Annotated in this window: 50 protein-coding genes and 1 tRNA gene (1 of these 51 only partly in view); 27 read left to right on the forward strand and 24 right to left on the reverse strand. The window is 65.7% G+C overall.

Going from position 1 to position 56558, the window contains the following annotated elements; translation table 11 throughout:
* Positions 1 to 74 precede the first annotated feature (74 nt).
* Both M3I54_RS12755 and glpK read right to left on the reverse strand, forming a co-directional pair.
* Positions 75 to 761 carry an HAD family phosphatase gene (locus tag M3I54_RS12755; protein ID WP_254336327.1) on the reverse strand — a complete coding sequence of 229 codons (687 nt, stop codon included), beginning with the start codon at positions 759 to 761 and terminating at the stop codon, positions 75 to 77.
* Between the two features lie 136 nt (positions 762 to 897).
* Complete coding sequence (gene glpK / locus M3I54_RS12760; RefSeq protein WP_254336328.1) at positions 898 to 2433, reverse strand: glycerol kinase GlpK; 1536 nt, start codon at positions 2431 to 2433, stop codon at positions 898 to 900.
* Positions 2434 to 2641: 208 nt separating this feature from the next.
* Between glpK and M3I54_RS12765 the strand changes: the two genes are divergently transcribed.
* Positions 2642 to 3019 (forward strand): hypothetical protein, encoded by a 378-nt coding sequence (locus tag M3I54_RS12765; RefSeq protein WP_254336329.1) that lies wholly within the window; start codon positions 2642 to 2644, stop codon positions 3017 to 3019.
* A gap of 300 nt (positions 3020 to 3319) precedes the next feature.
* Here the strand turns inward: M3I54_RS12765 and M3I54_RS12770 are convergent, their stop codons facing one another.
* Positions 3320 to 3517 carry a hypothetical protein gene (locus M3I54_RS12770; protein ID WP_028205977.1) on the reverse strand — a complete coding sequence of 66 codons (198 nt, stop codon included), beginning with the start codon at positions 3515 to 3517 and terminating at the stop codon, positions 3320 to 3322.
* Positions 3518 to 4147: 630 nt separating this feature from the next.
* On the opposite strand from M3I54_RS12770, the gene M3I54_RS12775 reads away from it, so the two are divergent.
* Positions 4148 to 4981 carry a ferritin-like domain-containing protein gene (locus tag M3I54_RS12775; RefSeq protein WP_309249604.1) on the forward strand — a complete coding sequence of 278 codons (834 nt, stop codon included), beginning with the start codon at positions 4148 to 4150 and terminating at the stop codon, positions 4979 to 4981.
* 66 nt (positions 4982 to 5047) lie between these two features.
* Here M3I54_RS12775 and M3I54_RS12780 read toward each other — a convergent pair whose 3' ends face one another.
* The 4 genes from M3I54_RS12780 to M3I54_RS12795 form a co-directional block, all read right to left on the reverse strand.
* Positions 5048 to 6691 carry a DEAD/DEAH box helicase gene (locus tag M3I54_RS12780; protein ID WP_254336330.1) on the reverse strand — a complete coding sequence of 548 codons (1644 nt, stop codon included), beginning with the start codon at positions 6689 to 6691 and terminating at the stop codon, positions 5048 to 5050.
* 257 nt (positions 6692 to 6948) lie between these two features.
* A complete protein-coding gene (locus M3I54_RS12785) occupies positions 6949 to 7569 on the reverse strand; it encodes a hemolysin III family protein (protein WP_254336332.1) in 621 nt (206 codons plus the stop codon).
* Between the two features lie 215 nt (positions 7570 to 7784).
* Positions 7785 to 9080, reverse strand: coding sequence for a cytochrome c (locus tag M3I54_RS12790; RefSeq protein WP_254336334.1), 1296 nt, complete (start codon positions 9078 to 9080; stop codon positions 7785 to 7787).
* Positions 9081 to 9101: 21 nt separating this feature from the next.
* Entirely contained in the window at positions 9102 to 9869 is a 768-nt protein-coding gene (locus M3I54_RS12795; RefSeq protein WP_254336336.1) for a c-type cytochrome, read from the reverse strand.
* A 631-nt stretch (positions 9870 to 10500) separates the two neighbouring features.
* Here M3I54_RS12795 and M3I54_RS12800 point away from each other — a divergent pair.
* The gene (locus M3I54_RS12800) at positions 10501 to 11427 is read left to right on the forward strand and encodes a CopD family protein (RefSeq protein ID WP_254336339.1); all 927 of its coding nucleotides are present in this window, start codon (positions 10501 to 10503) and stop codon (positions 11425 to 11427) included.
* A 17-nt stretch (positions 11428 to 11444) separates the two neighbouring features.
* On the opposite strand, the gene M3I54_RS12805 is transcribed toward M3I54_RS12800, so the two are convergent.
* Positions 11445 to 11744, reverse strand: coding sequence for a hypothetical protein (locus M3I54_RS12805; RefSeq protein ID WP_254336341.1), 300 nt, complete (start codon positions 11742 to 11744; stop codon positions 11445 to 11447).
* A 284-nt stretch (positions 11745 to 12028) separates the two neighbouring features.
* The gene (gene dgoD, locus M3I54_RS12810) at positions 12029 to 13177 is read right to left on the reverse strand and encodes a galactonate dehydratase (RefSeq protein WP_254336343.1); all 1149 of its coding nucleotides are present in this window, start codon (positions 13175 to 13177) and stop codon (positions 12029 to 12031) included.
* Positions 13178 to 13249: 72 nt separating this feature from the next.
* On the opposite strand from dgoD, the gene M3I54_RS12815 reads away from it, so the two are divergent.
* Positions 13250 to 14005, forward strand: coding sequence for a FadR/GntR family transcriptional regulator (locus M3I54_RS12815; protein ID WP_375542134.1), 756 nt, complete (start codon positions 13250 to 13252; stop codon positions 14003 to 14005).
* A gap of 175 nt (positions 14006 to 14180) precedes the next feature.
* On the forward strand, positions 14181 to 15197 hold the full coding sequence (locus tag M3I54_RS12820; protein WP_254336346.1) for a sensor domain-containing diguanylate cyclase: 1017 nt from the start codon (positions 14181 to 14183) through the stop codon (positions 15195 to 15197).
* Positions 15198 to 15307: 110 nt separating this feature from the next.
* On the opposite strand, the gene M3I54_RS12825 is transcribed toward M3I54_RS12820, so the two are convergent.
* From M3I54_RS12825 to M3I54_RS12840, 4 genes are all read right to left on the reverse strand, one after another.
* Positions 15308 to 15384 (reverse strand) — tRNA-Met (locus M3I54_RS12825).
* Positions 15385 to 15495: 111 nt separating this feature from the next.
* Complete coding sequence (locus tag M3I54_RS12830; RefSeq protein WP_254336348.1) at positions 15496 to 17154, reverse strand: MFS transporter; 1659 nt, start codon at positions 17152 to 17154, stop codon at positions 15496 to 15498.
* 321 nt (positions 17155 to 17475) lie between these two features.
* Positions 17476 to 19116: a sensor histidine kinase gene (locus tag M3I54_RS12835; protein ID WP_254336350.1), complete on the reverse strand. Its 1641-nt coding sequence runs from the start codon at positions 19114 to 19116 to the stop codon at positions 17476 to 17478.
* 12 nt (positions 19117 to 19128) lie between these two features.
* On the reverse strand, positions 19129 to 19893 hold the full coding sequence (locus M3I54_RS12840) for a response regulator transcription factor (RefSeq protein WP_254336353.1): 765 nt from the start codon (positions 19891 to 19893) through the stop codon (positions 19129 to 19131).
* A 248-nt stretch (positions 19894 to 20141) separates the two neighbouring features.
* Here M3I54_RS12840 and recA point away from each other — a divergent pair, with 248 nt between their 5' ends.
* The 8 genes from recA (at position 20142) to M3I54_RS12880 (ending at position 28804) form a co-directional block, all read left to right on the forward strand.
* Positions 20142 to 21218 carry a recombinase RecA gene (gene recA / locus M3I54_RS12845; RefSeq protein WP_254336356.1) on the forward strand — a complete coding sequence of 359 codons (1077 nt, stop codon included), beginning with the start codon at positions 20142 to 20144 and terminating at the stop codon, positions 21216 to 21218.
* Positions 21219 to 21250: 32 nt separating this feature from the next.
* Positions 21251 to 22159, forward strand: coding sequence for a recombination regulator RecX (gene recX, locus M3I54_RS12850; protein WP_375542135.1), 909 nt, complete (start codon positions 21251 to 21253; stop codon positions 22157 to 22159).
* A gap of 119 nt (positions 22160 to 22278) precedes the next feature.
* The gene (locus M3I54_RS12855; RefSeq protein WP_254336360.1) at positions 22279 to 22974 is read left to right on the forward strand and encodes a DUF2889 domain-containing protein; all 696 of its coding nucleotides are present in this window, start codon (positions 22279 to 22281) and stop codon (positions 22972 to 22974) included.
* A gap of 50 nt (positions 22975 to 23024) precedes the next feature.
* Positions 23025 to 24191 carry an ADP-forming succinate--CoA ligase subunit beta gene (gene sucC, locus M3I54_RS12860; protein ID WP_254336362.1) on the forward strand — a complete coding sequence of 389 codons (1167 nt, stop codon included), beginning with the start codon at positions 23025 to 23027 and terminating at the stop codon, positions 24189 to 24191.
* A 98-nt stretch (positions 24192 to 24289) separates the two neighbouring features.
* Complete coding sequence (gene sucD / locus M3I54_RS12865) at positions 24290 to 25171, forward strand: succinate--CoA ligase subunit alpha (protein ID WP_254336364.1); 882 nt, start codon at positions 24290 to 24292, stop codon at positions 25169 to 25171.
* Positions 25172 to 25357: 186 nt separating this feature from the next.
* Positions 25358 to 26080, forward strand: coding sequence for a TerC family protein (locus M3I54_RS12870; RefSeq protein WP_254336366.1), 723 nt, complete (start codon positions 25358 to 25360; stop codon positions 26078 to 26080).
* Between the two features lie 126 nt (positions 26081 to 26206).
* Positions 26207 to 26818, forward strand: a complete 612-nt coding sequence (locus M3I54_RS12875; protein WP_302058941.1) for a pilin — start codon at positions 26207 to 26209, stop codon at positions 26816 to 26818.
* 144 nt (positions 26819 to 26962) lie between these two features.
* Positions 26963 to 28804: a Wzy polymerase domain-containing protein gene (locus M3I54_RS12880; RefSeq protein ID WP_254336368.1), complete on the forward strand. Its 1842-nt coding sequence runs from the start codon at positions 26963 to 26965 to the stop codon at positions 28802 to 28804.
* A gap of 70 nt (positions 28805 to 28874) precedes the next feature.
* On the opposite strand, the gene M3I54_RS12885 is transcribed toward M3I54_RS12880, so the two are convergent.
* Both M3I54_RS12885 and moaC read right to left on the reverse strand, forming a co-directional pair.
* Complete coding sequence (locus M3I54_RS12885; protein WP_254336370.1) at positions 28875 to 29225, reverse strand: nucleotide pyrophosphohydrolase; 351 nt, start codon at positions 29223 to 29225, stop codon at positions 28875 to 28877.
* A 4-nt stretch (positions 29226 to 29229) separates the two neighbouring features.
* Positions 29230 to 29709: a cyclic pyranopterin monophosphate synthase MoaC gene (gene moaC / locus M3I54_RS12890; protein WP_254336372.1), complete on the reverse strand. Its 480-nt coding sequence runs from the start codon at positions 29707 to 29709 to the stop codon at positions 29230 to 29232.
* 184 nt (positions 29710 to 29893) lie between these two features.
* Between moaC and M3I54_RS12895 the strand changes: the two genes are divergently transcribed.
* The gene (locus tag M3I54_RS12895; protein ID WP_254336374.1) at positions 29894 to 31726 is read left to right on the forward strand and encodes a M48 family metalloprotease; all 1833 of its coding nucleotides are present in this window, start codon (positions 29894 to 29896) and stop codon (positions 31724 to 31726) included.
* Between the two features lie 8 nt (positions 31727 to 31734).
* Here the strand turns inward: M3I54_RS12895 and M3I54_RS12900 are convergent, their stop codons facing one another.
* The 6 genes from M3I54_RS12900 to M3I54_RS12925 all read right to left on the reverse strand — a co-directional run bounded on the left by M3I54_RS12900 (position 31735) and on the right by M3I54_RS12925 (position 36654).
* Positions 31735 to 32373 (reverse strand): DUF2946 family protein, encoded by a 639-nt coding sequence (locus M3I54_RS12900; protein WP_254336376.1) that lies wholly within the window; start codon positions 32371 to 32373, stop codon positions 31735 to 31737.
* A complete protein-coding gene (locus M3I54_RS12905; RefSeq protein WP_254336378.1) occupies positions 32366 to 33445 on the reverse strand; it encodes a YheT family hydrolase in 1080 nt (359 codons plus the stop codon). The genes M3I54_RS12900 and M3I54_RS12905 overlap by 8 nt, the downstream gene beginning before the upstream one ends.
* 27 nt (positions 33446 to 33472) lie before the next feature.
* Entirely contained in the window at positions 33473 to 33919 is a 447-nt protein-coding gene (locus M3I54_RS12910) for a nuclear transport factor 2 family protein (RefSeq protein ID WP_254336380.1), read from the reverse strand.
* 322 nt (positions 33920 to 34241) lie between these two features.
* The gene (waaF, locus tag M3I54_RS12915; protein WP_254336382.1) at positions 34242 to 35267 is read right to left on the reverse strand and encodes a lipopolysaccharide heptosyltransferase II; all 1026 of its coding nucleotides are present in this window, start codon (positions 35265 to 35267) and stop codon (positions 34242 to 34244) included.
* A gap of 208 nt (positions 35268 to 35475) precedes the next feature.
* Positions 35476 to 35670, reverse strand: a complete 195-nt coding sequence (locus M3I54_RS12920) for a zinc-finger domain-containing protein (protein ID WP_028205950.1) — start codon at positions 35668 to 35670, stop codon at positions 35476 to 35478.
* A 60-nt stretch (positions 35671 to 35730) separates the two neighbouring features.
* Complete coding sequence (locus M3I54_RS12925) at positions 35731 to 36654, reverse strand: branched-chain amino acid transaminase (RefSeq protein WP_254336384.1); 924 nt, start codon at positions 36652 to 36654, stop codon at positions 35731 to 35733.
* A gap of 495 nt (positions 36655 to 37149) precedes the next feature.
* On the opposite strand from M3I54_RS12925, the gene M3I54_RS12930 reads away from it, so the two are divergent.
* The 7 genes from M3I54_RS12930 to M3I54_RS12960 all read left to right on the forward strand — a co-directional run bounded on the left by M3I54_RS12930 (position 37150) and on the right by M3I54_RS12960 (position 45665).
* Positions 37150 to 38349, forward strand: a complete 1200-nt coding sequence (locus tag M3I54_RS12930) for a phosphoglycerate kinase (RefSeq protein WP_254336385.1) — start codon at positions 37150 to 37152, stop codon at positions 38347 to 38349.
* Between the two features lie 444 nt (positions 38350 to 38793).
* Positions 38794 to 40230 (forward strand): pyruvate kinase, encoded by a 1437-nt coding sequence (pyk, locus tag M3I54_RS12935; protein ID WP_254336387.1) that lies wholly within the window; start codon positions 38794 to 38796, stop codon positions 40228 to 40230.
* A gap of 383 nt (positions 40231 to 40613) precedes the next feature.
* On the forward strand, positions 40614 to 41678 hold the full coding sequence (gene fba / locus M3I54_RS12940; protein ID WP_254336389.1) for a class II fructose-bisphosphate aldolase: 1065 nt from the start codon (positions 40614 to 40616) through the stop codon (positions 41676 to 41678).
* 208 nt (positions 41679 to 41886) lie between these two features.
* Complete coding sequence (locus M3I54_RS12945; protein ID WP_254336391.1) at positions 41887 to 42777, forward strand: phosphoribosylaminoimidazolesuccinocarboxamide synthase; 891 nt, start codon at positions 41887 to 41889, stop codon at positions 42775 to 42777.
* A 28-nt stretch (positions 42778 to 42805) separates the two neighbouring features.
* The gene (purE, locus tag M3I54_RS12950; protein ID WP_254336393.1) at positions 42806 to 43324 is read left to right on the forward strand and encodes a 5-(carboxyamino)imidazole ribonucleotide mutase; all 519 of its coding nucleotides are present in this window, start codon (positions 42806 to 42808) and stop codon (positions 43322 to 43324) included.
* A 56-nt stretch (positions 43325 to 43380) separates the two neighbouring features.
* Positions 43381 to 44598, forward strand: coding sequence for a 5-(carboxyamino)imidazole ribonucleotide synthase (locus M3I54_RS12955; RefSeq protein WP_254336396.1), 1218 nt, complete (start codon positions 43381 to 43383; stop codon positions 44596 to 44598).
* Positions 44599 to 44612: 14 nt separating this feature from the next.
* The gene (locus tag M3I54_RS12960) at positions 44613 to 45665 is read left to right on the forward strand and encodes an L-threonylcarbamoyladenylate synthase (RefSeq protein ID WP_254336398.1); all 1053 of its coding nucleotides are present in this window, start codon (positions 44613 to 44615) and stop codon (positions 45663 to 45665) included.
* Between the two features lie 106 nt (positions 45666 to 45771).
* Here M3I54_RS12960 and M3I54_RS12965 read toward each other — a convergent pair whose 3' ends face one another.
* The 3 genes from M3I54_RS12965 to dacB form a co-directional block, all read right to left on the reverse strand.
* A complete protein-coding gene (locus M3I54_RS12965) occupies positions 45772 to 47154 on the reverse strand; it encodes an SGNH/GDSL hydrolase family protein (RefSeq protein ID WP_254336400.1) in 1383 nt (460 codons plus the stop codon).
* 181 nt (positions 47155 to 47335) lie between these two features.
* Positions 47336 to 48310: a sterol desaturase family protein gene (locus M3I54_RS12970; protein ID WP_254336402.1), complete on the reverse strand. Its 975-nt coding sequence runs from the start codon at positions 48308 to 48310 to the stop codon at positions 47336 to 47338.
* Positions 48311 to 48650: 340 nt separating this feature from the next.
* On the reverse strand, positions 48651 to 50333 hold the full coding sequence (gene dacB, locus M3I54_RS12975; protein WP_375542136.1) for a D-alanyl-D-alanine carboxypeptidase/D-alanyl-D-alanine-endopeptidase: 1683 nt from the start codon (positions 50331 to 50333) through the stop codon (positions 48651 to 48653).
* Positions 50334 to 50753: 420 nt separating this feature from the next.
* Here dacB and M3I54_RS12980 point away from each other — a divergent pair, with 420 nt between their 5' ends.
* The 6 genes from M3I54_RS12980 to M3I54_RS13005 form a co-directional block, all read left to right on the forward strand.
* Entirely contained in the window at positions 50754 to 51416 is a 663-nt protein-coding gene (locus tag M3I54_RS12980) for a response regulator (RefSeq protein WP_028205939.1), read from the forward strand.
* 86 nt (positions 51417 to 51502) lie between these two features.
* Complete coding sequence (locus M3I54_RS12985) at positions 51503 to 52804, forward strand: ATP-binding protein (RefSeq protein ID WP_254336406.1); 1302 nt, start codon at positions 51503 to 51505, stop codon at positions 52802 to 52804.
* Between the two features lie 136 nt (positions 52805 to 52940).
* Positions 52941 to 54446, forward strand: coding sequence for a DegQ family serine endoprotease (locus M3I54_RS12990; protein WP_254336408.1), 1506 nt, complete (start codon positions 52941 to 52943; stop codon positions 54444 to 54446).
* A gap of 198 nt (positions 54447 to 54644) precedes the next feature.
* Positions 54645 to 55151, forward strand: a complete 507-nt coding sequence (locus M3I54_RS12995; protein WP_254336410.1) for a carboxypeptidase-like regulatory domain-containing protein — start codon at positions 54645 to 54647, stop codon at positions 55149 to 55151.
* Positions 55152 to 55472: 321 nt separating this feature from the next.
* Complete coding sequence (locus M3I54_RS13000; protein ID WP_254336412.1) at positions 55473 to 55838, forward strand: DUF427 domain-containing protein; 366 nt, start codon at positions 55473 to 55475, stop codon at positions 55836 to 55838.
* 32 nt (positions 55839 to 55870) lie between these two features.
* On the forward strand, positions 55871 to 56558 hold the 5' portion of the coding sequence (locus M3I54_RS13005) for a CoxG family protein (protein WP_254336415.1). The gene runs 62 nt beyond the window's last position; 688 of the gene's 750 nt are visible here — the first part of the coding sequence; it begins with the start codon at positions 55871 to 55873; its stop codon lies off the right edge, out of view.

The following is a 56558-nucleotide window of genomic DNA, read 5'->3' on the forward strand; positions in this document are numbered from 1 at the left end:
GATGGGCGCCACGTCTCGTTTTCATTGCGGCGTATGAGGCTTGTGCGGTCGGCGCGACTGTGGGGCGCGCAGCCTTACGACTGCACGTCGCCGAATTCGCCGCGCACACCGGCCTCGACGAGCGCCGGCAGTTCTTCCATGTGCGCCATGAGGCGCGTAATGCCCATCTCGCGCAGCACGTCGGCGTAGCCCGCAGGAATGTGGCTCGCGCCCACGAACGCAATCGTCTTCATGCCTGCCGCGCGCGCCGCGTTCAAACCCGAAATGCTGTCTTCGACGACGATGCAGCGCGTCGGCTCCACGCCGAGTTGCTTCGCAGCGTGCAGGTACACATCCGGATAAGGCTTGGGCCGCGCGACCTGCTCGGCGCTGAAGATGCGCTCGCCGAAGATCGTGTCGAGCCCGGCGCGCCGCACCGAAGCGTGCACGCGTGTGAGCCGGCTGTTCGAAACGACGGCGGCAGGAAGCGTCACCTGGTGCAAGGCGTCGCGCACGCCGTTGATCGGGCTCACCGACTCGGCAATGGCGGCTTCGCAACGATGTTCGATGGTCTCGAGAAAGTCCTCGGGCATCGTGAGGTTGAAGCGTTCGGCGACGTCGGCGAGAAAGCGCGAGGTCTGCTGGCCGAACGCCGCATTCACGGCGGCGTGAAAATCGATGCCGGGAAAGGTGCTGCTGAGCGTTTCGAACAGAACGCGGTCGGCGATGACTTCGCTGTCGACGAGCACGCCGTCACAGTCGCAGATGAGATGGTCGATCATGCGTGAAACGAGAGGCCGGGCGGCGCGCGGCAACGGGCCGCTGCGCGCGCCTGAGCCAGGCAGGCGGGAAGGTGGAAACCCCCCAATCATACGTGCTTTTGCTTTTTGCACGCAGCGCACTCGCGGCCTGCGAGGCTCAAGCGTCGTCCACGGCGTTTGCCTTGCCGGCGTCGGCCCACGCTTTTGCCGCGTCAATCGCGCGCTGCCAGCCGGCCACGCGCCGTGCCGCATCGTCGCGCGGCAACGAGGGCGTGAAGCGCCGCTCGAGGCTCCAATACTGCTGGAGTTCGTCGATATCGCGCCAGAACCCTACCGCGAGCCCAGCCAGATATCCCGCGCCCAGCGCGGTGCTTTCGCTCGAGCGCGGCCGCAATACATTCACGCCCAGCAGATCGGCCTGGAACTGCATGAGCAGATCGTTCGCGCTGGCGCCGCCATCCACGCGCAGTTCGTTCACACGCATACCGGAATCGGCCTCCATGGCGGCGAGCACGTCGAACGACTGATAGGCAATCGAGTCGAGCGCCGCGCGTGCGATATGCGCCGCGGTCGTGCCTCGCGTGAGCCCGAACAGCGTGCCGCGCGCGTGCGCGTTCCAGTGCGGCGCGCCGAGGCCGGCGAACGCGGGCACGAGGTACACGCCGTCGCTGTGCGGCACGCTGGCCGCGAGCGGTTCGATTTCCGCTGCGCTGCGAATGATGCCGAGCCCGTCGCGCAGCCATTGCACTACCGCGCCCGCGATAAAGATGCTGCCCTCCAGCGCGTATTGCGTTTGCCCGAGCGCTTGCCACGCGATGGTCGTGACGAGGTTGTGGCTCGACTCGACAGGCTGTGCGCCGGTGTTCATCACGAGAAAGCAGCCGGTGCCGTAGGTGTTCTTCACCATGCCGGGACGTATGCACATTTGTCCGAAGAGCGCCGCATGCTGGTCGCCGGCCACGCCGGCAAGCGGGATTTCGGCTGCGAAGAGCGACGCCGCCGTGCGCGCATAGACCTCCGACGACGAACGGACCTCCGGCAGCATGCTGCGCGGAATCTCGAAGAGCGCGAGCAGGTCGTCGTCCCAGCGCAGCGTGCGGATGTCGAAGAGCATTGTTCGCGCGGCATTGGTGACGTCGGTGGCGTGCAGCGCGCCGTGCGTTAAGTGCCACAGCAGCCAGGTGTCCACGGTGCCGAACGCGAGCCGACCCGCGCGCGCTTTTTCGCGCGCGCCCTCGACATGCTCGAGAATCCAGCGGATTTTCGTGGCCGAAAAGTAGGCGTCGATCGGCAGGCCGGTTTTCGCGCGCACCATCGGCTCGAGGCCGCGCGCTTTCAGTTCATCGCAATAGCCGGCCGTGCGGCGGTCCTGCCAGACGATGGCGTTATACACGGGCTGACCCGTTGCACGGTCCCACACGATGGTCGTTTCGCGCTGGTTCGTGATGCCGATGCCCGCAATCGCGGCGGCCCCGACGCCCGCGCGCGTGAGCGCCTCCGCCGCGACGCCTGCCTGGCTCGACCAGATGTCGCGAGGGTCGTGCTCGACCCAGCCGGGCCGCGGGTAGCGTTGCGCGAATTCCTTCTGCGCGAGCGCAACGATTGCGCCGCTGCGCTCGAGCAGCAGGGCGCGTGAGCTCGTCGTGCCCTGGTCCAGCGCGAGGATATACGACTCGGCGTGCGACGGAGGCATCGTGCTGTCTCCCTGGATGGTGCGCAGCGGTAGGCATTGCGGCGACCGGCGCGCAATGAGGCGCGTGGCGTCGAACCCAGCATAGCCGGAAAGCGATTTGCGCTCGACTTGGCCGAACCGCCACGGTGTCGCTCGCGCGGCGCGGTGCGACAATAACCAAGTCGGGATCCAGTCGTTCCAAACAGTCGAAAACGACAACGAGGCAATCATGCGTGGAATTGCAATGATCGGTGCGGCCGTGCTGCTCGCGGGGTGCGTGGGTGCGCCGCCGGGCCCGGAAGGCGGGGGGCGCGCACCGTCGCTCGCCGCTTTGCAGCAGATGTGCGGCGGCCAGGCGGTCGATTTCGGTGTGTATGCGCCGGGCGTCTACGCGGCCATTTTCGACGCATGGGTCGCCAATCGGCGCGGCAGGCTGCCCCAGGACCAGTTTTGCGGCTTTCAGGCCCAACTCGCGCAGCAATACACCGCGCTCGGCAAGAGCGGCAACGGGGAGGCGCGAGTTGAGTGGGTGAACTTCCTCAATACACAGCGCGCGCAGGCGCTGAGCTGGCGGGCGGCGGTCGACCCCACGCTGCGGGCCGGGTAGGCGAATAGTGCCGCGGCAGGGTGCGCGCGCCCGCGCGCAAGGAGGCACGAGTGCCCGGCATGCATGGCGCGAACGAACACGCGCCGCGCGCAAGGGCGAGCGCGCAAAAAAATGGTCACGCGGGCATGAAGCGCGCGGGTCCGCGTGACCATGCACTGCAGGCGCGTACGTCTACTGCCGTGCGCCTGCATCGGGGACGTGCCCGACAAGCCGGGCTGGCGGACGATCCATGCGTCCGCGCAAATCGATAAAGGGCAATGGAGCCTGTGGCCGCGCGGGTGCTCGGCCCGCGGGATCAGACTACGAACACCGTTTGATGGCGCGCAACGCAGAGTCGCCGATTTCGGTTAGTCGCCATTGCTGAAGGCCGGATGCGAGGCGCTCCAGTTGGACGAGCTGTCGTTCGAGCAAGGCGTCCAGTTCTTCTCGCTCCATGTCGAGCTGGTTGGGGGCGTCCTGTACTAGCAGCAGGGTGGCGAATTCATGCGGACTCAGCATCGTTCTCTCCGTGTTGCCGCATCAGAGGTCGCCGGTTGCGGCCCGCAGGGCGGCGCAGCGACAAGAATGCGGTGGTATGAGCGAAAGCCTGCGACGGTGCAGATCGACTGGCCGGAGGGACCGGCCGCCCGGACCGCCTGTGCGCGGCCAAAACGGCATCCAGCCCGGGATCTGCCTCGGGGAACTGGAGTGTAGTCAACGCCGCTGCGTTGTACAAACCACGCCCCGAAAATATTCCCTTTGACATTCGAGCACGCACGCAGCGGTGGTGCGAGCCGTCCAGATTCGCGAAATCACTTGAAGTTTGTACCGCACCGCGGCACGCAGCGTGCGACTCCGGTTCGATACGCTACGCATCGAGCGCGCGATAGTCACGCGGGTATTCCGTCTGCGTCTCGGCCTGCGAGCGTCACATGACGTAATGCGGAGAAGTCGTCTATTTCTGGAACTGTGGGACCCGGGCCCGGTCTGTGCTTTGTGACTGCAGCTACGCAAAAGTACAGCTAAGATGGAAATAGGGATGGCTGGAATCGTTCGCCGCGCGTGACTGGCGCAGTTCGCCGGGCCTCTGGCTTCCGGCCGAGCGCCGCGCGTCGTGAGCGTAAAACGCCGCTTCGGGAGTAGGACACAATGCGTAACGACAACGAGCCTCGCCATGTGATGCCCTGGCGCATCGAAGACATCGATCTCACACGTATCGACCGTCAACGTGCCGCCGCCAACGAAGACCTGATGCTGCTCCTCGCCGCCTCTTCGTTCATTGAAAGCGGTTCCGACCTCTACACCAGCAACCTGAACGTGTTTTTCAACGGCGACCCCGAGGTCTCCGAGTGGCTCAACCGCGAATGGGAGCCCGAGGAACTTCAGCATGGGCGCGCGCTGAAGACGTACATCCAGTACGTGTGGCCCGAGTTCGATTGGGACGCGGCGTTTCAGACTTTCATCGAAGAGTATTCGACGACCTGTTCGTTCGAGGAGTTCGAGAAAACGCGAGCGCTCGAAATGGTCGCGCGCTGCGTGGTCGAAACCGGCACCGCCACGCTTTACCGCGCGATCGGCGAGTGTTCGGATGAGCCCGTGCTCAAGGAAATCACCGCCAACATTCGCAGCGACGAAGTGCGCCACTACAAGCACTTTTTCCGCTATTTCAAGAAGTACAACCAGATAGAAGGGCACGGGCGTCTCGCCGTACTCGGTGCGCTCATGCGCCGCGTGATCGAGATCAGGAACGAGGATTCCGAGATCGCGCTGCGCCATGTGTATGCGGGCCGCTACCCCGACCGCGTGCGCGACGAGGCCTATAGCCGCGAACTCACCGCACGCGTGAACAAGCTGGTGCGCCACAATCTTTCCGCCGACATGTGCGTGAAGATGCTGCTCAAGCCGCTCAACTTGCCCGCGAAGATCCGGCCGGGCGTGCACTATCCGCTCGCAAAGATCACGCAACACGTCTTCTTCCGCTAAGACATCGGCGCGCGAAAACAAAAAGCCCGCTGCTAGAGCGGGCTTTTTCGTTTCTGGACGCGAAGATCAGCGATTGCGCTGGCCGTTGCCGTCGCGGCGCGAATTGCCGCCTGGGCGGCCGCCGAGCAGCGCGCCCGGGTTGCCTTGCGGCTTGCGTTGTTGCGGGCGGCCCAGTGTGCTCTCATGCGAAACGCCGCGCTGGCTTTCGCGACGCGTATGCTCGCCGCGCGCGCCTTGAGCGCCGTGATTCGCGCCTTGCTGTTTCACGGGCTTGGCGGTGCGCACGCCGCCGCCGTTCGAGGCCGCCTTGGCCGGGCGCTGGCCGCCGTTGCCGCCTCCGCTGGCTGCGTGCGCGCGGTTGCTTTCGCGGCCACCTTCACGGCCACCTTCACGGCCACCTTCACGATTACCGCCGCGCGATTCACGCGATTCGCGCGATTCACGCGCCTGCGCGGGCCGGCCGTTCGTGGCATTCACGCCATTCGACGCACCGCGGCCAGGGCCTTGTCCCTGGCGCGGAGAGCGGCCTTGCGGCTGGCTGCGGCGCTGGATCGGCTCAGGCTTCGCGTTCGGGTCCGGCTCGAAGCCCGGAATGATCTCCTGGGGCACCGCGCGCTTGATGAGCTTCTCGATGTCCTTGAGCAGTTGATGCTCGTCCACGCACACGAGCGACACGGCTTCGCCCGTCGCGCCCGCGCGGCCGGTGCGGCCGATGCGGTGCACGTAGTCCTCGGGCACGTTCGGCAGATCGTAGTTGACGACGTGCGGAAGCTGGTCGATATCGATCCCGCGTGCGGCGATGTCGGTGGCGACGAGAACCTGCAGCGTGGCGTCCTTGAACTCGCTCAAAGCGCGCGTGCGTGCCGACTGGCTCTTGTTGCCGTGAATTGCGAGCGCGCTGATGCCGTCCTTCGTGAGCTGCTCGGCGAGGCGGTTCGCGCCGTGCTTGGTGCGCGTGAACACGAGCACCTGAAACCAGTTGTGCTGGCGGATCAGGTGCGTGAGCAGGTCGCGCTTGCGGTCGCGATCGACGGGATAGATCTTCTGCGCCACGGTTTCGGCCGTGGTGTTGCGGCGCGCGACTTCGATGAGCGCCGGCGAGTCGAGCAGGTTGTCGGCGAGCGCCTTGATCTCGTCGGCGAAGGTGGCCGAGAAGAGCAGGTTCTGGCGCTTGGGCGGGAGCTTCGCGAGCACGCGCTTGATGTCGTGGATGAAGCCCATGTCGAGCATGCGGTCGGCTTCGTCGAGCACGAGAATCTCGAGCTGCGAAAGATCGATCGTCTTTTGCTGCATGTGATCGAGCAGGCGCCCCGGCGTCGCGACCACGATATCCACGCCGCGCCTGAGCGCGTCGATCTGCGGATTGATGCCCACGCCGCCGAACATCACCGTGGACTTGAGCTTCAGATACTTGCCGTAGGCGCGCACGCTCTCTTCGACCTGCGCGGCGAGCTCGCGCGTGGGCGTGAGGATCAGCGCGCGCACCACGCGCTTGCCACCTGCTGCCGGCGCCATGTCCGTGAGGCGTTGCAGGATCGGCAGCGTGAAGCCGGCGGTCTTGCCGGTGCCGGTTTGCGCGCCGGCAAGGAGGTCGCCGCCGCCGAGCACGGCCGGAATCGCTTGTGCCTGGATAGGCGTGGGCGTGCTGTACCCAAGTTCGTTGACTGCGCGGACCAGCGGTTCGGACAAGCCGAGAGAATCGAAAGACATAAACACCTGTTGTATTGCAGTAGCGCGGGCGGCGCTTCGCGGCCCGAAGGCGCGCTGCGCCGCCAAAGCGGTGTTGCCGGGTTCAAATGCGCCCGGTGAAGCCGCTTCTTCGCGTTGTTCGGAGGGCGCGCCAGTGCGCGCGCCGCGTTTTTTCTTCATGGAACGGACGGGTCTATCAAGACCCGTCGTCTGGCGTTAAGTTGCATCGTGCGGCCGCGGACACTGCGGCGGCCGTGCGATGTCTTCCCATTGACGCGTCACGCGACGTAGCGCGCGACGCTCACGAATTGACAGACGCTCCCGGCGAGCACGAACAGATGCCAGATTCCATGTCCGTGCCGGATGCGCTCGTCATTGACGAAAAAATAAATACCGACGCTGTAAATGACGCCGCCGGCCAGCAGCCACGCGGTGCCCGCGGCCGGCAAGGCTTCGATGAGCGGGCGAACCGCCACCACCGCGAGCCAGCCCATCACCACGTAGAGCACCATCGAAAGCATTCTCGTGCGCCGCCCGAGCGTGAGTTCCTGGACGATGCCAAGGGCCGCGAGGCCCCAGCTCACGCCGAAGAGCGACCAGCCCCAGGGCCCGCGCAGCGTCACGAGCGCGAACGGAGTATAGCTTCCCGCGATGAGCAGATAGATCGCGGCATGGTCGCACTTTTGCAGCACCGCCTTCAGGCGTATGCCGCGCACGCCGTGATACAGCGTCGAGATCGTGTACAGCGCGCACAACATCGCCCCGTATACCGCAAAGCTCACGACCTTATACGCGTCGTGATCCAGCGCCGCGAGCGTCACGAGCGAGACCAGCCCCGCTACCGACAACATCGCGCCCACGAGGTGAGTAATGCTGTTCAGACGCTCACCGGCGTGCATGACGACCACTCCTTGTTCTTCGTGAGCGCAGCGCGCGCCGGTGGAACATTGTTCCACCCCGTACGGCGCCGTGCTCGACCGCGGCGTTCAAAACCAGGCCTGACGGGCCACGGAACCGCCTTCACCGCACGGCCCGGCGCCAAATAGCGAAGGGCGCAGCCCGCGCTTTGCGGACTGCGCCCTTATCAGGCAACCGTCACTATAGCAAACAGCCGTCAGTCGAGCGGAGACGACCGCAGGTCCGCGACCTGCTGCGGGGACACCGGCGTGCCCTTGTTGCCCCAGGACATGCGGATGAACGTCACCACCGCCGCAACCTCCTGGTTCGAGAGCGCCTGCGCGAACGGCGGCATGCCGTACGGGCGCGGATTGCCTCCCGTGCTCGGCGGATAGCCGCCGTTGAGCACCATGCGGATCGGGTTCACGGCCGAATGCATCTGGATCGACTGGTTGTTCGCAAGCGGCGGGAAGTTCGGCGGCATGCCGAGACCGTTTTCCGCGTGGCACTTTGCACACTGGTCATGGTAGATCTTCTGACCTTGCTGCAAGAGTTCGCCACCGAACGCTTCCGAAGTCTCCATCTGCATCGTTTCGGGCGCTTCCTTCTTCTGCGGAATGGTCTTCAGGTACGAGGCCATCGCGTGGATGTCGTCGTCCGAGAGGTATTGCAGGCTGTTGTGGATCACGTCCGCCATCGGGCCAAACACGGCGCCGCGCTCGGAAACGCCGGTCTTCAAGAGGCTTGCGATGTCCTTGATGTCCCAGTCGCCGAGGCCGCCTTCGCTGCCCGTGAGCGACGGCGCGTACCAGTTTTGCAGCGGGATCAGGCCGCCCGCGAAGGCCGCCGAGTTGACCGGGCCGCCCACGGCGTTGATGGAGGTGTGGCACATGCCGCAGTGGCCGAGGCCTTCCACGAGATACGCGCCGCGGTTCCATTCGACCGACTTGGTCGGATCGGGCTTGTATTCGCCTTCGCGGAAGAACAGCGTGCGCCAGCCGATCAGCAGGTTGCGGTTGTTGAACGGGAACTTGAGCTCGTGCGGGCGACTAGGCACGTTGACCGGTGGGACCGAGCGCAAATAGGCGAAGATCGCGTCGGCGTCGGCGCGCGTGACCTTGGTGTAGCTCGCGAACGGGAACGCCGGATAGAGCAGGCTGCCGTCCTTCGAGCGGCCCGTGTGCATGGCGCGATAGAAGTCGTCGGCGCTCCACTTGCCGATGCCGTACTGGTCGTCCGGCGTGATGTTGGGGGTGTAGAGCGTGCCGAACGGCGTGGCCATCGGCAGGCCGCCCGCGAACATCTGGCCGCCGCGCACGGTGTGGCAGGCGATACAGTCGCCAGCGCGCGCGAGGTACTCGCCCTTCTTGATGAGATCGGCCTGGTCGACCGGTGTCGCGGCCTGCGCGGCGCCATTGTGCAGATAGTGAGTGCCCGACCAGAGCACCGGGACGAGAGCCGCGGCGGCGGCCACGACGACGGCGGAAAGTGCGAACAGGGACTTGCGGTTCATATTGGCTGTCTCCCCGGCGCCTTATTGCGGTTCGCTGCCGCAGGCAAGCGGCGTCTTGAGTGAGCCAGCCGGCGCCGGCACGGGGTTCTGCGGCGCGCTCTGCGTAGAGAGCCAGGCCGCGACCGCGTTCACGTCTTCGTCGGTGAGGCGCGTGGCGATCTCATGCATGCAGTCGGGCGCCTTCGCATGCCGCGAGCCCGAGCGCCAGGCGCCGATCTGCGCGCTGATGTAATCCATGTGCAGACCGACCAGACCCGGAATGGCCGGCTCCATGCCGGTGAGCTTTGCGCCGTGGCAGGCCGCGCAGGCGGGCACCTGTTTGGCCGGGTCGCCGTGCAGGACGATCTGCTGACCGCGCGCGAGCGTGTCGCTGCCGACCGAAGGTTTCGCGGGCGGCGGGTAGGGCGGCCGCTGCTGCGAGAAGAACGTCGCGATCTCGTGCAGGTAGTCGTCGGAGAGATAGGTGACCAGATAATTCATCGGAGGGTACTTGCGGCGCCCCTCGCGGAAGTTCATTAGCTGGTTGAACAGGTACTCGGCCGGTTTGCCGGCGAGACGCGGGAAGTAGTCGTTGTCGGTGCCCTGCCCGTGCGAGCCATGGCACGCGGTGCAGCCCTGCACGCGTGAGGCGATCGTGTCCGGGGCCTTGGGCTGCGGCGCGGAGGCCGCCGTCTGGGCATGCGCAGCGCTCAGAACGCCGGTCGTCCCGAGCAAAAGTGCTGCTGCCAGAGGCGCGACGAGCGGAATGAGCGGTCGGAAGATACGTCTTGGGGACACGCGTAACTCCATCTTTATCGTGGACCTGACCAGGCTTCGAACGGCCCGGCTTCTAGGCTGCGCGCGATGAAAGCAGAAGACCGTGCGCGCTGCGGCGACGCAGCAGATTCTAGCATCGGGAACGCATAGTGACCATTTGCCACATGCGCCACAAGCGCCACAAGCGCCCTCCGATGGCTTCGAGGCGCCACCGTGACGTACTTGCGGCTGATCGTCGCGGCAGTGCCGGTTATGATTCTGCACCTGTTCGCCAATCGGTGACACGGGGTTGTCCCGCACCCGAGCCTCACTCGGCGAGCCGCTCGATGCATGAGTTCATGCATGACCTCATGCCGGGCGCATGCCGCCGCCGCGTTCGGTCTCGTGCCCCGGCTCGGTGCTCGCGCATGGAACGCGCGTTGAACCTGCTTCGAATCTGCATTGAACCCGCATTGAACCGAATGGCGCGGCGGCTATCGAAGCAGGCCCGCTTGCGGGACGCGCGATGTGATGCGTCTGCGTGCTGCTGTTGCCGTTTTCATGTTGTTTCCTAGCCACTTGTCTCGATGACTCCAATTGCACTTTCCCTATCGTTGCATCAAGCCGACCGATCCACTTCGCGCGACGTCCGTGCGATCCGCAACACGCGGGAGGGCGAGGTCCGATGAAAGCTGACTGGCTCTGGATCGGGCAGGTCGCCATGGCGGCCATCGTCAACATTGCCTACGCATTCGCGCTCGGCTCGGCGTTCTATAGCGCATGGCTCGACAAGGACGGCCGCACGGCCGTCGCGCCCGCGCGCCTCGCATGGCTGCGTGCGCAACGCTCACTGCGTGCCGCGGCGTTCGTGCTCGTGGCGGCGCTCATCATGTGGATGCTTTACGAGAGCGCGTCGGTCAGCGGCGAACCGTTGCCCAGCGCGTTCGGCGTGGTCGGCACGGTGCTCTCGCAAACGCACGTTGGCCACGCGTGGACCGTCGCGTTCGCCGGCGCGCTCGTGTTGCTCGGCTGCGCGTTCGCGGCTTCGAGTGTGGCGCGCGACGGCGTGCTGTGGCTCGCGCTCGTCGCCATCGCCGCGGGGCGCGCGGGGCTCGGCCATGCCGCCGATGCGGGCTTCGCCTCAGCCGCGCTCGGGCTGCATACCCTCCATTTGCTTAGTGCGAGCGCGTGGAGCGGCATCGTCATGGCGGGGGGACTTGCCGTGCTGCCGGCGCTCGGCGCATCGACGGCGCGTGGCGTGCTGATCCGCACGGCGGGGCAGATTTCGAACGTAGCGTTCTTCGCGGTCGGCTTCGTGATCGCGACGGGCGTGTTCGACGCGCTGCGCGGCAGCGGCGGCTCGATCGACGCCATCGTCGGCAGCACCTGGGGCCGCGTGCTGATGCTCAAGGCTGTGCTCGTCCTGCTCGCGCTCGCAATGGGCGGCTTCAACCGGCTCGTGGCGATGCCCGAGTTGCGGCGCGCGGCGTCGACAGCGGCGGCGCGCCGTTTCGTCAACGTGATCCATCTCGAAGCGATCGTGATGACTGGCGTGCTGGTGGCGGCGGCCGCGCTCGCGCGCAGCGTGCCGGGCTACGTGTTGCAGGGCTGAAACGTCGTCGGTGGAACTTATTCGTAGCCGAGTCGGTGACTCAGGATCGGTGCGAAGAAGAGGGCGATGGCGCAGCCCGTGGCGCTGCCTTCGAGTTCCGCGAGAGCGGCCACCGACGAAGAATTGGCGATCAGCGCGATGAGTTGCGGCGCGCACCAGAGCGCCGCGGCGCCGATCATGGGGTACTCGACCCAGCCAATGCGCCAGCCGCGCGCGAAAGCGACTGCGCCGGCAAGCACGCGCAGGAAGCCGAAGGCAACGAGTGCGCCGACGGCGGCTTGTTCGCGGATCAGATAGTCGGGAATCGACGCGTCCATGGAATCCTTTGCAACACCGGGGTTGGGTTGCAAAGGAATCAGCAAGGAGCAGGCCAGTGGATGGCGTTCGCGGGCGGCACGTGGGTTCGATGATGGCCGCGCGTTGCGCGGCGCGGCTTTCCATGAACTGGCTGTGTGCGCAAACGACATAAGCCGTTCGCGCGGTTCGCGAGCGCGCGCGCATCAGCGCGCAAAGCCACGCGAAATGTTACGTCGCCGAAACGCGCGGCGCCCGGCGTGTCACGTTACGTTGCACGCCGCGCGTTTCGGCGTTCATTTGCGCATCACCATTCGGCGACGCTGCCATCTTCATGACGCCACACCGGATTGCGCCAGCGGTGACCGGTCTTCGCCATCTCGCGCACCTTCTCCTCGTTCACGTCGATGCCGAGACCCGGGCCCTGCGGAATCGAGACGAAGCCGTCTTCATACTTGAATACTTCGGGATTCCTGATGTAGTCGAGCAAATCGTTGCCCTTGTTGTAGTGAATGCCGAGGCTCTGCTCCTGGATGAACGCGTTGTAGCTCACCGCGTCGATCTGCAGGCAGGTGGCGAGCGCGATCGGCCCGAGCGGGCAATGCAGCGCGAGCGCGACGTCATAGGCTTCGGCCATCGCGGCGATCTTGCGGCACTCGGTGATGCCGCCCGCGTGCGAGGCGTCGGGCTGAATGATGTCGACGTAGCCGCCCGCGAGAATGTGCTTGAAATCCCAGCGCGAATACAGACGCTCGCCCAGCGCGATCGGCGTGCTCGTCTGGTTGACGATGTCGCGCAGCGCTTCGACGTTCTCCGAAAGGACCGGCTCTTCGATGAACATGAGCTTGAACGGATCGAGTTCCTTCGCGAGCACCTTGGCCATGGGCTTGTGCACGCGGCCATGGAAGTCCACGCCAATGCCGACGTTCGGGCCCACGGCCTCGCGCACGGCCGCGACGTTGTTGATGACGCCCTGGACCTTGTCGAAGGTGTCGATGATCTGCAGTTCTTCCGAGCCGTTCATCTTCACGGCCTTGAAGCCGCGTTCGACCACGGCGCGCGCGTTGTTCGCGACGTCGCTCGGACGGTCGCCGCCAATCCACGAATACACCTTGATCTTGTCGCGCACCTGGCCGCCGAGCAGCGCGTGAACGGGCACGCCATGATGCTTGCCCTTGATGTCCCAGAGCGCCTGATCGACGCCGGCAATGGCGCTCATCGAGATCGGGCCGCCGCGGTAGAAGCCCGCGCGATACATCACCTGCCAGTGGTCTTCGATGAGGAGCGGATCCCGGCCGATCAGGTAGTCAGCGAGTTCATCGACGGCGGCGGCCACCGTATGCGCGCGGCCTTCGACGATCGGCTCGCCCCAGCCGACGATCCCCTCGTCCGTTTCGATCTTCAGAAAGAGCCAGCGCGGCGGGACGACGAAGGTTTCGAGCTTGGTGATTTTCATGCGGTGTCTCCATGACCTGAGCGGTAGGGCGGCGCTCGCACCACACGCGAGCGGCAACGTCTTCAAGCGCACATGCTACTGCAATATTCGCCTTTAAGTGCTATTAATAGTATTATTTGGCAGCGCTTCCCAATATCCAGGAGAACGACGATTCAACGCGATCTGCACGGTACCGTGGCCTACGAACTCGGCAGCGCGATCCTGCGCGGCGACTACCCTCCCGCGACGGTCCTGCCGCGCGAGGCCGAACTCATGGCAACGTTCGACGTGAGCCGCACGGTGCTGCGCGAGGCGCTGCGCACGCTCACCTCGAAAGGGCTCGTGGAGTCGCGCCCGCGCGTGGGCACGCGGGTGCGGGCGCGCGAAGCGTGGAACCTGCTCGATGCCGACGTGCTCGACTGGTACGCGCGCGTGGCGCCGCCGCTCGCTTTCGCGCTCAAGCTCCAGGAAATGCGCGAGATGATCGAGCCGTTTGCGGCAGGACTGGCCGCGAACGCGCACGACGCCGATGCGCTTGCCTCGATCGCCGCCGCGCACGCGGCCATGGCCGGGGCGCGCAATGTGGACGAGTGGGTGCGCGCGGACCTGCGTTTCCATCTCGCGGTGCTGGGCGCCTGCCGCAACGAATTGCTGGTGCCGCTCGGCACGCTGATCGAGCGCACGCTCGAAGGCCAGTTGCGCGTGAATGCGAAGCGCGCCGACGTGTTCAACGCCGCGCTGCCCGACCACACCCTTGTGTACGATGCGATCGCGCAACGCGACGCCCATGCGGCGAGCCGCGCGATGGCAGCGCTGTTGCGTGTGACGCGCGAGCGCATCGAGCGCTGAACGCGTATGCCAAATGGGTGTACACGCAACGAATCGCAAAAAGCGCAGCGAATTGCAGGTGTAAAACGTTTGCTCTGGCGCAATCAACAACGTTTGCTATGCTTTAGCCCGATCGAACGGCGCTTTGGCTTTCAGTGCCGTCAGCAAGTCTAAAGGCAAGGCTATCGGGTAAGCGATGAAGAAAAACGAAGCGCAAGACACGCAACTGGACAACGCAACCCTGCTGGAAATCATCAAGGCGCAGTCGGACATCGCGAAGCTCGGGCTCGATCTCGGCGGCGTGATGGCCTACGTGGCCGAGCGCACCGAGCAACTCACGCGAGCGCAAGGCGCGGTCGTTGAGCTCGCCGAAGGTGAGGACATGGTGTACCGCGCGGCCTCGGGCAACGTCGCGGACCTGCTTGGATTGCGCCTGGCGCGCGAAACGAGCCTTTCGGGCCTGTGCGTGCGTGAGGGCGAGATCCTGCGCTGCGACGACTCCGAAACCGACCCGCGCGTGGACCGCGAGGCCTGCAGACGCGCCGGCCTGCGCTCGATGATCGTCACGCCGCTCAAGCATCTCGAGACGACCGTCGGCGTTCTGAAAGTCACGAATTCGGAAGTCGACGCCTTCAAGGACGAGGACATTCGCACACTCTCGCTGATGTCCGAACTCATCGCCGCGGCGATGTTCCATGCCGCGCGGCACGAGACGAGCGAGCTCTATCTGCGCGCGACGCATGACGCGCTCACGGGCTTGCCTAATCGCGCGCTCTTTTACGATCGCCTGCGCCAGTCGGTGGATCTCGCGGTGCGCTCGTCGGGCGGACTCGGTGTGCTCAATCTCGACATGGATGGCCTCAAGCCTATCAACGACCACTACGGCCATCGCGCCGGCGACGCGGCGATCCGGGAGACCGCGACGCGCATCGCTCGTCACAGCCGCCGCGTGGATACGGCCGCGCGCGTGGGCGGCGACGAGTTCGCAGTGATCTTGCCGGGCATCGCGGGGCGTGGGGACGCCGAGGCATACAGCCGCCGGCTCGTGGACAGCGTGGGCGAGCCGTTCGAGTTCGAAGGACGCCGCATCGATCTTGGCGTGAGCGTGGGCGTTGCCATCCTGCCCGAAGACGGCACCGAGATGACGGCGCTGATCGAATTCGCGGATCGTTCGATGTACGAAACGAAGCGGGAGCGCAAGCAGATCAGGTGAATGGTGTCGCTGTCTGGCGGACTTTGGTTATCGGTTTGCCAGGCACGAACACGGAACCCGGAAATGAAAAAAGCCGCTGTCCTTGTGGGACAGCGGCTTTCTTTTGCAACTGGTGGCGAATCAGGGATTCGAACCCCGGACCTGCGGATTATGATTCCGTCGCTCTAACCGGCTGAGCTAATTCGCCGAAGAAAAGAATTATCGCGGCGCAGCCGGAGGTTGTCAACCCCCTTCGTCATCTTTTCTGCAGGGAAGGCAGTCGCCGGGCGAGAAGCCCCGCCCGGCGACGCTCACAGCCTCAATCCTGCGCGTAAATATCCGAGTCCTTGGTTTCCTTCACGAACAGCATGCCGATCACGAAGGTGCCCAGCGCGATGATGATCGGATACCAGAGGCCAGAGTAGATATCGCCTCGCGCCGCCACGATCGCGAAGGCTGTTGCCGGCAGGAAGCCGCCGAACCAGCCGTTGCCGATGTGATAGGGCAGCGACATCGAGGTGTAGCGAATGCGTGTGGGGAACATCTCCACCAGCATCGCCGCGATCGGCCCGTACACCATGGTCACGAAGATCACGAGGATCGTCAGCATCACCACCGTCATCGGCCAGTTGAGCTGCGCGGGGTCGGCCTTCAGCGGATAGCCCGCCGCTTTCAGCGTGCCCGCGAGCGTCTTCTCGAACAGCGCGCCGGCTTCCTTGGCTCCAGGCGCCCGGCCGTCAAACGTGTCGATGGTCGCGTCGCCCACCTTGATCTGCGCGAGCGTGCCTGCCGGGGCCGCTACGTTCTCGTAGTTCAGGCCTGCCTTCGAAAGCGCGCTCTTGGCGATGTCGCACGAGCTCGTGAACTTCGAGGTGCCAACCGGGTTGAACTGGAACGAGCATTCGTCCGGATTCGCGATCACGACGATCGGCGCACGCTGCGTCGCGGCTTCGAGCGCCGGGTTCGCGTAGTGCGTGATCGCCTTGAAGATCGGGAAGTAGGTGAGCGCCGCGATCAGGCAGCCAGCCATGATGATGGGCTTGCGGCCGATCTTGTCCGAAAGCGCGCCGAAGAACAGGAAGAACGGCGTGCCGATCAACAGCGCCAGCGCGATCAGGATGTTGGCGCTCGAGCCGTCCACCTTGAGCGTCTGCGTGAGGAAGAAGAGCGCATAGAACTGGCCCGTATACCAGACCACGGCCTGGCCGGCCGTGAGGCCGAAGAGGGCGAGCAGCACGACCTTGAGGTTCTTCCACTGCCCGAACGCTTCCTTGAGCGGCGCCTTCGAGATCTTGCCTTCCGCCTTGATGCGCTTGAACGCCGGCGATTCGTCGAGTTGCAGACGGATCCACACCGAAACGGCGAGCAGCAGGATCGAGGCGATGAACGGAATGCGCCAGGCCCATGCGGCGAACTGTTCTTCGCCAACAAACGTGCGCACGCCGAGGATCACGAGCAGCGAGAGGAACAGGCCGAGCGTGGCGGTCGTCTGGATCCACGAGGTGTAGAAGCCACGGCGTCCGGGCGGAGCGTGTTCCGCGACGTAGGTCGCAGCGCCGCCGTACTCGCCGCCGAGCGCGAGACCCTGCAGCAGACGCATGCCGATGAAGATCACCGGCGACGCAATGCCGATCGACGCGTAGCCGGGCAGAAAACCGACCACGAAGGTCGAGATACCCATGATCACGATCGTGACGAGGAACGTGTGCTTGCGGCCCACGAGGTCGCCGAGGCGCCCGAACACGATCGCGCCGAACGGACGCACGGCAAAGCCGGCGGCGAAGCCGAGCAGCGTAAAGATGAAGCCGGCCGTGGGATTGACGCCGGAAAAGAAGCTCTTGCTGATGAAGGCCGCAAGCGATCCGGCCAGGTAGAAGTCGTACCACTCGAACACAGTGCCGAGCGACGACGCGAAGATCACGCGTTTTTCGTCGCTGGTCATCGGCGCGTGCGAGACTTGTCCGCCAACGGTTGCCATATATGTCTCCAGTATTGATATGCGTGTGGTCCGTCGGGCAGGCGACTCGTAGACCCGCGGTCCTGCGAAGCATTATTGGAATGGAAACTTACGGGCTTCTGACGCGCGCGTGGGTTTCCGAGTGAAGTGTCGGAGTGGGGTCTAATCGCTTATGTTCGCTTAATGCGCGAGAAAAATATCGCATTGCGATCCAAACATCTTCTAACGTGCGAATTTTGACTCGCGCGCCGCGTATCGGATAAGGGTAAGTCCCATCCCGGTTTTCTGACGCGATCAGTCAGTTTCGCGGTGGTTCTGCCGCCAAAGCGCCGGCGATGCCGCTCAAGTTTGCGCGCGCAGCCGCAGCGTCACGCGCACGAGCGTCCCGGCGAGGCGCGGTGTGTCCTGATAGACGTGATCGTCGATGGTGAGTGTGCCGCCGTGCATCGTGGCGATCTCGCGCACGATCGCAAGCCCGAGCCCGCTGCCTTCGCCGTCGCGCCCGAGAATGCGGTAGAAGCGCTCGAGTACGCGCTCGCGCTCGGCGGGCGGAATGCCCATGCCCGTGTCTTCCACCTCGAGATGGACCACGCCCGCCGCGGGTTCGGGCCGCACGCGCACGGTGATGCGCCCGCTCGCGGGCGTATAGCGGATCGCGTTGTCGATAAGGTTCGAGAGCATCTCGCGCAGCATCACCGGGTTGCCGTCCACTTCGACGCGCGCCGCCGCTCCGCCATCGTCATCCCCGCTGCCGTAGGCCGTTTCGGGGCCTTCGTAGCCCAGGTCCATCTGTTTGGCGAGCGCCGGCTGCACCCAGTCGCGCACGGCGTGGCGCGCCACATCCGCCACGTCCACGGGCGTGAAGACCTGCCCGGACATACGGTTTTCCGCGCGCGCGAGCGCGAGCAACTGCGTGACGAGCCGCGCGGCGTGCTCGGAACTCGTTGCGATCTGCTCGAGCGAGCGGTGCACTTCGGCGGGTGCGTTCTGGCGCAGCGCGAGTTCGGCCTGAGTGCGCAGGCCCGCTAGCGGCGTTTTCATCTGATGCGCGGCGTCGGCGATGAAGCGCTTTTGCAGCTCCATGTTCTGTTCGAGGCGCGTGAGCAGGTCGTTGAACGAGGTAACGAGCGGCTCGATTTCGGGCGGCGCGCGGCGCGCTTCGAGCGGCGAAAGATCGTCGGGGCGACGCATGCGGATGTTCGACTGCAGCGCGTGCAGGGGAGCCAGGCCCCGCGAGAGGCCGAACCACACGAGCAGGATCGCGAGCGGCAAGATCACGAACTGCGGCAGGATCACGCCCTTGATGATGTCGTTGGCGAGCTGGCGGCGCTTGTCGAGCGTTTCCGCGACCTGCACGAGCACGGGTTGACCTTGTCGATCGCTGGCGCCGAGATGCGTCGGTTCCACTGTTGTATAGGCGACGCGGATGTCGATGCCATGCAGCGTGTCGTCGCGGAATTCGACGAGGCCCGGCGGCGGGCGGTCGTCGCCGTTCGGCAGCGGCATGTCGCGATCGCCGCCGATTAGCTCGCCGCGGCTGCCGAGCACCTGATAGAACACGCTGTCGACGTTATCGGCGCGCAGGAAGTCGCGCGTGGAGGCGGGCAGTGTCAGCTCGGCCACGCCGTTCACGGGCTGGATCTGGCGCGCGAGCACGTAGGCGTCGGTTTCGAGCGCGCGGTCGAAGGGGCCGTTGGCGATCGACTTCGCCACGAGATACGTGACCGCGATGCTCATCGGCCAGAGCAGCAGCAAGGGCGCGAGCATCCAGTCGAGAATCTCGCCGAAGAGCGAGCGCGGGCGCGCCTCCCCGGCGGCTTCGGCTTCGTCGGGCGGGGCGAACGGATTGGCGTAGCGTGCGTCGCGCGCGTCGTCGTCGAGGGCGTCGGCCGCGAATGCGGACGCGCCCGAGGCAGTTTCGCCGGCCACGCTCGCGGCGCCCTTGGGCGGCACGGCGCGCGCGATGGAAGGACGCCCGGCCATCGTCGACTCCGCCTACTTGAAGTAGTGGCTGGCGGGCATCGCCGGCGTGGCGTCGGGCGCGCTGGCCTCGGCCCGGGCGGGCGTCTGGCTGGCACCCGCCTGCGCTTCCTTCGCCTCCTTTTCGAGGCTGTAGCCGAGCCCGCGCACGGTCACGATGCGTACGCCGCCCGCTTCGAGTTTCTTGCGCAGCCGGTGCACGTAGACTTCGATGGCGTTGTTGCTGACTTCCTCGCCCCATTCGCACAGGTGGTCGACGAGCTGCTCCTTCGAGACGAGCCGCCCGAGCCGCTGCAGCAGCACTTCGAGCACGCCGAGTTCGCGCGCGGAAAGATCGAGCACCTGGTCGTTGACGCGCGCAATGCGCCCCACCTGGTCGAACGCAAGCGCGCCATGCCGCACGACGGTCGGGCCGCCGCCCGCGCCGCGCCGCGTGAGCGCACGCACGCGCGCTTCGAGTTCGTTCAGCGCGAAGGGCTTGGCCATGTAGTCGTCGGCGCCGAGGTCGAGGCCTTTTACGCGCTCGTCCACGCTGTCGGCGGCGGTGAGGATCAGCACGGGCAGGTTGGAATTGCGCGCGCGCAAACGGCGCAGCACTTCGAGGCCCGGCATTTTCGGCAGGCCCAGATCGAGAATCAAGAGGTCGAACGACTGCATCGACAAGGCGGTATCGGCGTCCACGCCGCTACGCACGTGATCAACGGCATAGCCCGATTGGCGGAGTGATCTCACGAGCCCGTCCGCGAGTATGCTGTCATCTTCGGCAATGAGGATTCGCATGTTGCGCCAGCGTCGCCTTCGAGGCTTTTTGACCTCGTAGTTAGGCTCGTAACACCCGCGCCGCGCCGCGTCCTTGAAGGCGCGGCCAGGCGACGCGCGGCGGTCTCCCGAAATTCGCGGTTCTGGATAGCCAGAAAGGCTTGCCAAAACCACTGTTTTTTTATACAGTGTCAGCGTTCGTGTGCATTAGCCCGAATGAGGCGTGCGCATGGTCACGAGACGCCGTTCATCATAGCAAAGGACGATTCATGGAAGATAGCAAGAAAGGCTCGGCTGGGCTGACTGCTGAAAAGAGCAAGGCGCTGGCCGCCGCGCTCGCGCAGATCGAAAAGCAGTTCGGCAAGGGGTCGATCATGCGACTCGGCGACGGCGACGTGGTCGAGGACATCCAGGTAGTCTCTACCGGTTCGCTCGGCCTCGACATCGCACTCGGCGTGGGCGGTTTGCCGCGCGGCCGGGTGGTCGAGATCTACGGTCCGGAATCGTCGGGCAAGACCACGCTCACGCTGCAGGTGATCGCCGAAATGCAAAAGCTCGGCGGTACGGCGGCGTTCATCGACGCGGAACACGCGCTCGACGTGCAATACGCCTCCAAGCTTGGCGTGAACGTGCCCGAACTGCTCATCTCGCAGCCGGACACGGGCGAGCAGGCGCTCGAAATCACCGACGCGCTGGTGCGCTCGGGCTCGATCGACATGATCGTGATCGACTCGGTTGCGGCGCTCGTGCCGAAGGCCGAAATCGAAGGCGAAATGGGCGACTCGCTGCCGGGTCTGCAGGCGCGTCTGATGTCGCAGGCGCTGCGCAAGCTCACCGGCACGATCAAGAAGACGAATTGCATGGTGATCTTCATCAACCAGATCCGCATGAAGATCGGCGTGATGTTCGGCAACCCGGAAACCACCACGGGCGGCAACGCGCTCAAGTTCTACTCGTCGGTGCGTCTGGACATTCGCCGCATCGGTTCGATCAAGAAGAACGACGAAGTGATCGGCAGCGAAACGCGTGTGAAGGTCGTGAAGAACAAGGTCTCGCCGCCGTTCCGCGAAGCCGTGTTCGACATTCTGTACGGCGAAGGCATCTCGCGTCAGGGCGAAATCGTCGACCTTGGCGTGCAGGCCAAGATCGTCGACAAGGCGGGTGCGTGGTACAGCTATAACGGCGAGCGCATTGGCCAGGGCAAGGACAACGCACGCGAATTCCTGCGCGAGAATGCGGACATTGCTCGTGAGATCGAAAACCGCATCCGCGAATCGCTTGGCGTGAGCACGATGCCGGACGGTGTCAACGATTCCGGCGAAGTCGAAGTCGCTGGCGAAGAGTAAGTCCTCCAGGCTCTCGTAGATAAGGCAAGCTGATGCGCAAGGGCGGGTCACATACGTCCTCGCCTTCCGGCGAGCAGGCTAACTCGCGTGCGGGTTCGCCTGCGGACAGGGGCGCCGAGCGGCGCTCCGCCGTGAAGCCTGCCGACTCGCGCACGAGCCGCTCAAGCCATTCAAGCCGCGACGCCCAGGCGGGCGATCGCGGCTTTGCGCATTCTGGCGCGGCGTATTCCTCGCCTGCCGATCTCAGCGACGATGGCGGCGCGGTCTTCGAAGTACCGTTCGAGGCTTTCTTCAGCGGGGCTGATGAGGCGGCGGCAAACGTGCTGCCAGAGCCGCTGTCCGAAACATCATTCAAGCGGTCGCGTCGCGCGCCTGTTGAAACCGCGCGCGAATCCGGCGCACCACAAGCCGATCACTATGAGCGTAGCTCGGCCAGCCGCGCCGCACGCGCCAGCGAGCGCGAAAAATCGTCCACGGCGAAGCAGCGCCCCGAGCGCTCGCTCAAGGGCCGCGCGCTCGGCTATCTTTCGCGCCGCGAATACAGCCGCGCCGAACTCTCGCGCAAGCTCATGCCGCACACCGAAGACGCCGACGCGCTCGAAGTGCTGCTCGATTCGCTCGAACGCGAGGGCTGGCTCTCCGACGCACGCTTTGCCGAAAGCGTCGTGCACCGGCGCGCGTCGCGTGTGGGGGCAGGGCGTATCGTCAGCGAACTCAAGCGCCACGCGGTGGGCGAAACGCTCATCGAAGAGGTGAGTTCGCAACTGCGCGAGACTGAGCTCGTACGTGCCCGCACGGTCTGGCAGAAGAAGTACGGCCAGTTGCCCGAGACGCCTGCGGAACGCGCGCGCCAGGCGCGCTTTCTCGCGGCGCGCGGCTTTTCGATGTCGATCATCGGCAAGATCCTCAAGGGATTCGAGGAAGACTGGTCCGATAACTGAGCCGGCCGTCTCGAAAAATCCGCGCAGGCAAGTCCCCGCCCGGCCTGTGTGTTCGCGGCTGTCTCAAATACCCGGTATGTTAAAATCACGAGGTTTTCCAATCCGGTCTTACCTTTAGCATGCCGCTTTCTCCGCCCGTGCCCCGCCAGTTGCGCCACCAGCGCGCCATTCGGGCGGTTGCCTATGAGCGCGAAGACGGCTTGTGGGACATCGACGCGTGCCTGACCGACCACAAGCCACGCGACGTGCCGCTCGCCGCCGGTGTCCGGCCCAATGGTCTGCCGATCCATGAACTCTGGCTGCGTATTACGATCGATCGCAAGCTCAACGTCATCGACGCCGAAGCGTCGTCCGACTGGGTGCCTTACGACGGTCAGTGCCAGAACGTTCAACCCGCCTATCGGGCCCTTATCGGGCTCAATCTCCTCCAGAACTTCCGCCGCGAAGCGGGCCGGCTGCTCGCCGGCACGGTTGGCTGCACGCATCTCACAGAGATGTTGGGCGTATTGCCGACCGCCGCGATCCAGGCGTTCGTCGGAGAAGTGTGGGACACATCGAATGGCTCGCCGGGCGAAGCGCCCGGACCGGAACTCGGCAAGACCGCCGGAGGCAATGAGGCCGCCGGTGAAAAGCCGCCTTTCCAGCTCGGCCGTTGCCATGCGCTGCGGTTCGACGGTGAAGCGGTGAAGCAGTTTTATCCGCGCTGGTATGGCCATGTGCCGCGTTCAATAGAACGCAGCGCGGAAGCCGCCAGCGTGCGCGACGGCAGTAACCCGAGCCAAGAGGGCAGGGCCGACGCCGCCACGCATGAATAAGAACAGCGGAATCGAAGTTCACTCCAACTCTCAGACTGAAGGAATCACGCATGAAGATTCACGAGTACCAGGGTAAGGAAATCCTGCGGAAATTCGGAGTCGCGGTCCCGCGCGGCACCCCGGTGTTTTCGGTGGATGACGCGGTCAAGGCCGCTGAAGAGCTGGGCGGCCCGGTTTGGGTTGTCAAGGCGCAGATTCACGCTGGCGGCCGAGGCAAGGGCGGCGGCGTGAAGGTTGCCAAGACGCTCGAGCAGGTCCGCGAATACGCGAACCAGATCCTCGGCATGCAGCTCGTCACGCACCAGACCGGTCCGGAAGGCCAGAAGGTCAACCGTCTGTTGATCGAAGAAGGCGCTGACATCAAGCAGGAACTGTATGTCAGCCTCGTCGTTGATCGCGTGTCGCAAAAGATCGTTCTGATGGGTTCGAGCGAAGGCGGCATGGACATCGAAGAAGTTGCCGAAAAGCATCCGGAACTGATCCACAAGGTCATCGTCGAACCGTCGACCGGTCTGCTCGACGCCCAGGCCGACGACCTCGCCGCGAAGATCGGCGTGCCGGCTGCTTCGATTCCGCAAGCCCGCGCCATCCTGCAAGGCCTGTACAAGGCATTCTGGGAAACCGACGCGTCGCTGGCTGAAATCAACCCGCTGAACGTTTCCGGCGACGGCAAGGTCATCGCGCTCGACGCGAAGTTCAACTTCGACTCCAACGCGCTGTTCCGCCACCCGGAAATCGTCGCTTACCGCGACCTGGACGAAGAAGATCCGGCTGAAGTCGAAGCCTCGAAGTTCGATCTCGCGTACATCTCGCTCGACGGCAACATCGGCTGTCTGGTGAACGGCGCAGGCCTCGCAATGGCCACGATGGACACCATCAAGCTGTTCGGCGGCGAGCCGGCGAACTTCCTCGACGTGGGCGGTGGCGCCACGACCGAGAAGGTCACCGAAGCGTTCAAGCTCATGCTCAAGAACCCGGACCTGAAGGCGATCCTCGTGAACATCTTCGGCGGCATCATGCGCTGCGACGTGATCGCGGAAGGCGTGATCGCCGGTTCGAAGGCCGTGAACCTGAAGGTGCCGCTCGTCGTGCGCATGAAGGGCACGAACGAGGACCTCGGCAAGAAGATGCTGGCCGAATCGGGCCTGCCGATCATCTCGGCAGACAGCATGGAAGAAGCCGCGCAGAAGGTTGTCGCGGCTGCCGAAGGCAAGTAATTTTCACCGGACACGAATGGCGTGGTGCCGGCGCGAACACCGCAACGCAAGAAGCGGTCTGGTGCGACGCATGACGCCAAACGAACAGAGGTCAATACATGTCGATTCTGATCAACAAAGACACCAAGGTCATCACGCAGGGCATCACCGGTAAGACCGGTCAGTTCCACACCCGCGCTTGCCGTGAGTACGCGAACGGCCGTGAAGCGTTCGTCGCTGGCGTGAACCCGAAGAAGGCCGGCGAAGATTTCGAAGGCATTCCTATTTACGCGAACGTGCGTGAAGCGAAGGACGCCACCGGCGCGACCGTTTCGGTCATCTACGTGCCGCCGGCAGGCGCTGCTGCTGCGATCTGGGAAGCCGTCGAGGCCGACCTCGATCTCGCGATCTGTATCACGGAAGGCATTCCCGTCCGCGACATGATCGAAGTCAAGGACCGTATGCGCCGCGAAGGCCGCAAGACGCTGCTCCTCGGCCCGAACTGCCCCGGCACGATCACGCCGGACGAGCTGAAGATCGGCATCATGCCGGGTCACATTCACCGCAAGGGCCGCATCGGCGTCGTGTCGCGTTCGGGCACGCTGACGTATGAAGCGGTTGCCCAGCTGACCGCGATCGGCCTCGGCCAGTCGTCGGCAGTCGGTATTGGCGGTGACCCGATCAACGGTCTGAAGCACATCGACGTCATGAAGATGTTCAACGACGATCCGGATACGGACGCCGTGATCATGATCGGCGAAATCGGCGGTCCGGACGAAGCGAACGCCGCCGAGTGGATCAAGGACAACATGAAGAAGCCGGTCGTCGGCTTCATCGCGGGCGTCACGGCGCCTCCGGGCAAGCGCATGGGCCACGCCGGCGCGCTGATCTCGGGCGGTGCGGATACGGCCGACGCGAAGCTGGAAATCATGGACGCGTGCGGCATCAAGGTCACGCGCAACCCGTCGGAAATGGCCCGTCTGCTGAAGTCGGTGCTGTAAATTCGAAATGCGCCGCCGGCCGCACATCATGCACGCGCGGGCGGCCAGCGTTTTTTGATATGCTTGCGGAATCCTTTCACGAGGTTTCCGAACAAAAGCGAGGGAGCCAGTCATGGCCTCCTCGCTTTTTTATTTGGCTCGCCGCTTGAGCCGCCCCTTCTGTGTTCCGGCTGAGTCTTCGTATCCATGCTCGAGTTTTTCGCGTCGCTCCATTGGAGCGCTGTCATCCAGATCATCGTCATCGACATCCTGCTCGGCGGCGACAACGCCGTGGTGATCGCGCTCGCCTGCCGCGACCTGCCTTCGCAGCAACGCATGCGCGGCATTCTGTGGGGCACCGCTGGCGCGATCGCGCTGCGCGTGGTGCTGATCGCTTTCGCCGTGCTGCTGCTGAACGTGCCGTTCCTCAAGTTCGCAGGCGGCCTGCTGCTGCTATGGATCGGCGTTCGGCTGCTCGCGCCCAGTCATCTCGAGCACGCCAACGTGAAGCCTGCCGACAAGCTGATGGGCGCGGTCAAGACGATCATCGTCGCCGACGCGGTCATGAGCCTCGACAACGTGGTCGCGATTGCGGGCGCTGCCGAAGCGGCCGATCCGCGCCATCGCATCGCGCTCGTGATCTTCGGACTGATGGTGAGCATTCCGCTCATCGTGTGGGGCAGCCAGCTCGTGCTCAAGCTGCTCGACCGCTACCCGGTGATCGTGACGCTCGGCGCTGCGCTGCTCGGCTGGATCGCGGGCGGCCTCATCATCAACGACCCCGCTGGCGACCGCTGGCCGCTGCTCGATACGCCCGCGGCCGAATATGGCATGTGCGTGGCGGGAGCCGTGTTCGTCGTCGCGCTCGGGTCCTGGCTCAGGCGCCGCAACGCGCGGCGCAGCGATGCGCAGGGGCCGCAGTCACACTGAGCGCGCATGGCTGTGCCATTACGCCTGGGCCATCTGGCCGACTGATGCGCAAAGCGGGCCGCCGATACGATCAAGACGCCTGTTCATGACTGTGAGCAGGCGTTTCTTGTTTCAGGAGCCCTGACGATGACCGTATCCGCACTTCCCATGAGCCCGCCGCCGCGCAACGGCTGCGCGTGTTTTGCCCGACTTTCGCGCCTCACAAGTCTTGCCGCCCGCTGGACTGCGCGCGGCTTCACGCTGATCGAACTGATGATCGTGCTCGCGATCGTCGGTGTGATCGCCGCTTACGCCATTCCCGCGTACCAGGACTACGTCGCCCGCAGCCGCGTGGGCGAGGGCCTGTCGCTTGCGGCTTCCGCGCGCCTTGCCGTGGCGGAGAACGCCGCGAGCGGCAACGCGTTCGGCGCGGGCTATACGGTGCCGCCCGCCACGCGCAACGTGCAGGCGCTGCATATCGACGACACGACCGGTCAGATCACGGTTGCTTTCACCTCGCGCGTGGCGCCCGCGGGCAGCAACACGATCGTCCTCGTGCCCTCGGTGCCCGACAACGCCGATGCGCCCACCGCGCGCGCCGCGCTCGCACAGGGCAGCGTGCAGGGCGGCACGCTTACGTGGGAGTGCTTCGCAGCGGGCAAGACGGCTTCGTCGCTCGACGCGCCCGGCGCGGGCCCATCGCCGGTGGACGCCGCAACGCTGGCGGGCAATCTCGCGCCGCCGGAGTGCCGCGCATAAGGTTTGCGCGTAGGTGCGGGGGCAACGGTGAGCGCTTTCAAGCGCACTCGCGCAGCGCATGTGGATGCGACCCAACCGGCCGCACCCGCACAGCGGGGGAAAAGTTTTGTATAGTGCCCCGTTGCTGAACGCCCCCGCCCAACCATGCCTTCCAATTTTGCGCGTTACCTTACGTTCGTCTTGCTGGCCCTCGCGTTGACGCTGCCGTATGCGGTCGTCAACCACACCTATCCGATTCCCACTTTCTACGCGGAATTCGTTGCACTGACACTTTATGTGCTGATGGGCGCCGCGACGTTGCTGCTCGTTCGTCCGGCGCGCACGGGCGAGGGCTTCGCGTCGCCCACGGTCGCGCTCGTGCCGTTTTTCTTCGGCTTGCTGCTGATCGTGCAGACGTTCGCACTGCCGCTTGCGGAGCCTTCGATGAACTGGCTCGGCGCGGGTTATCTGCTCGCCGCCTTCCTCGCGACCCACGCCGGCTACACCATCACGCGCGCGCGCCTCATGCAGTCGGCGCTCGTGTGGGGGGCGTTCGCGCTGCAGTTCGGCGGCCTCTTCGCCGTGTTCAGCCAGGTGATCCAGCTCTTTCACCTGGAAGCGAAGGTCACGCCGCTCGTGGTGGCGTACAACATTACCGTCGATCGCCGGCCGTTCGGCAACATGGCGCAGGCCAATCACCTGGCCAGCTATATCGCCTTCGCGATGGCGGGTGCGATGTACCTCGTGCTCACGCGGCGTCTGAACATCCTGCTCTGGGGCGTGCTGACCGCGATCTATTCAGGTGGCCTCGCGCTCACGGTGTCGCGCGGGCCGTGGCTGCAGATGGGCGTGATTTTCGTCGCGGGTCTGTGGATCGCGCTCACGGGCTGCCGCAGCGAAGCAGGCGAGGGACGCAGTGCGAGCGCGCAAGGCCGCGCATCGGCGGCGGGCTCGGGCCGCAAGGCCAGCGCCGTGCGCGCCTGGATCCTCCCTGTCGTGCTCGTGCTGATCTTTTTCGGCATGAACGCATGCGTGCGCTGGGCCAACGTCCACTACGGCCTGGACCTTGCGCAGTCGGCCGCCGAGCGCATGAAGGACGCCAGCCAGATCGCGCCGCGCCTCGCGCTGTGGCGCTACGGCTGGACGATGTTCAAGTCGCATCCGGTGCTAGGCGTTGGCTGGGGCGATTTCCCGGTGCATCAGTTCGAGCTGGTGCGCTCGCTTGGCGGCGTCGAGATCGCCAACAACGCGCACGATATCTTCCTCGACCTGCTTGCGAAGACCGGCCTCGTCGGTCTTGCCATCGTCGTGATCGGGCTCGTCGCGTGGTTCGTGCGCGGGCTGCGCGCGCCGCACACCGCCGAGCGCGTGTTTGGCTTCATGCTGATCGGCGTGCTCGTCATGCATGCACTCGTCGAATATCCGCAGCAGTACATGTTCTTCCTGCTGCCGGCGATGTTCGTGTTCGGCCTGCTGGAGACGAAGCCGCTGCGTGTCGTGCCGTCGCGCGTCTCGCTCGGTGCGTATGCGGTGGTCGTGTTCGGCGGCGTCGCAGCGCTGTACCCGGTGCTGCGCGACTACAACCGCGCCGAGGTGCTGTATTACGGACAGCACCCGGCGCGCGATTACGCCGCCGATCCTTCGCGCCTGTTCGGCGCATGGGGCGACTACGGCATGGCCACGTTGTTGCCAATGAACACCGCGAGCCTGTCGAGCAAGCTTTACGCGCACCAGCGCGCCATCGCGCTGCTGCCCGGAGAGACGGTGCTGCGCCGCTACGCGATTTTGCAGGCGCTGGATGGCGATACGGCGGGCGCATTCGATACGGTGGAGCGCCTGCGCATTTTCGCCACGGAGTTGCACGACTGGCAGACGCAACTCGCTTCACTCTACGGCGTGCTCGACGAGCAGCCCACGCTCGCAGACTTCAGGGCGCAACTCGTCAAGAAATACGGGACGCCGGCGAAGTCGGTCGAACAAGACGACGAGGACGATTCGGAGGATTGAGCCTCGTGGCTCGTGCGTGAAGGGGCGGCGAGTCAGCTCGCCGCCGCGTTCTGCGCCGCAGCTCCGCCAATCAAAGCTCGGAGTATTTCGTGGCGCTGCCTTTCGCCTTCTCCACAGGGTAGCGCTGCGCGTTCAGCTTGAGCTTTTCCGCTGCCGCTTCGACCAGATCGATCCCGGCGGTATGCGCGACCAGCAAAAGGTAGAGGAACACGTCCGCGCATTCGTGCTTGAGATGTGTGAGTTGAGCGGGATCGGCGAGCTGTGCGTCGATCTGCGCATCGGTCTTCCACTGGACCGTTTCGAGCAGCTCGCCTGCCTCGATGCTCGTGGAGACGATCAGGTTGCGCAACGTGTGAAACTGTTGCCAGTCGCGCTCGTCGCGGAAGGCCAGCACCTGGGCGAGCAGTTCGTCGAGCGTCATGGCGTCAACGCTCCGCTACCCAATCCCCCGACTTTCCGCCGTGCTTCTCCAGCACGCGTACGTCGGTGATCGTCATGCCACGGTCCACGGCCTTGCACATGTCGTAGACGGTCAGCAGTCCGACCTGCACCGCGGTCAGCGCTTCCATCTCCACGCCTGTGCGGCCGAGCGTTTCCACCTGCGCCGTGCAGTGAACCCCGGGCAGCGTTTCATCGAGCGCGAAGTCCACTTTCACGCGTGTGATCGCGAGCGGGTGGCACAGCGGAATCAGATCCGAGGTGCGCTTCGCCCCCTGGATCGCGGCGATGCGCGCGACGCCGATCACGTCACCTTTTTTCGCGTGGCCGTCGCGGATCAGCGCGAAGGTTTCCGGCAACATGCGGATCGTGCCGCTCGCGAGCGCAATGCGCTTGGTCTCTGCCTTGCCGCCGACATCGACCATATGGGCGTCGCCGGCTGCGTCAAAATGCGTGAGTTCAGGCATGGTGGGTTCTTCCTTGAGGGGTACCCATCTTAACAGTGCGGCACGCCGCGCTTTCCAGGCGTCTTGCCGGGCCGCAAGGGTTGTAAGGCGGGCTACAATTGATTGGTGAGCTCAAGCGAGCGCAGGCGGTCCGCACCGGGCGCGCCGCCGCGCCAGTGTTCCGCATTCCCCGATCCTGTCATCAATGCGTCTGAAACGGCTGCTTGCTGCATGGTTGTGCGTGTCGCTCGCGTTTTCGCCGCAAGCGTACGCGCAGGCGTCGAATGCCCCCGTGCTCAATCTCGGCGCGGCCTCGCCAACTGCCACGAAGCCCGTCCCGGCCCCCTCCGGCTTCGCACCCAATGCAGCCAATGCGCCCAATGGGCCCAATGGGCCCAATGCGGCGCCCGCACTCGTCAGCGGCCCGTTCGACGACGCGGCGGATCCTGTCGTCCCCGCCTCGATCGCGCAGGGCGTGTTCGGCACTTACGGCGGCGCGCAGAGCCGCTTTTCGGCGCAAGGCCAATCAGGCGCAACTTCCTCGTCTTCGAGTGGCAATACCAGTGTGCGCGCCCCCGCCTGGGTGCCGCAACTGCCCGACCTCGGCGACGGCTCAGGCGGCGCGCTCACGCCGCAGGCCGAGCGCCGTATCGGCGAGCGCGTGATGCGCGAGATTCGCCGCGACCCCGACTATATCGGCGACTGGCTCGTGCGCGACTACCTCAATTCGGTCGCCGCGCGCCTCGCGGCGGCCGCGAGCGCGCAGTTCATCGGCGGGTATCGGCCCGACTTCGATCTATTCGCGATCCGCGACGGCCAGATCAATGCGTTTTCGCTGCCGGGCGGCTTCATCGGCGTGAACTCGGGGCTCATCGTCGTCACGCAAACGGAATCCGAACTCGCCTCCGTGCTCGGTCACGAAATGGGCCACGTATTGCAGCGGCACATCGCACGCATGCTTTCGGAGAGCGAGCGCACGGGTCTTGCCGCGCTGGCGGGCGTGCTGTTCGGCATTCTCGCGGGCGTGCTCGCGCATAGCGGCGACCTGGGCGCCGGGATTGCGCTCGGCAGCCAGGCGTATGCCGTGGATAGCCAGTTGCGTTTCTCGCGCGCCGCGGAGCACGAGGCCGATCGCGTGGGCTTCCAGCTGCTCACGGGCGCAGGCTACGACCCGTGGGGCATGGTGGCGTTTTTCGAGCGGCTCGAGCGCGATTCGATGGAAGACACGGGCGTGCCGGCCTACGCGCGTACGCACCCGCTCACCGGCGAGCGCATCGCCGACATGCAGGACCGCGCGCGCCGCGCCGCTTACCGCCAGCCGCGCCAGGCACCCGAGTACGGTTTTGTGCGCGCACGCGTGCGTGTGCTTCAGGACCGTACGCGCAATGAGTACATCGACGAGGTTTCGCGTTTGCGCTCGGAGCTCGAGGACCGTACGGCGCTCAACGTTGCCGCGAACTGGTATGGCATTGCCTGCGCGCAGATGCTGCTGGAGCGCTACGACGACGCCACGGCGTCGCTCGCGAACTCGCGCGCGGCGTTCGCACAGTTCGAGGCCGCGGATGGCAGCAAAACACGCAACTCGCCGAGTCTCGACGTGCTCGCGGTGGATATCGCGCGCCGCGCAGGCCGCACCGACGACGCCGTGCGGCTGGCCGAGGCCGCGCACAAGGCGTGGCCAGGCTCCCACGCGGCTACCGATTCGCTGCTGCAGGCGCTGATCGCGGCGCGACGCTTCAAGGAGGCGCAGACGCTCGCGCGCAGCGAAACCGAGGCCGAACCGCAGCAAGACGCATGGTGGCTCTATCTGGCGCAGGCGAGCGCAGGACTCGGCGACGCGCTCACACAGCATCGGGCGATGGCGGAGAAGCTGGCGCTCGACGGCGCCTGGCCCTCGGCCATCCGTCAGCTCAAGGAGGCGCGCGACATGAAATCGGTGGGCTACTACGATCTTTCGACCATCGAAGCGCGCCTGCACGACTTCGAAGCGCGCTACAAGCAGGAGCGCCAGGACGAGAAGGATGAGGGCCGCGGCTGAGCCGACGTTCAGTCTGCGGATGCAGGCGGCGTGCCGCTCGCGCTGTGCTCCGCGGCCTGCGCTTCGCGCTCGGCGCGCGCCGGGCTCGGCACGAAGGCAAAGCGCGCGCTCACGTCGGCGCGCTCGATCGGCTGCAGCGGCAGCGCGGCGCCGGCGCGCCAGTGGAACGTGCCGCTCCCGGCGTCGTCCGCGAGCGTGGCGTGGTCGGTGAAGAGATCGAGGTCGTGGTCGTGCAGCAGCGCCGCGCGCGGCGGCGTGCTCGCATCGGCAAAGATCACGCTGCCGGCTTCGTCGAGGTAGGCGGCCACGGGCTCGAACCCTTGACCGCCCTGATCGGTGAGCGTCAACGCATCGCCGCCGCCGTCATGACCCGTGGCGAGACGCACGATCCACGGCGTGTATTCGAGCTCGACGTACACGCGCTGCGGCCCGTTCTGGAAGTACCACTGGCCATGTTCATCGCGCTCGTAATTGCGGTTGATGAAGCCAAGCAGCGCTTCGTGGCGGATCGCCGTGCCGGGTGCGTTCTGCGCCTGGGCGGCCTCGTCGCGCATGCGCCAGTTGCCGCGTGCGTCGAGCAGCAGCCAGCCCGTGCAATGCGGGACGTTGGGCCAGCGCGCGAGCGCCTGTTTGACGATGTCATCCATGAGAGAGGAAAGGCGAGAGATAAGTGAACACGCGCTGTGCGAGCCAGTCGCTGCGGCCGGGGAACGGTCCCGTCATGAAGCCGACGTGGCCGCCGTGCGCGGGCTGATCGAGTTCGACGGCGGCGCTCACTTCGTGGCGCGCGGGCAGCGCGCGGCCCGGCAGGAACGGATCGTTGCGCGCGTTCAGAATGAGCGTGGGGACGGCGATTTCGCCGAGTTTCGGGCGGATCGTCGCCTGGGTGTAGTAGTCGTGGGTGTCGCGAAAACCGTGCAGCGGCGCCGTCACGACATTGTCGAATTCGTACATCGTGCGGCTGGCGAGGACGGCTTGCGCATCGAAAAGGCCGGGGTACTGCTCGAGTTTCTGGAGCGCCTTCGCCTTCAGCGTCTTCAGGAAGCTGCGCGTGTAGACCATGCCGAAGCCCTGCGTCAGCATTTCGCTGCCGGCATGCACGTCGAGCGGCGTGGAGATCGCGGCGGCGGCCGCGACGATCGCGGCGTCTTCGCGACGCTGCGCGAGCCAGTGCAGCAGCACGTTGCCGCCGAGCGACACGCCCGCGACGACGAGTGGTCCTGCGTGGCGGGCGGCAAAGCGGCGCAGCACCCAATCGGCTTCGGCGGAATCGGCGAGATGGTAGAAGCGCGGCAGCAGGTTCAATGGACCGCTGCAGCTGCGAAAGTGGGGGATTGCCGCATGCCAGCCGCGCGCGTGCGCGGCGGCAGCGAGCGCGCGCGCGTAGTGGGAACTCGAGCCGCCTTCCAGGCCGTGGAACAGGACGAAAAGCGGGGCGTTGCGGACGTTGTGTGAATCCGCACCGGCATGCTTGCCGTCCAGCCAGTCCACTTCGATGAAGTCGCCATCTGGTGTGTCCCAGCGCTCGCGCCGGTAGGCGGGCGCGGGCAGGCGCGAGAAGAGCGCCGGCACAATGGTCTGGATGTGCGCACCGGGCAGCCAGAACGGCGCGCGGTAGTCGTTGTCGTAGTTGGCGCCGAGCAGGGCAGTCTGGGCCTCGAGCGCGGCCGCGACGCGGGCTGCCTCGCCGGGCCTGCTGGTGTCGTCGGTCGTACTCATTACTGCCCCCTGCTTTGCGCCCTTATATCAGTGCAGCGCGCCCTGGCCGTGGCGCAATTTGGCCGAGAACTGGGTGGCTGCGTCGTCGGGCATGCGGCTCGCGTGAATGTGCGCAATGCGCCACTCGCCGCGCTCGTGAACCATCACGTAGGTCGTGAAGACCATGGTGGGAATCGCGCTGGGATCGACCGGGCGGTGCGCTTCCACGATCGCGTAGACCACGGTGCCGAGGCTGTCGTACACGCGGATGTCGAGCGGCTCGATTGACACCGGCGCCGCTTCGAGCTGCGCGGCGAGGCCCGAGCGGATGCTCGACAGGCCGTGCAGATGCGCACCTTCCGCCGTGATGCAGCTCACGAACTCTTCATCGATCCACAGACCCATCAAGCTGTCGATGTTGACTTCCGCGACGGCCTGGTAGTACGCGTTGAGGGTGTCCGCGGCGGCTTCGAAGATGTGGGCAAAACGTGGCATGGCTCGTTGGTCTTGTGCGCTCGGTGTTGCACTCTGCGTGTACCTGGGCGCGGGTTGGCGATTGATCGGTTGCGTCGCTTCGCGGTTGTCGCTGCGTGCCGCGCGTTTGCCGCGAGCATGCCGCTTTCGCGAGACAGGCCTGTGACGTGCTCCGATGCGGCGCTTCGGTCCCTCCCGCGCCTCGATGCCTCTATTGGGCGCGCGCAACGCGCATGGCGTCCGTTGCGTAACGCACATCCATTTGTGTGCGCGATGTTTTCAGCGTGGCAGGCGGCACATAGCCGCCTAACGCAGCCTAACGCCGCCTGGCGATGCTCAATGCTTATCGCTGCCCGAGCAGCATGCCGCGCAGATCGCCGAAAACCTGCTCCGGGCTCAGTTCGCGCAGGCAGTTCAGATGCCCAAGCGGACACTCGCGCGCAAAGCAGGGACTACATTCGAGATGCAGCCATTGTACCTTTGCAAGCTCGGACAAGGGCGGCGTGTGGCGCGGATCCGTCGAACCGTACAGCGCGACGAGCGGCCGGCGCAGCGCGGCGGCCACGTGCATCAGGCCCGAATCGTTGGTCACCACGGCGTTCGCGCGCGAGATCAGCGCGCACGCCTCGCCGAGCGCGGTCTGCCCGCAGAGGTTGCGCACGTTCGGCGCGCGATCGGCAATGGCCTGGGCGAGCGGGGCGTCCTTCGGCGAGCCGAGCGCGATGATCTGCGTGTACGGGAATGACTGACCCACCATCTTCGCGAGTGCCGCGAAATGCTCGGGCGGCCAGCGCTTGGCAGGGCCGTACTCGGCGCCGGGGCAGAACACGAGCAGCGGCACACGCGTATCGAGATTGAAGCGCGCCGACACACGCGACGCCTCGTTCGGGTCCGACTCGAGGCGCGGCATCGGCAGGTCGTCCGGCACGGTCGCGCCGGGCGCGTAGGCGAGCGCGGCGTAGTGCCCGACCATCGGCGCTCGCTCGTCCTTCGGCGGATTCGCATGGCGCACGTTCAAGAGGCCGTAGCGGTTCTCGCCCGTGTAGCCAATGCGCAGCCCGATATTGGCGAGCCACGGGATCAGCGCGGACTTGAGTGAATTGGGCAGCACGTAGGCGGCGTCATAACGCTCGGTGCGCAAATCGCCCGCCAGTTGCCAGCGGCGCAGCAGTTGCAGCTTGCCGTGGCCGAGGTCGGTGGCGTAGACGTCGCGGATCTCGGGCATGCGCTCGAGCACGGGCGCAACCCAGGTTGGCGCGAGCGCATCGATCTGAATGCGCGGGTGCAGTTTCACGAGCCGCGAAAAAAGCGGCTGCGCCATCAGTGCGTCACCGATCCAGTTCGGTGCGATTACCAGCGCGCGGCGCATCAGGAGTCAGGTTCCGGAGAGGGTGAAGGTTGCACGTGCGGCGCGCCCGCCTGGGGTCGGCTCGAGGCCGGCTTGGGGGCGATCAGGCCGCGCGCGAAACACGGTTGGGAAAATGGCGACGAGCCGCGCGCCGGTGAACGGGCGGCGGCAAGACGTATAGACGCGCCGCCGTTCGCACGGCGGCGCGCCGCGAGTGAGGCGAAACGCGTCAGTGGCCGTGGACGACCTCGCCCGCGCGCAGCTTGTAACGCGTGCTGCAGTACGGGCACTTCGCTTCGCCGTGCGTCACGTCGAGGAACACGCGCGGGTGGTTGCTCCAGCGCGGCATCGACGGATTCGGGCAGTAAGCGGGCAGATCCTTGGCCGAAAGTTCGACCAGCGGCATTTCCTTGATTTCGCTCATGAGGACGATTCTCTGTGTAGCTGTGAGGGCCGGGCGAAGGTTCGCCCGCACCTTTATTTCTTAGACCTTCGCGAGCCAGTGCGCGTACTTCTCGTTCTTGCCCGAAACCACGTCGAAGAAGGCCGATTGCAGCTTCTCCGTGAGCGGGCCGCGCGAGCCGCTGCCGATGGTGCGGTTGTCGAGCTCGCGGATCGGCGTGACTTCGGCGGCGGTGCCGGTGAAGAACGCTTCGTCGCAGGTGTACACCTCGTCACGCGTGATGCGCTTCTCGATCACAGGAATGCCCATGTCGCGTGCGAGCGTGATGACCGTGTCGCGCGTGATGCCGTCGAGGCACGACGCGAGGTCCGGCGTGTACAGCTTGCCGTTGTTCACGAGGAAGAAGTTCTCGCCCGAGCCTTCCGAGACATAGCCGTCCACGTCGAGCAGGAGCGCTTCGTCGTAGCCGTCGGCGGTGGCTTCCTGGTTGGCGAGGATCGAGTTCACGTACCAGCCCGAAGCCTTGGCGCGCACCATCGACACGTTCACGTGATGGCGCGTGAACGACGACGTCTTCACGCGGATGCCCTTGGCGAGGCCGTCTTCGCCGAGATAGGCGCCCCACGGCCACGCGGCGATGGCCACGTGAATGGTGTTGCCCTTGGCCGAAACGCCGAGCTTTTCCGAGCCGACCCAGATGATCGGGCGGATGTAGCACGACTCGAGCTTGTTCGCGCGCACGACTTCGAGCTGTGCGTCGGCGAGCGTCTTCGCGTCGAACGGCACGTCCATCTGGAAGATCTTGGCCGAGTTGAGCAGACGCTTGGTGTGCTCGGCGAGGCGGAAGATGGCGGTGCTGCCGTCGGCGGTCTTGTAGGCGCGTACGCCTTCGAAAACACCCATGCCGTAGTGCAGCGTGTGGGTCAGCACGTGAATGTTGGCGTCGCGCCAATCAATCAGCTTGCCGTCCATCCAGATCTTGCCGTCGCGGTCGGCCATTGACATACGATTCTCCAGACAAGTGCAGTAAATATCGGGCTTATACAGTGAGCTTCGCCGCATGCAGCGTGGCTGCGGTTGGCAAAGACGATTATTTTAGCGTCATTTGATGCCTCCCAGCGCGCCCGCGGGCGCGTGGGGCGGGCTGTTGGGGCGATTTTAGGGGCGCTTGGCGCAGTTTCCGGCCGAATTTTTTTCAGGCTGAGCGCGTGCTGCAACGCAGCAAATCGTGCGAACGCCCGCCCGGCGAGCAGCGTCTGCCCAAATACGGGAGATTCGCCTGGACACGTCTCAGATCGTCCTGGCTATCAGCTAAAATACCGATCTCGCAATTCGATGCCGGCTCGTGCCAGCGACGAGCAGCGACATGGAGCCGCGACCCGAGACAGCGTCAAACCGGATCCCGCGCCGTGCCGTTGAGCACGTCTTGCCGCGCCAAAATAAGGCCCGCGGCGCCGCATCGCCTTGCCACCGCCTTCCCACCATCAAGATGACACGCCCATGAACAAGGTTCTGCGTCTTTCCGATCTGATCTCCGAAGGCAAATTGAAGGGCAAGCGCGTATTCATCCGCGCCGACCTGAACGTGCCGCAGGACGACAACGGCAACATTACCGAAGACACCCGCGTGCGCGCCTCCGTGCCGGCCATCAGGGCTGCACTCGACGCCGGCGCGGCCGTCATGGTCACCTCGCACCTGGGCCGCCCGACCGAAGGCGAATTCAAGCCCGAAGACTCGCTCGCGCCGGTCGCGAAGCGCCTCGCCGAGCTGCTTGGCCGCGACGTGCCGCTGGTTGCGAACTGGGTTGAAAACGGCGTGAACGTCGAGCCGGGCAACGTGGTTCTGCTCGAAAACTGCCGCGTCAACAAGGGCGAGAAGAAGAACTCGGACGAGCTTTCGCAAAAGATGGCGAAGCTCTGCGATATCTACGTAAATGACGCGTTCGGCACCGCCCACCGCGCCGAAGCCACAACCTACGGCATCGCGAAGTACGCGAGCGTCGCCTGCGCGGGTCCGCTGCTCGCGGCCGAACTCGACGCCCTCGGCAAGGCGCTCGGCGCACCCAAGCGCCCGCTCGTCGCGATCGTGGCGGGCTCGAAGGTCTCGACCAAGCTCACCATCCTCAAGTCGCTGGCCGAGAAGGTCGACCAGCTGATCGTGGGCGGCGGCATTGCCAACACGTTCATGCTGGCCGCGGGTCTGAAGATCGGCAAGTCGCTTGCCGAAGTGGATCTCGTGGACGATGCTAAGGCCATCATCGACGCGGCGCGCGCGCGCGGCGCATCGGTGCCGATCCCGACCGACGTCGTGACCGCCAAGGAATTCTCGTCGACGGCCAGGGCCGAGACGAAGAACGTGGCCGACGTGGCCGACGACGACATGATCCTCGACATCGGCCCCGTCACCGCCAACGCGCTCGCGGCGCAACTCGCGCAAGCCGGCACGATCGTGTGGAACGGCCCGGTCGGCGTGTTCGAATTCGACCAGTTTGGCAACGGCACGAAAACGCTCGCAGACGCCATTGCCAGTTCGGGCGCGTTCTCGATCGCCGGCGGCGGCGACACGCTCGCAGCCATCGCGAAGTACAACCTTGCCGACAAGGTCAGCTATATCTCCACCGGCGGCGGCGCCTTCCTCGAGTTCCTCGAAGGCAAGAAGCTGCCGGCGGTCGAAGTGCTCGAAACGCGGGCGGCTGGTTAAGTGGCGCCGCGAGTCCCGGGCGCGAAGTCGGCAAGAGCCGCCGCCATGAGCAAACTTCCTCGTGCAAGCGCACAGAAGTCGCGCAGCGCAGCCGGGGCCGCAGCAAAACCGAAGGGGCGCGCAGCGCCCCAGGCAGATACGGATAAGGCGAGGGCGCACGCGACGCCCACCGCCGCTGCCGAAATGGACATTGCGGCGACGCAGTCGACTGCTGAATCGACAGCCGCACAGAATCCGACAGGGCGCACAGCCACGCCCGCATCGAATACAACTACGCATGTAGAAAGCGCCGCAGCGGCTCATGTGAGCCCCGCAGCGCCCTCCAAGAAAGCGACGCCGGGTACACCCGGTGCGCGTTCCGGCGCATCCGCACCCGCGGCGCAGCCGGCCAGCACTTCTCGCAGCAACGGTTTTCCCAGCGATCCTATCCAGACGAGGAGACTCATGCATCGCGCCACCAAGATTGTCGCCACCATCGGTCCGGCTTCCAGCACGCCGGATATCCTGCTGAAAATGATCCGCGCAGGACTGGACGTGGTGCGCCTCAACTTTTCGCACGGCACCGCCGACGACCACCGTCAGCGTGCTGAAATGGTGCGGGACTGCGCCCGCCAGGCTGGCCGCGAAGTCGCGATCATGGCGGACCTGCAAGGCCCGAAGATTCGCGTCGGCAAATTCGAGAACGGCAAGACGACGCTCGAGCCGGGCCATCCCTTTATCCTCGACGCCGAATGCGAACTCGGCAATGACGAGCGCGTCGGTCTCGACTACAAGGACCTGCCGCGCGACCTGAAGCCGGGCGACATCTTGTTGCTCAACGACGGCTTGATCGTGCTCGACGTTTCGCGCGTGATCGGCAGCGAGATTCATACGGTCGTGCGCGTGGGCGGCGACCTGTCGAACAACAAGGGCATCAACCGCCAGGGCGGCGGCCTGACGGCGCCCGCGCTCACCGCGAAGGACATGGAAGACATCCGCACGGCCATGTCGCTGGGCGCGGACTTCGTCGCCGTGTCGTTCCCGAAGAACGCCACCGACATGGAAATGGCGCGCCAGCTCGCGAACATCGCGGGCGCGCCGTACGGCATCAAGCCGAAGATGATCGCGAAGATCGAGCGCGCCGAAGCGATTCCGGCGCTGCAGGAAATTCTCGATTCGTCGGACGGCATCATGGTCGCGCGTGGCGACCTGGCCGTGGAAGTGGGCAATGCCGCCGTGCCGGCGCTGCAAAAGCGCATGATCCGCATGGCGCGTGACTCGAACAAGCTCGTCATCACGGCCACGCAGATGATGGAGTCGATGATCCACGCGCCGGTGCCCACGCGCGCCGAAGTCTCGGACGTCGCCAACGCTGTGCTCGACGGCACGGACGCGGTGATGCTCTCGGCCGAATCGGCGGCGGGCAAGTACCCGGTGCAGACCATCGAGGCCATGGCAGCGATCTGTCTGGAAGCGGAGAAGTCGGAGCAATCCGAGCTGGACAAGGACTTCCTCGACCGCACCTTCACCCGCATCGACCAGTCGATCGCCATGGGCGCGCTCTTCACGGCCTACCACCTGGGCGCGAAGGCGATCGTCGCGCTCACGGAGTCGGGCTCGACCGCGCTGTGGATGTCGCGTCACTGGACCCATGTGCCGATCTTCGCGCTCACGCCGCGCGCGGGCAGCGAGCGCGCCATGTCGCTCTACCGCAATGTCACGCCGCTGCACCTCGACACGAGCAGTGACCGCGACACGGCGCTGCAGCAAGCCATCGAGGTGGTGGTGAGCAAGGGCTATGCGTCGCGCGGCGACATGGTCGTGCTGACCGTGGGCGAGCCGATGGGGCAGCCGGGCGGCACGAACACGCTGAAAATCGTGCGCGTGGGCGACGTACTGTAATTTCGCGGCGATTTTTTTCGCTTTATTTTCGCGACTCCCGAAAATAAATGCGGTCGGCGCCGACTGGTATCGCACTGGTATCAGATCGGCGCCAGATCGGTGTCATTTAGACGCCTTTTCCCCGCAATTGCAGCCGGTACGCCGTAGAAGCGGCGCGCGGGCTGTCAACTCTTTTTGCACCTTCTCGCGGTTTTGACGCTCCGATACGCCAATTTCATGCCAGTTACGTGCCTGGCGCCGGGAACGCACTCGCTTCGCGATAAAATCACGCCATCGAGCCCGCGGCAGGTCACGCGGGCGGCGGCTGCCAGGCCGCCCTCGACCGGCTGCGCAAGACAGTCGGCGGCAGAAGAAATTCGTTTCAAATCAAAGGAGTAGCAACAATGCCTCTCGTATCAATGCGTCAACTGCTCGACCACGCGGCTGAACACGGTTATGGCCTGCCGGCGTTCAACGTGAACAACCTGGAACAGGTCCAGGCGATCATGGAAGCAGCGAACCAGGTCGGTTCGCCGGTGATCATGCAGGCATCGGCCGGCGCGCGTAAGTATGCGGGTGAGCCCTTCCTGCGCCACCTGATCGAAGCCGCGGTCGAGTCGTATCCGCATATTCCGGTCGTGATGCACCAGGACCACGGCCAGTCGCCGGCGGTCTGCATGGCGGCGATCCGCAGCGGCTTCACCAGCGTGATGATGGACGGTTCGCTCGAAGCCGACGGCAAGACGGTTGCATCGTACGAGTACAACGTCGAAGTTTCGCGCAAGGTCGTCGAAATGGCGCACTCGATCGGCGTGACGGTCGAAGCGGAACTGGGCGTGCTCGGTTCGCTGGAAACGATGAAGGGCGACAAGGAAGACGGTCACGGCGCCGAAGGCACCATGACGCGCGAGCAGCTCCTGACGGACCCGGAGCAGGCCGCCGACTTCGTGAAGCTCACGCAGTGCGACGCGCTGGCCATCGCCATCGGCACTTCGCACGGCGCGTACAAGTTCTCCAAGAAGCCCACGGGCGACATTCTGTCGATCCAGCGCATCAAGGAAATCCACGCGCGCATTCCGAACACGCACCTCGTGATGCACGGTTCGTCGTCGGTGCCGCAGGAACTGCTGGCCGAGATCCGCGAATTCGGCGGCGACATGAAGGAAACGTACGGCGTGCCGGTGGAAGAGATCCAGGAAGGCATCCGTCACGGCGTGCGCAAGATCAACATCGACACCGACCTGCGCCTGGCGATCACGGGTGCGATCCGTCGCTATATGTATCAAAACCCGTCGAAGTTCGACCCGCGCGACTACCTGAAGCCGGCTCGCGAAGCCGCGAAGAAGGTGTGCGTGGACCGCTTCCTCGCGTTCGGCTGCGAAGGTCAGGCTGGCAAGATCAAGCCGGTTCCTTTGGACATGATTGCCGGGAAGTACAAGTCGGGCGAACTCGCACAGATCGTTCGCTAAGCGGGCTTCTGTGCCAGGCGCGCAGTTAGTCCGGACGCGCCTGAGTGGTAAAAAACATCGCCGTTTCCGCCTGTTTTGGGGGAACGGCGTTGGGCTTTTCTGGGAATTTTGGTTTACCCTCGCAATACCTTCAGAATTCCGGCGTCAGGTTCCATTGCAGGCCGGGGTTCCGCCTCCGTTTCGATTGTCCTTTTAGCGAATCACGACGATGTCTACCCTCTACGAATCCACGCTCCGCTCGCTGCCGCTTCTCGGCCGCGGCAAGGTCCGCGACAACTATGCCGTGGGCAACGACAAGCTGCTGATCGTCACCACCGACCGTCTGTCGGCGTTCGACGTCATCATGGGCGAGCCGATTCCGCGCAAGGGCGAGGTGCTCAACCAGATGGCCGACTTCTGGTTCGAGAAGCTCAAGCACGTCGTGCCGAACCACCTCACGGGCGTCGCGCCGGAAACGGTCGTGGCCGCCGACGAAGTCGAGCAGGTCAAGGGCCGCGCCGTCGTGGTGAAGCGCCTCGAGCCGATCCTCGTGGAAGCCGTGGTGCGCGGTTATCTGGCCGGCAGCGGCTGGAAGGACTATCAGGCAACGGGCGCCGTGTGCGGCGTCGAACTGCCGCCGGGCCTGCAGAACGCACAAAAGCTGCCCGAGCCGATCTTCACGCCGGCAGCGAAGGCCGAAATGGGCCACCACGACGAGAACATCACGTACGAAGAGATGGAGCGCCGCATCGGCACCGAGCTCTCGCGCACCATCAAAGAGATTTCGATCAAGCTGTACAAGGAAGCCGCCGACTACGCAGCCACGCGCGGCATCATCATCGCCGACACGAAGTTCGAATTCGGTCTCGACAACCACGGCCAGCTGTATCTGATGGACGAGGCGCTCACCGCCGACTCGTCGCGTTTCTGGCCGGCCGACCAGTATCAAGTGGGCTCGAACCCGCCGTCGTTCGACAAGCAGTTCGTGCGCGACTGGCTCGAAACCCAGGACTGGAAGAAGGAGCCGCCGGCGCCTAAGCTGCCCGACGATGTGGTCGCGAAGACGTCGGCGAAGTATCAGGAGGCGCTCGAGCGTCTCACGGATCAAAAGCTCGCATGAGCGAGCGAAGAGGGAAGAAGGAAGCATAATGAGCGAAGTTCAGAAGGCTCACCAGCATGCGGCGCCGCTCGTCGGCGTGTTGATGGGCTCCAGCTCCGACTGGGACACGATGAAGCACGCGGTCGCGATCCTGCAGGAGTTCGGCGTCGCGTACGAGGCCAGGGTGGTCTCGGCGCACCGTATGCCCGACGAGATGTTCGAGTACGCGGAAAAAGCGCGCGAGCGCGGCCTGCGCGCGATCATCGCGGGCGCGGGCGGCGCAGCGCACCTGCCGGGCATGCTGGCGGCCAAGACCACGGTGCCCGTGCTGGGCGTGCCGGCGGTCAGCAAGTATCTGAAGGGCGTGGATTCGCTCCACTCGATCGTGCAGATGCCCAAGGGCGTGCCGGTCGCGACCTTCGCCATCGGCGAGGCGGGCGCGGCCAATGCGGCGCTCTTCGCCGTCTCGATCCTGAGCGTGACCAACAACGAATACGCGAACAAGCTCGCGGCCTTCCGTGTGCGCCAGAACGAAGCGGCGCACGCCATGGTGCTGCCGCCGCTTTGATCGTCCCGCTTTGATCGTCCCCACGCGCCGCGGTCATCCCGCGGCCGACCACGAAGATGACTCCTGACAATTCACCGGTTTCACCGATCCTGCCCGGCGCCTGGCTGGGCATGGTGGGTGGCGGCCAGCTCGGCCGCATGTTCTGCTTTGCCGCGCAGGCGATGGGCTACCGCGTCGCCGTGCTCGATCCCGACGCGACGAGCCCCGCGGGCACCGTGGCCGACCGCCACATCTGCGCCGCGTACGACGACGAAGCCGCGCTTACCGAACTCGCGCGCCTGTGCGCGGCCATCTCGACCGAGTTCGAGAACGTACCCGCAGCGAGCCTCGACACGCTCGCGAAGTCGACCTTCGTGAGCCCGGCCGGGCGCTGCGTGGCGGTGGCGCAGGACCGCATCGCCGAGAAGCGCTTTATCGCGGCGGCCGGCGTGCCGGTCGCGCCGCACGTGGTGATCGAGTCGTCGCAGGCGCTCGCCGGCATCGAAGACAAGGCGCTCGCCGCCGTGCTGCCGGGCATTCTCAAGACCGCGCGCATGGGCTACGACGGCAAAGGCCAGATTCGCGTCTCCAACGCCGAAGAAGTGCGCGAGGCGCATGCGTCGCTCGGCGGCGTGCCGTGCGTGCTGGAAAAGCGCCTGCCGCTGAAGTTCGAGGTGAGCGCGCTGATCGCTCGCGGCACGAACGGCCAGGCGGTGGTCTATCCGCTCGCACAGAACACGCACCGCAACGGCGTGCTGTCGCACACCATCGTGCCCGCGCCGGACGCAAGCCCGGCCCTCGTGCAGCAGGCCCAGCAGGCCGCGATCCAGATCGCGGCGAAGCTCGGCTATGTGGGCGTGCTGTGTGTGGAGTTCTTCATCCTCGAAGACGGCTCGCTCGTCGCCAACGAAATGGCGCCGCGTCCGCACAACTCGGGCCACTACACGACCGACGCATGCGCCACGAGCCAGTTCGAGCAGCAGGTGCGCGCCATGACGGCCATGCCGCTCGGCGACACGCGCCAGCACTCGTCGGCCGTGATGCTGAACATTCTCGGCGACGTGTGGTTCCCCTGTGCCGTGGGGGAGGCGAAGGCCCAGAAGGGCGCCGCGCCCGTCACGCCGCCGTGGGACCAGGTGGCCGCGATGCCGGCCGCGCGCCTGCATCTGTACGGCAAGGAAGAAGCGCGTCCGGGCCGCAAGATGGGCCACGTGAACTTCACCGCGCCGACGCTCGACGAAGCACGCGCGGCCGCACGCGACTGCGCGCGCCTGCTGCACATTGCCACGAGCTGAGGTCGAGCCGCATCATGTCCGATCAGCAGAACGCGCCGCACGATGGCACGCCGCCTCTGACCGCAGCCGACATCGAGCACGCCGCCGCGCTGCTCGACGCGGGCGAGCTGGTCGCGTTCCCGACCGAGACCGTCTACGGCCTCGGCGGCGATGCGGCGAGCCCCGAAGCGGTCGCGCGGATCTATGCGGCCAAAGGACGGCCCGCGAACCATCCGGTAATCGTGCATCTGCCGCCCGGCGGCGACCCGCAATACTGGGCCGCTGAGTGGCCCGAGGCGGCGCAGAAGCTCGTCGATGCTTTTTGGCCCGGCCCGCTCACACTGATCGTCAAGCGGCACGAACGTATTCCGGACGCCGTGAGCGGCGGTCAGGATTCGGTGGGGTTGCGCTGCCCGTCGCATCCGGTCGCGCAGAAGTTGCTCGCGGCGTTTTCTGCGCGTCGCGGCGGCCATGGCGGCGTGGCGGCGCCTTCGGCGAACCGTTTCGGCCATGTGAGCCCGACCACGGCGCAGCACGTACGCGACGAATTCGGCGCGGCCGTGCATGTGCTCGATGGCGGCGCATGCGATGTTGGGATCGAATCGACGATTCTTGATCTCTCGCGCGGGTTTCCCGCGTTGCTGCGGCCCGGTCACGTGACGCCGCACGACATCGCACGCGTGCTGGGCGAGGCGCCGCGCTTGCCCGACGGCTCGGACGCCACGGCGCCGCGCGCCTCGGGTACGCTCAAGGCGCATTACGCGCCGCGCACACCGCTCGCGCTGCTGCCGTTCGAGGCGCTGGAGCCGCTGCTTGCGGCGGCGCGCGATGCGGGCGAATCGGTGGCGCTGGTGGCGCGCGCTTCGCGTGCTGGCGTTTGGGCGCAGGCTCAGGGCGTGCATTTCGTCGCCGCGCCGGAAGAGCCGCAGGAATATGCGCGTGAACTGTATGGCTTGCTGCGCGTGCTGGATCGCGCGAATGTCTCGCGCATTCTCATCGAGAAGCTGCCGGAGACGATCGAGTGGATTGCGGTCAATGACCGGTTGGGGCGCGCGGCGGCGGCGTTCGAGGCCCAGCAGAAGGGCTGAGCACGTTTTCTCGCGTTCAATGAAAAACACCCCACGAACCTGATGGTTCGTGGGGTGTTTTTGCTTGCACCGGAAGACTCGATGCTCAGGGCTCAAGCGAGGCTTATCACGGCGCCTTGCCGATGCCGGCCGCGGCCAGCTGCGTTTCGACGAACGTCGCGAACTGTGCGTGCAGGCCGGTGGTCGGGTGGAACTGATCCGCGAACATGTAGGTCGTGGGCGCGTTGGCCGTCGTCAGGGTTTGCGGCGAGCAGAACAGCGAACTGCCGAAGTTCTGGCCGTAGACCGCGGCATACGCGTTGATGGTGGCTTGCGGCGTCGTGGCCGGGTCCAGGCCCAGCGTTGCCTTCGGATTGGCTAGCGCATAGTTGGTCGCGCTGGTTGCCATTGCCGAGATATTGCATGCGGTACCCGTGTTAGTCACCGTGAAGCCCAGGCTTGCCGCGTTCTGGACAGTTTGGTCGAGCCACGAGAACACATCGACGGGGACGACCTTCTTCGCTGCGAGCGACGGCGCGAGCCCTTCCAGCAGTGTGAGGTTGTACATGGCCGAAACCAGCGTGAGCGCCTGGTCAGGTGCGTTCGCCGAGCCCGGCGTTGCGCCGACGCTAGCGTCGGCGTCCACCGCAGCCGGCGTCTTGCCGATATCGGGCACAGTCATGACCGCGACTTTGGCTGTGCCGGCAATCTGCGTGTTGACGAGGTTAGCCAGCGTTTCGGCCGCGGTGATGATCGGCAGAACGGACGCGAAGTCGGTAGCTGCGTTCGCATCTGTCGTGACGATATTGAGCGCGATGGCGGCGGGCACGAGCGCCTGGGCCTGTGCGGTGGTAAAGCCCTTTGCCACCAGAGCGGCAACCGTGGCTTGCTGGGTTGCGGGGTCGCTGGCGATTGCTGTGAAGTTGGCTTTGGCCAGCGCCGTGGCGAACGCCGTCAGCCCTGCGCCACTGTTATCCAGAAGCGCCAGGATTTCATTCGCGCCGCCTTCCACGAGCACGAGCTGATTCGCATTGAAGCTGCCGTGCTGCGCCAGGTACTGCTGGAGCTGCCATGTGACCGGCTGCTCGCTCGCGGCGGGGATCACGGCGCTGGTATTCGCAACGCCACCGCCCGTAACCAGCGCGCCACCTTGCGCGTAGTCAAGCCCGCCCGTCGCCGTGAGCGGCAGACCGAAGCCGCCTTCGAAGGCCGGCGAAAGCGTGTTGCCGAAGTACTCGGACACGTGCTGCGCCCAGACTTCGCCCGGGTTGGTCGTGAAGCGGCCGCCGCCGAAGCCCGGCAGAATCTGCTCCGAATACGTGCCCGCGTCGGTCAAGCTCGTGCCGAACGCCACCACCTGCATGTTGACGCCCGACGGCGGCGGCGTGCTCGCGTTGTTGTTCCCCCCGCTGCTGCCACCGCAGGCGGCAAGCAGCGCAAAGGCGGCGCTCGCGGCAGCGATCTGGGTGGCGCGCAACAGCGTACGGTGTCTCGGTCCTTGATGCTTCATATTCACTTCATCTCCTCTGTGTGTGGCCTTTGATGCCATGCCTGCCTACTCATGCAACGGGTGCTCGTGGCACGAGCGGCTGCCCCGTCGTCGATGTTTTTCTCGATCGTCGGCCTTGCATGTACCCCCTGCGTGCTGCTCCCCCAGGGTCATGGCCAAGGCCGACAGACTACGCAATCTCTCAGCTATTGCGCGACCCGAACTCACCCTCGGTGTTGTTTTCCGGCACGCCGTAGCGCGTTCCCGCTGGCGTCGCCGGCGCTGTCACGGATGCGAGGCCCAGCGCGTCGTGGCGCTCGCACCAATCCGGCGGTGCGAAGAGCGCGGCGAGACGCGAGCGCCCGTCGGGCATGCGCGCGAAATCCCGCGCCATCGCGAGCCATTCGTGAAACGTCGCCTTGAGCGGATTGCATGACGCAAGCGGCTTGACGATGCCGTAATCGGGCGCGTCATGCGCGTCTTCCTCGACGTAGCTGCCGAACAGACGGTCCCAGATCGCGAGCACACCGGCGTAATTGCGATCGATGTAGCGCGCGTTGCGCGCGTGGTGGACGCGATGCAATGACGGCGTGTTGAACACGTATTCGAGCCAGCCGAGTTTGCCGATTGCCTGGGTGTGCACGAAGAACTGGAACGCGAGATTGACGAGCACGATCGCAACGATCTGCTCCGGCGTGAAGCCGAGCATGGCGAGTGGAATCCAGAACACCCACATGCCCGCCACGGGATACATGAGGCTCTGGCGAAACGCCGTCGATAGATTCAGGCGCTCCGACGAATGATGAACGACGTGCGCGGCCCAGAGCCAGCGCACGCGATGGCTCGCGCGGTGAAACACGTAGTAGAGCAGGTCTTGCGCGATAAAGAGTGCGAACCACGCGACGAGCCCCGGCTGCCACGAAACGAGCCGGAAGTGGCGGTAAACGTAGGCATAGACGGGCACCGCGACGAGCCACGCAAGCTTGTCGGCGCCCTGGTGCATGAGCGCGAGCGCGGCGTTGCAAAGCGTATCGGGCCAGGCGTAGCGAGCGCTGTCGGGAGTCTCGTTCGATGCAGCGCGCGGCCGCGTGCGGGAGAGATGCCACGCTTCCCAGCCGATGCAGGCGAGAAACACGGGGGCGAGGGCGAGCAGCAGCCATTGCGCGTCGAACTGCACGAACGTCGTCCTCCTTGTCCCGTGGGCGGCGCTGGCGGGCAGCGCGGCGTTTGTTGTCTCGTATCGTATTGGCCGCGTTGGTGTGCGTTCGCAGGGTGCGCGGCTCGATGGCCGGGCACGCAAGACAAACCTTTCAATGCATTACCGGCCTTTGCCCGTCAGGGTACACGGCCCGCGCCCAGGACGGGCGGCGCTTTGCTAGAGGAAAACTTCGAGCCCGGCGCATCGCGGCGGGCTCGGGTGAGGCACGCGGGGACAGGTCCGCGGCGCCCGCCCGGCGTGGACATAGCATGCACGCCGTGTGCAAACAGCGTGCGCTCACCGCGTGGTCAATGCGTCGTCAATGCGCGCCGCGTCGCCGGGGCGGAGCCTTGTGCGTTGCCTTCGCGGACTTCGACTCTTTTGCCGCGCGCTTGGGATGCGGCTCGACGTACACGGGTTTTTCTTCGGGCATGCCCTTATAGACCCACTCGAGCAGCGCGTCGTGCGCGGCGCGTGCGGACTCGGCGCGCGGATCGTTGATGAGGCTCACCACGATCCAGCTCTCGCCGTTCTCCGCCGCCACGTAGCCGGCGATGGCGCGCACGTCGCGCAGCGTGCCCGTCTTGATATGCGCGTTGCCTTCCACGCCCGCGTTGGTGAGGCGGTTGCGCATCGTGCCGTCCACGCCGACGATCGGCAGCGAGTCGATGAACACCTGCGCGACCGGGCTCGCGTTCGCGTTCTGCAGCAGGTTCGCAAGCGAGAGCGCGCTGATGTGCTCTTCACGCGAGAGGCCGCAGCCGTTGTCGAGCACGAGTTCGGGCATGTTCAGGCCGCTGCGCCGCAAGAACGTATTGACGGCCGTGGCGGCCTTGGCCGTAGTCGAAGGCGGTTTGGCCTCGACGGCGCCGAGCGTGAGGAACAGATTGCGCGCCATCACGTTGTTGCTGAACTTGTTGATGTCGTGCACGACGTCCGCGAGCGGCGGGCTCTGGTGCACGGCGAGAAGGCGCGCGCGCGGCGGCACGACGCCTTCGCGCACCGCACCGCCCGGCGTGGCGAAGAGGCTGCCGCCCGATTGCTGCCAGAGGGCGAGGAAGCCGTCCGCGAAGAACGTGCTGTGGTCCACGGGAGCGGCCATGTTGAGCGTGCGCTCGCCACAGCGCATGGCGTAGCTGCCCGCGAAGCTCGCGGTGACGACGCCGTTGCCGCCGGGCGAAACCTGCGGGCTCGGCAGCATGCCGCCGCACGCGCCGGCGCGCCCGCGGATCTGGTTGTCGATCTGCCACTGCGCAACGGGCGGCACCACGTCGATCGACACCCCCTCGCGGGAGGGCGAGAACGTGAACGAAACCGACTTGTACGCGTACATCAGCGGATCGGGGCCGACGTTGTAGGGCGCGCTGTCGTCGCCGTCGAACGAGGGCAGGTCGCGCGTGGACGGATCGAACTCGCTCTTGTCGAGCACGAGTGCGCCGTCGATGCGCGCGATGCCCGCCGCGCGAATCTTCTGCACGAGGTCGATCAACTCTTCGGGCACGAGCTTCGGGTCGCCAGTCCCCTTGATATAGAGATTTCCGTGCAGCGTGCCGCTCGCATCGACTTCGCCGTCGGTGTAGGCGCTCGTTTTCCAGCGATAGTCGGGACCGAGCATCGCGAGGCCGCTCCACGTCGTGACGAGTTTCATCGTCGAGGCGGGCATCATCGGCTGGCCGGCATTCACGGCGACGCTGGGCTGGCGGTCGCCGACCTTTTCGATCACCACGCTGACCGACGAGAGCGGCACGTGCGCGCGCTCGAGGCCCGCCATCACGGTGGGCGGCAGCACGGTGGTCACGTTGACCGTGGGTAGGCGTGCGCCTTCGGGCTGCGCGTACGCGGCCGGCGCGGCGGCGAAGCTCGCGGCGAGCGTGGCGCAGGCCAAGGCGAGGGCGAGCGGTCGAGGCAGGCGCGGCGTGGCTGCTGCGCGATGCGTGCGGTCGGTGCGCGAGGCGGGCAGTCTGAACAAGGAGCGTAGGCGGGACAGCGAAGCGGGCAGCATGAAAAGCGTTCGGGCGAGTGCAGGGGCAGTGCTAGGGCCTGGCGCGGCGCACGGAAAGCGGGGACTCGCCGGTGCTGCGCGCGGGCGCGAAAATAAGGGCGGCGTGTGATTCGTGGTGCGCGCGCGATGCGCTCGCTTGAACGTACTGTACAAGCCTGCACGCGCGCATCGCGGCCGAATCACGAGTCGAGCGCCGCAAAAGCGCACATTGTAAAGACCTCGCGCCGCGTGCGCGCATTGCCGTTGAGAAAACGTTGCGCATTGCGTGGCGTGGTTCAAACACCGCCCGCCACGCGAGCCATAGCATCGCGACCGGCTGCGCGCCGCAGCGGCGCGGCGCCCCTGTTCAGGCGCTAGAATGCACGCATCGTCATTCATTCCCACAGCGCGGCGCAGCGTGGCCGCGCGACCAACATTACGATGCGCATACTGCTAGTCGAAGATGACCGCATGATCGCCGAAGGCGTGCGCAAGGCGCTGCGCGGCGAAGGCTTTGCGGTCGACTGGGTCGAAGACGGTGACGCCGCCCTCTCCGCTGCGAGCGCGGATTCTTACGATCTCATGCTGCTCGATCTCGGATTGCCGCGACGCGATGGCCTCGACGTGCTGCGCACCCTGCGCGCGCGCGGCGCGGCGCTGCCCGTGCTGATCCTCACCGCGCGCGACGCCGTGGCCGACCGCGTGAAGGGTCTCGACGCCGGCGCGGACGACTACCTCATCAAGCCCTTCGATCTCGACGAACTGGGCGCACGCATGCGCGCGCTGATCCGCCGCCAGGCGGGCCGCAGCGATTCGACCATCCGCCACGGCTCGATCACGCTCGACCCGGCTTCGCACCAGGTCACCCAGGACGGCTCGCCCGTCGCGCTGTCGGCGCGCGAATTCGCGCTGCTCGAAGCGCTGCTCGCGCGTCCGGGCGCGGTGCTTTCGAAAACCCAGCTCGAAGAGAAGATGTATGGCTGGGGCGAGGAGATCGGCAGCAATACCGTCGAGGTCTACATTCACGCGCTGCGCAAGAAGCTCGGGGCCGATCTGATCCGCAACGTGCGCGGCCTCGGCTACATGATCGCCAAAGACGCATGAAGCAGAAAATCAAGCGCGGCCTTGCATGGGACCGGAGTCAGCGCTAAAGCGCTAACTCCGGATCGACAGGGAGACCCATTTAGCTGATGAGTTCCATCCGACGACAACTGCTGTTCTGGCTGCTCGCGATCGTCGTCGCGGGCGTGGGGCTCGCGGGCTGGCTGATCTATCGCCAGGCGCTCGCCGAAGCCAACGAGCTGTTCGACTACCAGCTGCAGGAAATCGCCGAGGCGCTGCCCTCCGAGCCATTCAACGAGATCCTCAGTTCGCGCGACACGGGCGACGAAGGCATCGTGCTGCAGATCTGGAATCGCAACGGCGTGCTCATGTACTACTCGCATCCGCGCGCGCCGCTCGCGCCGCGAGCGGAACTCGGCTTTTCGACGGAGCGCACCGATCGTGGCGACTGGCGCGTGTACGGCGCGATCGTCGGCGACAATGTCGTGCAACTCGCGCAGCCCGTTTCCGTGCGCAACCGGCTCGCCGCGAACGTCGCGTTGCGCACGCTCTGGCCGCTCATCGTGGTGCTGCCGTTTCTCGGCATCGCGGTCTGGATCATGGTGGGGCGCGGGCTCAGGCCGCTCTCGCGCGTTGCGCGCGCGCTCGATACGCGTCATCCAGAAGCGCTCGACCCGCTGCCTGAAGAGCGTCTGCCGCGCGAAGTCACGCCGCTCGTGCATGCGTTGAACGCGCTGCTCGAACGCCTCGCGCAGGCCATCGACACGCAAAAGGCCTTCGTCGCCGATGCGGCGCATGAGTTGCGCACGCCGCTGGCGGCCGTGCAGATCCAGGCGCAACTCGTTGCGCGCGCAAAGGATGACGAAACGCGCCGCGAAGCGCTCGTCGATCTGCAAGCGGGTGTGACGCGCGCCACGCGTCTTGCCGAGCAACTGCTCGCACTCGCGCGTTCCGAGCCTGACGGTCATGCGCGCGCGCGCAACGTCGATCTGCATGCGCTGCTCGATGATTGCGTGCTCAACTATGCGCCGCTCGCGCAGCAGCGCGGCGTCGATCTCGGCATCGAGGAAAGCGCGGCGGCGAGCGTGATCGGCGACGCTGATGCGTTGCGCGTGATGCTCAACAACCTGCTCGACAACGCGACCAAATACACGCCCGCGGGCGGGCGCGTGGATGTGAGCCTCGCTGTCGTCGATGGGCATCCGCGCGTGCGCATCGCGGACAGCGGGTCGGGCATCCCGGAGGACGAGCGCGCGCGCGTGTTCGATCGCTTTTATCGCGTGGGCGCGGGCGTGAACCGGGCGCGCACCGATATCGCCGGCACGGGACTCGGGCTCGCTATCGTGCGACGAATCGCGGATCAGCACGACGCGACCATCACACTCGGCGATTCGCCCGCTGGCGGCCTGCTCGTGGACGTGCGGTTCTGAGTCTCGATCGCCCGCAAATGCCCGCCGCGCGGGCGTTTGCGCGACTTTCGCGATTTCCGCGTACTTAAGACTCCTTTAAGCGACACGGCTTACTCTTCGGTACGTCGTGATGAGTACCCCGCGCAAGGAGTCCGCAATGAATACAAAAGTTCTTTCCCGCAGTGCCGTGGCAGCCGCCGTGGTCGTCGCATTGTCGGCGGGCTACGTAGCAGGGCACCGTGATCTGCCTGCTCCGCAGGTCATCTCGCAGGCACAGGCCGCGGCGATGATGCCCGCCGAAGCCGCAGCCAAGACCGGCATTCCCGACTTCTCGGGTCTCGTGGAAACCTACGGGCCCGCAGTGGTCAACATCAGCGCCAAGCACGTCGTGAAGCAGGCGGCGCTGCGCAGCGGCGGTAGCGGCCCGCAACAACTGCCGATCGATCCGAGCGATCCGTTCTACCAGTTCTTCAAGCACTTCTATGGCGGCGCGCCCGGCATGGGCGGCGGCGACAATGGTCCGCAGGCGGACCAGCCGAGCGCGAGCCTCGGCTCGGGCTTCATCATCAGTACGGACGGCTACATCCTCACGAACGCACACGTCGTGGACGGCGCCAACGTCGTGACGGTGAAGCTCACCGACAAGCGCGAATACAAGGCGAAGGTCGTGGGCGCGGACAAGCAGTCGGACGTCGCCGTGCTCAAGATCGACGCGAAGGATCTGCCGACCGTGAAGATCGGCGACCCGCGCCAGAGCAAGGTCGGCCAGTGGGTGGTGGCGATCGGCTCGCCGTACGGCTTCGACAACACGGTGACCTCGGGCATCATCAGCGCGAAGTCGCGTTCGCTGCCGGACGAAAACTACACGCCGTTCATCCAGACCGACGTGCCGGTCAACCCCGGTAATTCGGGCGGCCCGCTGTTTAATCTGCAGGGCGAAGTTATCGGCATCAACTCGATGATCTATTCGCAGACGGGCGGCTTCCAGGGCCTTTCGTTCGCAATCCCGATCAATGAGGCGATCAAGGTCAAGGACGAACTCGTCAAGACCGGTCATGTGAGCCGTGGGCGTCTCGGCGTCGCGGTGCAGTCGATGAACCAGACGCTCGCCAACTCGTTCGGCATGGACAAGCCACGCGGCGCGCTGGTGAGTTCGGTGGACGCGAGCGGTCCGGCGGCGAAGGCGGGTTTGAAGCCCGGCGACGTGATCCTGTCGGTGAACGGCCAGGCCGTGGACGATTCGTCCGATCTGCCTTCGCTCGTCGCGGGCATGAAGCCGGGCACGAAGGCCGATGTTCAGGTGTGGCGTGACAAGAGCACGAAGAACCTCACCGCAACCATCGGCACGCTGGGCGACGCGAAGGTGGCTTCGAACGACGCACCGCAAGCGCAGATGCAGGGGCGCCTGGGCGTCGCGGTGCGCCAACTCACGCCGGAAGAGAAGAGCAACGGCTCGCTCGATCACGGTTTGCTCGTCGAGCAGTCGGGTGGCGCGGCCGAGAATGCGGGTGTCCAGCCCGGCGACGTGATTCTTGCCGTGAATGGCCGCCCGGTGACGAGCGCCGATCAGCTCAAGCAAATGGTTTCGAAGGCTGGCAACAGCATTGCACTCCTGATCCAGCGAGACGACGCACAGATTTTCGTGCCCGTCGATCTCGGCTGATCCCTGCTGTCGCGAATCCGGCTCCGTGCGCCGGATTCGCGGCGAGAGCAGGTTTCATGACGTTGTTCCTGCGCTGCCGCCGTTGGCCTTTGGCCTCGGCGGCAGCGGCGTTTTTGGGCGCACAAAACCTTCTGCGCGTGCTGATCGGGCATGCCCCTTGCTCAAGCATGACATCGGACCACCTGAAAGGAGCGATCGATGAAGCGTTTCCACAACTCGCGCCCCGTCCATATCGCCGCTTGCGCGACGATTCTCGCGGCCACGCTTGCTCTCGGCTACGCGGGCGGCGCGGCGGCGCAGCAGGCCGAAGCCTCGGGCACGGTCGGCGGCTCGACCACCGACAACACGAGCGCCGGCAACACCAACGGCGGCGGCATGCCGCAAGTCCAGCAGCAGGGCGACGTGTCGTACGTCTCCGGCGGCGTGGGTCTCGACGAATCCAAGGCGCTGCTCAGCGCGGAGCGCCAGTGGCCGCTTGCGTTGCGCTTCACCCAGCGCAGCGGTGAGTACGTCGCGGACGTGCGCGTGCAGATCACCGACTCGCATGGCGCGAGCGTGCTCGATACGACTTCCCGCGGGCCGTATATGCTCGTGAAGGTCCGTCCGGGCCGCTACAGCGTGCATGTGAGCCATGCGGGCGTCGACAAGACGAGCGCCGTGACGGTGGGCGCGAACGGCAGCGCGCGGGCGGCCTTCATCTGGTAAGCCGCACAGCCGGGCCACGCCGCGTTTGGGTGCTGCCGCACGCGCGCCGCGCATAAGATTCACGCAGCCAGGCCGAGTTTGGCTGATAATGAAGCCGACGGAAGGCCGCGATCGCTCAGGCGTTTCGCGAGCGGGTTCGCGTGTTGCCGTCGATCGCCGTCGATACCGTGATCGACGCCGCGACAGGTGACTGGCGAGCGGCCATCCCGTGTAATTGCACGGCACGCGCCTACCTGGCGGCGTGTCACGCGAGCCGGTGCGGCCTGCCGCCCGGCGACGGCAGGGCGCCGCAGGCGCCGCCTACCAACAGGGGAGCCGAACATGGCGGTCGAACCGGACGCGGACCATCGCATCGATCTCGTTGCGAACCGTCACCGTGTGCGCGTGATTCATGGCGGCATCACCATTGCCGATACGCTGCACGCCGTCACCCTCTGCGAAACCGGCTACGCCGACGTCTTCTACTTTCCGCGCGCCGACGTGAACATGGCGCGACTCGAACGCTCCGGACAGACCTCGCATTGCCCGTTCAAGGGCGAGGCGACGTATTTCCATTTGCGTACCGAAGACGGGCGCGTCGAAGACGCGGCCTGGAGCTACGAAGCGCCACTGCATGATGCACGCGGCATCAAGGGGTATCTGGCTTTCTACGCAACTCGCGTGGACCGGATCGACCAGACCTCCTGAAATGGCCCGGTAGCTTGCATAGGGGAGCCGCCATGGAACTGAACGATGCGTTGAGAATTCCGCTCGAACCGGCCGCCGTCTGGGCGGCGTTGCAGGACGTGGCGCTCGTGCGCGCGAGCATGGAGCATTGCGAGTCGTTCAGGCGGCTCGGCCCCGGCGAATACGCGATCACGCTTACGGTGCCGCTCGGGCCGCTGCGCGCACGCTACGAAGTGCGTGCCCACATTGCCAATGACACGGCGCAGGTGCCGCTCACGCCCCGGCGCGTGCTGAGCTTTCGCGCTCGCGCGGACGGCATCGGCTCGCTGCGCGGACAGATCGACGTCGCGCTGCGCCCCGAAGAGCGCGCCACGGCGAGGGAGCCGGGTACGGGCAAGGATGTGAACACGCGTATCGACTACTCGGTGTGGGCCACGCTCACGGGACCGCTTTCCGAGCTGCCGCCGCGCCAGATCGAGAACGCCCTGCACGAACTTGCTGACGACTTCTTCACGGAGTTCTGCGCCGTGGTCGCGGTCAAGCACGGCCAGGCGCCGAACCGCGTGGCGGGCGAGCAGCCGCGCCGGCAGCACGTGTTCCTGCGGCCGATCAACCTCGCCGGTCTTGCCCGGCGTGCGCATATCCTGCCGCAGCACCACGCGGGCGGCACGCTCTCGGGCCGCGCGGCAAGCATGCTCAATCACGAGCCACCGCCGCATGCCATGCCGTATTGGGCGTGGG

The sequence above is a fragment of the Paraburkholderia sp. CNPSo 3274 genome, from assembly GCF_024206475.1.
In the GTDB taxonomy this organism is placed as follows: Bacteria; Pseudomonadota; Gammaproteobacteria; order Burkholderiales; family Burkholderiaceae; genus Paraburkholderia.

What these genes read in the sequence shown, in the direction of transcription:
- M3I54_RS12820 (WP_254336346.1), top strand. Translation starts at nt 14,181, where the DNA reads ATGAAGAAAAACGAAGCGCAAGACACGCAACTGGACAACGCAACCCTG.
- M3I54_RS12990 (WP_254336408.1), top strand. Translation starts at nt 52,941, where the DNA reads ATGAATACAAAAGTTCTTTCCCGCAGTGCCGTGGCAGCCGCCGTGGTC.
- M3I54_RS12855 (WP_254336360.1), top strand. Translation starts at nt 22,279, where the DNA reads ATGCCGCTTTCTCCGCCCGTGCCCCGCCAGTTGCGCCACCAGCGCGCC.
- M3I54_RS12965 (WP_254336400.1), bottom strand. Translation starts at nt 47,154, where the DNA reads ATGAAGCATCAAGGACCGAGACACCGTACGCTGTTGCGCGCCACCCAG.
- recX (WP_375542135.1), top strand. Translation starts at nt 21,251, where the DNA reads ATGCGCAAGGGCGGGTCACATACGTCCTCGCCTTCCGGCGAGCAGGCT.
- M3I54_RS12785 (WP_254336332.1), bottom strand. Translation starts at nt 7,569, where the DNA reads ATGCACGCCGGTGAGCGTCTGAACAGCATTACTCACCTCGTGGGCGCG.
- M3I54_RS12900 (WP_254336376.1), bottom strand. Translation starts at nt 32,373, where the DNA reads ATGGATGACATCGTCAAACAGGCGCTCGCGCGCTGGCCCAACGTCCCG.
- M3I54_RS12765 (WP_254336329.1), top strand. Translation starts at nt 2,642, where the DNA reads ATGCGTGGAATTGCAATGATCGGTGCGGCCGTGCTGCTCGCGGGGTGC.
- recA (WP_254336356.1), top strand. Translation starts at nt 20,142, where the DNA reads ATGGAAGATAGCAAGAAAGGCTCGGCTGGGCTGACTGCTGAAAAGAGC.
- moaC (WP_254336372.1), bottom strand. Translation starts at nt 29,709, where the DNA reads ATGCCTGAACTCACGCATTTTGACGCAGCCGGCGACGCCCATATGGTC.
- M3I54_RS12755 (WP_254336327.1), bottom strand. Translation starts at nt 761, where the DNA reads ATGATCGACCATCTCATCTGCGACTGTGACGGCGTGCTCGTCGACAGC.
- dacB (WP_375542136.1), bottom strand. Translation starts at nt 50,333, where the DNA reads ATGCTGCCCGCTTCGCTGTCCCGCCTACGCTCCTTGTTCAGACTGCCC.
- M3I54_RS12830 (WP_254336348.1), bottom strand. Translation starts at nt 17,154, where the DNA reads ATGGCAACCGTTGGCGGACAAGTCTCGCACGCGCCGATGACCAGCGAC.
- waaF (WP_254336382.1), bottom strand. Translation starts at nt 35,267, where the DNA reads ATGCGCCGCGCGCTGGTAATCGCACCGAACTGGATCGGTGACGCACTG.
- M3I54_RS12995 (WP_254336410.1), top strand. Translation starts at nt 54,645, where the DNA reads ATGAAGCGTTTCCACAACTCGCGCCCCGTCCATATCGCCGCTTGCGCG.
- glpK (WP_254336328.1), bottom strand. Translation starts at nt 2,433, where the DNA reads ATGCCTCCGTCGCACGCCGAGTCGTATATCCTCGCGCTGGACCAGGGC.
- M3I54_RS12930 (WP_254336385.1), top strand. Translation starts at nt 37,150, where the DNA reads ATGAACAAGGTTCTGCGTCTTTCCGATCTGATCTCCGAAGGCAAATTG.
- M3I54_RS12815 (WP_375542134.1), top strand. Translation starts at nt 13,250, where the DNA reads ATGCTACTGCAATATTCGCCTTTAAGTGCTATTAATAGTATTATTTGG.
- sucD (WP_254336364.1), top strand. Translation starts at nt 24,290, where the DNA reads ATGTCGATTCTGATCAACAAAGACACCAAGGTCATCACGCAGGGCATC.
- pyk (WP_254336387.1), top strand. Translation starts at nt 38,794, where the DNA reads ATGCATCGCGCCACCAAGATTGTCGCCACCATCGGTCCGGCTTCCAGC.
- M3I54_RS12955 (WP_254336396.1), top strand. Translation starts at nt 43,381, where the DNA reads ATGACTCCTGACAATTCACCGGTTTCACCGATCCTGCCCGGCGCCTGG.
- sucC (WP_254336362.1), top strand. Translation starts at nt 23,025, where the DNA reads ATGAAGATTCACGAGTACCAGGGTAAGGAAATCCTGCGGAAATTCGGA.
- M3I54_RS12985 (WP_254336406.1), top strand. Translation starts at nt 51,503, where the DNA reads ATGAGTTCCATCCGACGACAACTGCTGTTCTGGCTGCTCGCGATCGTC.
- M3I54_RS12835 (WP_254336350.1), bottom strand. Translation starts at nt 19,116, where the DNA reads ATGGCCGGGCGTCCTTCCATCGCGCGCGCCGTGCCGCCCAAGGGCGCC.
- M3I54_RS12840 (WP_254336353.1), bottom strand. Translation starts at nt 19,893, where the DNA reads ATGCGAATCCTCATTGCCGAAGATGACAGCATACTCGCGGACGGGCTC.
- M3I54_RS12795 (WP_254336336.1), bottom strand. Translation starts at nt 9,869, where the DNA reads ATGGAGTTACGCGTGTCCCCAAGACGTATCTTCCGACCGCTCATTCCG.
- M3I54_RS12885 (WP_254336370.1), bottom strand. Translation starts at nt 29,225, where the DNA reads ATGACGCTCGACGAACTGCTCGCCCAGGTGCTGGCCTTCCGCGACGAG.
- M3I54_RS12880 (WP_254336368.1), top strand. Translation starts at nt 26,963, where the DNA reads ATGCCTTCCAATTTTGCGCGTTACCTTACGTTCGTCTTGCTGGCCCTC.
- M3I54_RS13000 (WP_254336412.1), top strand. Translation starts at nt 55,473, where the DNA reads ATGGCGGTCGAACCGGACGCGGACCATCGCATCGATCTCGTTGCGAAC.
- M3I54_RS12910 (WP_254336380.1), bottom strand. Translation starts at nt 33,919, where the DNA reads ATGCCACGTTTTGCCCACATCTTCGAAGCCGCCGCGGACACCCTCAAC.
- M3I54_RS12870 (WP_254336366.1), top strand. Translation starts at nt 25,358, where the DNA reads ATGCTCGAGTTTTTCGCGTCGCTCCATTGGAGCGCTGTCATCCAGATC.
- purE (WP_254336393.1), top strand. Translation starts at nt 42,806, where the DNA reads ATGAGCGAAGTTCAGAAGGCTCACCAGCATGCGGCGCCGCTCGTCGGC.
- M3I54_RS12790 (WP_254336334.1), bottom strand. Translation starts at nt 9,080, where the DNA reads ATGAACCGCAAGTCCCTGTTCGCACTTTCCGCCGTCGTCGTGGCCGCC.
- fba (WP_254336389.1), top strand. Translation starts at nt 40,614, where the DNA reads ATGCCTCTCGTATCAATGCGTCAACTGCTCGACCACGCGGCTGAACAC.
- M3I54_RS12805 (WP_254336341.1), bottom strand. Translation starts at nt 11,744, where the DNA reads ATGGACGCGTCGATTCCCGACTATCTGATCCGCGAACAAGCCGCCGTC.
- M3I54_RS12770 (WP_028205977.1), bottom strand. Translation starts at nt 3,517, where the DNA reads ATGCTGAGTCCGCATGAATTCGCCACCCTGCTGCTAGTACAGGACGCC.
- dgoD (WP_254336343.1), bottom strand. Translation starts at nt 13,177, where the DNA reads ATGAAAATCACCAAGCTCGAAACCTTCGTCGTCCCGCCGCGCTGGCTC.
- M3I54_RS12945 (WP_254336391.1), top strand. Translation starts at nt 41,887, where the DNA reads ATGTCTACCCTCTACGAATCCACGCTCCGCTCGCTGCCGCTTCTCGGC.
- M3I54_RS12980 (WP_028205939.1), top strand. Translation starts at nt 50,754, where the DNA reads ATGCGCATACTGCTAGTCGAAGATGACCGCATGATCGCCGAAGGCGTG.
- M3I54_RS12920 (WP_028205950.1), bottom strand. Translation starts at nt 35,670, where the DNA reads ATGAGCGAAATCAAGGAAATGCCGCTGGTCGAACTTTCGGCCAAGGAT.
- M3I54_RS12780 (WP_254336330.1), bottom strand. Translation starts at nt 6,691, where the DNA reads ATGTCTTTCGATTCTCTCGGCTTGTCCGAACCGCTGGTCCGCGCAGTC.
- M3I54_RS12960 (WP_254336398.1), top strand. Translation starts at nt 44,613, where the DNA reads ATGTCCGATCAGCAGAACGCGCCGCACGATGGCACGCCGCCTCTGACC.
- M3I54_RS12905 (WP_254336378.1), bottom strand. Translation starts at nt 33,445, where the DNA reads ATGAGTACGACCGACGACACCAGCAGGCCCGGCGAGGCAGCCCGCGTC.
- M3I54_RS12775 (WP_309249604.1), top strand. Translation starts at nt 4,148, where the DNA reads ATGCGTAACGACAACGAGCCTCGCCATGTGATGCCCTGGCGCATCGAA.
- M3I54_RS12800 (WP_254336339.1), top strand. Translation starts at nt 10,501, where the DNA reads ATGAAAGCTGACTGGCTCTGGATCGGGCAGGTCGCCATGGCGGCCATC.
- M3I54_RS12895 (WP_254336374.1), top strand. Translation starts at nt 29,894, where the DNA reads ATGCGTCTGAAACGGCTGCTTGCTGCATGGTTGTGCGTGTCGCTCGCG.
- M3I54_RS12875 (WP_302058941.1), top strand. Translation starts at nt 26,207, where the DNA reads ATGACCGTATCCGCACTTCCCATGAGCCCGCCGCCGCGCAACGGCTGC.
- M3I54_RS12925 (WP_254336384.1), bottom strand. Translation starts at nt 36,654, where the DNA reads ATGTCAATGGCCGACCGCGACGGCAAGATCTGGATGGACGGCAAGCTG.